The sequence below is a fragment of the Lysinibacillus sp. FSL M8-0134 genome (genome assembly GCF_038069745.1).
In the GTDB taxonomy this organism is placed as follows: domain Bacteria; phylum Bacillota; class Bacilli; order Bacillales_A; family Planococcaceae; genus Lysinibacillus; species Lysinibacillus irui.
Genome location: NZ_JBBPAJ010000001.1, coordinates 3,281,974 through 3,339,644 on the forward strand (window position 1 = coordinate 3,281,974; position 57,671 = coordinate 3,339,644).

At 36.8% G+C, this 57,671-nt stretch carries 50 protein-coding genes and 1 other annotated feature (2 of these 51 only partly in view); of the genes, 15 read left to right on the forward strand and 35 right to left on the reverse strand.

All coding sequences use genetic code 11. The annotated features are described in order from the left end of the window. Positions 1–385, forward strand: the 3' end of a protein-coding gene (pilM, locus tag MKY49_RS16675) for a pilus assembly protein PilM (protein ID WP_341386693.1). Its footprint begins 1,769 nt before the window's first position; only the last 385 of its 2,154 coding nucleotides appear in the window; the start codon falls outside the window, past its left edge; the stop codon is at positions 383–385. 51 nt (positions 386–436) lie between these two features. Here pilM and MKY49_RS16680 read toward each other — a convergent pair whose 3' ends face one another. The 9 genes from MKY49_RS16680 to MKY49_RS16720 form a co-directional block, all read right to left on the reverse strand. Then, the gene (locus MKY49_RS16680) at positions 437–928 is read right to left on the reverse strand and encodes a YtxH domain-containing protein (protein ID WP_274794114.1); all 492 of its coding nucleotides are present in this window, start codon (positions 926–928) and stop codon (positions 437–439) included. 132 nt (positions 929–1,060) lie between these two features. Further along, positions 1,061–1,564 (reverse strand): DUF948 domain-containing protein, encoded by a 504-nt coding sequence (locus MKY49_RS16685; protein WP_274794115.1) that lies wholly within the window; start codon positions 1,562–1,564, stop codon positions 1,061–1,063. Positions 1,565–1,673: 109 nt separating this feature from the next. Beyond that, complete coding sequence (murC, locus tag MKY49_RS16690; RefSeq protein WP_341386694.1) at positions 1,674–2,987, reverse strand: UDP-N-acetylmuramate--L-alanine ligase; 1,314 nt, start codon at positions 2,985–2,987, stop codon at positions 1,674–1,676. Positions 2,988–3,216: 229 nt separating this feature from the next. Further along, positions 3,217–6,411, reverse strand: a complete 3,195-nt coding sequence (locus tag MKY49_RS16695) for a DNA translocase FtsK (RefSeq protein WP_341386695.1) — start codon at positions 6,409–6,411, stop codon at positions 3,217–3,219. A 261-nt stretch (positions 6,412–6,672) separates the two neighbouring features. Then, on the reverse strand, positions 6,673–7,287 hold the full coding sequence (gene ytpR / locus MKY49_RS16700) for a YtpR family tRNA-binding protein (RefSeq protein ID WP_341386696.1): 615 nt from the start codon (positions 7,285–7,287) through the stop codon (positions 6,673–6,675). A 2-nt stretch (positions 7,288–7,289) separates the two neighbouring features. After that, complete coding sequence (locus tag MKY49_RS16705; RefSeq protein ID WP_274794119.1) at positions 7,290–8,108, reverse strand: DUF1444 domain-containing protein; 819 nt, start codon at positions 8,106–8,108, stop codon at positions 7,290–7,292. 70 nt (positions 8,109–8,178) lie between these two features. Then, the gene (locus MKY49_RS16710) at positions 8,179–8,697 is read right to left on the reverse strand and encodes a hypothetical protein (RefSeq protein ID WP_312506618.1); all 519 of its coding nucleotides are present in this window, start codon (positions 8,695–8,697) and stop codon (positions 8,179–8,181) included. Positions 8,698–8,791: 94 nt separating this feature from the next. After that, positions 8,792–9,313: a DUF84 family protein gene (locus MKY49_RS16715; RefSeq protein ID WP_274794121.1), complete on the reverse strand. Its 522-nt coding sequence runs from the start codon at positions 9,311–9,313 to the stop codon at positions 8,792–8,794. Positions 9,314–9,371: 58 nt separating this feature from the next. Beyond that, on the reverse strand, positions 9,372–10,448 hold the full coding sequence (locus MKY49_RS16720; protein WP_274794122.1) for a M42 family metallopeptidase: 1,077 nt from the start codon (positions 10,446–10,448) through the stop codon (positions 9,372–9,374). Positions 10,449–10,615: 167 nt separating this feature from the next. Here MKY49_RS16720 and MKY49_RS16725 point away from each other — a divergent pair, with 167 nt between their 5' ends. Then, positions 10,616–10,930, forward strand: a complete 315-nt coding sequence (locus tag MKY49_RS16725) for a hypothetical protein (RefSeq protein WP_274794123.1) — start codon at positions 10,616–10,618, stop codon at positions 10,928–10,930. A 59-nt stretch (positions 10,931–10,989) separates the two neighbouring features. On the opposite strand, the gene MKY49_RS16730 is transcribed toward MKY49_RS16725, so the two are convergent. From MKY49_RS16730 to pepV, 7 genes are all read right to left on the reverse strand, one after another. Next, entirely contained in the window at positions 10,990–12,216 is a 1,227-nt protein-coding gene (locus tag MKY49_RS16730) for a carboxylate--amine ligase (protein ID WP_274794124.1), read from the reverse strand. Between the two features lie 127 nt (positions 12,217–12,343). After that, a complete protein-coding gene (locus tag MKY49_RS16735; protein WP_274794125.1) occupies positions 12,344–13,207 on the reverse strand; it encodes a YtnP family quorum-quenching lactonase in 864 nt (287 codons plus the stop codon). Between the two features lie 11 nt (positions 13,208–13,218). Next, a complete protein-coding gene (trmB, locus tag MKY49_RS16740) occupies positions 13,219–13,869 on the reverse strand; it encodes a tRNA (guanosine(46)-N7)-methyltransferase TrmB (protein WP_274794126.1) in 651 nt (216 codons plus the stop codon). Between the two features lie 94 nt (positions 13,870–13,963). Further along, positions 13,964–14,896 carry a diacylglycerol/lipid kinase family protein gene (locus MKY49_RS16745; protein ID WP_312506619.1) on the reverse strand — a complete coding sequence of 311 codons (933 nt, stop codon included), beginning with the start codon at positions 14,894–14,896 and terminating at the stop codon, positions 13,964–13,966. Positions 14,897–14,899: 3 nt separating this feature from the next. After that, positions 14,900–15,904 carry a nuclease-related domain-containing protein gene (locus MKY49_RS16750; protein ID WP_274794128.1) on the reverse strand — a complete coding sequence of 335 codons (1,005 nt, stop codon included), beginning with the start codon at positions 15,902–15,904 and terminating at the stop codon, positions 14,900–14,902. Between the two features lie 335 nt (positions 15,905–16,239). Beyond that, a complete protein-coding gene (gene dat, locus MKY49_RS16755) occupies positions 16,240–17,091 on the reverse strand; it encodes a D-amino-acid transaminase (RefSeq protein ID WP_312506620.1) in 852 nt (283 codons plus the stop codon). A 27-nt stretch (positions 17,092–17,118) separates the two neighbouring features. After that, positions 17,119–18,525 carry a dipeptidase PepV gene (gene pepV, locus MKY49_RS16760; RefSeq protein WP_341386697.1) on the reverse strand — a complete coding sequence of 469 codons (1,407 nt, stop codon included), beginning with the start codon at positions 18,523–18,525 and terminating at the stop codon, positions 17,119–17,121. 357 nt (positions 18,526–18,882) lie between these two features. Here pepV and MKY49_RS16765 point away from each other — a divergent pair, with 357 nt between their 5' ends. Beyond that, the gene (locus MKY49_RS16765) at positions 18,883–19,104 is read left to right on the forward strand and encodes a DeoR family transcriptional regulator (protein WP_049667439.1); all 222 of its coding nucleotides are present in this window, start codon (positions 18,883–18,885) and stop codon (positions 19,102–19,104) included. Between the two features lie 292 nt (positions 19,105–19,396). Continuing rightward, positions 19,397–20,566, forward strand: coding sequence for an MDR family MFS transporter (locus MKY49_RS16770; RefSeq protein ID WP_274794131.1), 1,170 nt, complete (start codon positions 19,397–19,399; stop codon positions 20,564–20,566). A 103-nt stretch (positions 20,567–20,669) separates the two neighbouring features. On the opposite strand, the gene MKY49_RS16775 is transcribed toward MKY49_RS16770, so the two are convergent. The 4 genes from MKY49_RS16775 to asnB all read right to left on the reverse strand — a co-directional run bounded on the left by MKY49_RS16775 (position 20,670) and on the right by asnB (position 26,274). Then, positions 20,670–21,662 carry a GGDEF domain-containing protein gene (locus tag MKY49_RS16775; protein WP_341386699.1) on the reverse strand — a complete coding sequence of 331 codons (993 nt, stop codon included), beginning with the start codon at positions 21,660–21,662 and terminating at the stop codon, positions 20,670–20,672. A 159-nt stretch (positions 21,663–21,821) separates the two neighbouring features. After that, positions 21,822–22,535, reverse strand: coding sequence for a pseudouridine synthase (locus MKY49_RS16780; protein ID WP_274794133.1), 714 nt, complete (start codon positions 22,533–22,535; stop codon positions 21,822–21,824). A gap of 10 nt (positions 22,536–22,545) precedes the next feature. After that, on the reverse strand, positions 22,546–24,159 hold the full coding sequence (locus MKY49_RS16785; RefSeq protein WP_274794134.1) for a putative polysaccharide biosynthesis protein: 1,614 nt from the start codon (positions 24,157–24,159) through the stop codon (positions 22,546–22,548). A gap of 264 nt (positions 24,160–24,423) precedes the next feature. Beyond that, entirely contained in the window at positions 24,424–26,274 is a 1,851-nt protein-coding gene (gene asnB / locus MKY49_RS16790; RefSeq protein WP_274794135.1) for an asparagine synthase (glutamine-hydrolyzing), read from the reverse strand. A gap of 287 nt (positions 26,275–26,561) precedes the next feature. On the opposite strand from asnB, the gene MKY49_RS16795 reads away from it, so the two are divergent. Continuing rightward, entirely contained in the window at positions 26,562–27,812 is a 1,251-nt protein-coding gene (locus MKY49_RS16795) for an NAD(P)/FAD-dependent oxidoreductase (protein ID WP_274794136.1), read from the forward strand. A 41-nt stretch (positions 27,813–27,853) separates the two neighbouring features. Here MKY49_RS16795 and MKY49_RS16800 read toward each other — a convergent pair whose 3' ends face one another. The 6 genes from MKY49_RS16800 to MKY49_RS16825 form a co-directional block, all read right to left on the reverse strand. Continuing rightward, positions 27,854–28,546, reverse strand: coding sequence for an AIM24 family protein (locus MKY49_RS16800; protein ID WP_274794137.1), 693 nt, complete (start codon positions 28,544–28,546; stop codon positions 27,854–27,856). A gap of 260 nt (positions 28,547–28,806) precedes the next feature. After that, positions 28,807–30,075, reverse strand: coding sequence for an L-lactate MFS transporter (locus tag MKY49_RS16805; RefSeq protein ID WP_274794138.1), 1,269 nt, complete (start codon positions 30,073–30,075; stop codon positions 28,807–28,809). A 762-nt stretch (positions 30,076–30,837) separates the two neighbouring features. Continuing rightward, positions 30,838–31,746 (reverse strand): DMT family transporter, encoded by a 909-nt coding sequence (locus MKY49_RS16810; RefSeq protein ID WP_322606021.1) that lies wholly within the window; start codon positions 31,744–31,746, stop codon positions 30,838–30,840. 169 nt (positions 31,747–31,915) lie between these two features. Continuing rightward, positions 31,916–33,127, reverse strand: a complete 1,212-nt coding sequence (locus tag MKY49_RS16815) for an amidohydrolase (RefSeq protein ID WP_322606020.1) — start codon at positions 33,125–33,127, stop codon at positions 31,916–31,918. Then, on the reverse strand, positions 33,124–34,374 hold the full coding sequence (locus tag MKY49_RS16820; RefSeq protein WP_274794141.1) for an amidohydrolase family protein: 1,251 nt from the start codon (positions 34,372–34,374) through the stop codon (positions 33,124–33,126). Before MKY49_RS16820 ends, MKY49_RS16815 begins: the two co-directional genes overlap by 4 nt. A gap of 43 nt (positions 34,375–34,417) precedes the next feature. Continuing rightward, positions 34,418–35,977, reverse strand: a complete 1,560-nt coding sequence (locus MKY49_RS16825) for a glutathione ABC transporter substrate-binding protein (RefSeq protein WP_322606019.1) — start codon at positions 35,975–35,977, stop codon at positions 34,418–34,420. Between the two features lie 182 nt (positions 35,978–36,159). On the opposite strand from MKY49_RS16825, the gene MKY49_RS16830 reads away from it, so the two are divergent. The 6 genes from MKY49_RS16830 to MKY49_RS16855 are packed head-to-tail and all read left to right on the forward strand — an operon-like array spanning position 36,160 to position 42,306. Continuing rightward, the gene (locus tag MKY49_RS16830) at positions 36,160–37,059 is read left to right on the forward strand and encodes an ABC transporter permease (RefSeq protein WP_274794143.1); all 900 of its coding nucleotides are present in this window, start codon (positions 36,160–36,162) and stop codon (positions 37,057–37,059) included. A 14-nt stretch (positions 37,060–37,073) separates the two neighbouring features. Continuing rightward, the gene (gene nikB, locus MKY49_RS16835; protein WP_274794144.1) at positions 37,074–37,994 is read left to right on the forward strand and encodes a nickel ABC transporter permease; all 921 of its coding nucleotides are present in this window, start codon (positions 37,074–37,076) and stop codon (positions 37,992–37,994) included. A gap of 14 nt (positions 37,995–38,008) precedes the next feature. Continuing rightward, entirely contained in the window at positions 38,009–39,022 is a 1,014-nt protein-coding gene (locus tag MKY49_RS16840) for an ABC transporter ATP-binding protein (RefSeq protein WP_274794145.1), read from the forward strand. Further along, on the forward strand, positions 39,019–40,011 hold the full coding sequence (locus MKY49_RS16845) for an ABC transporter ATP-binding protein (protein ID WP_274794146.1): 993 nt from the start codon (positions 39,019–39,021) through the stop codon (positions 40,009–40,011). Before MKY49_RS16840 ends, MKY49_RS16845 begins: the two co-directional genes overlap by 4 nt. 37 nt (positions 40,012–40,048) lie before the next feature. Next, on the forward strand, positions 40,049–40,801 hold the full coding sequence (locus MKY49_RS16850; protein ID WP_341386700.1) for a sensor histidine kinase: 753 nt from the start codon (positions 40,049–40,051) through the stop codon (positions 40,799–40,801). A gap of 38 nt (positions 40,802–40,839) precedes the next feature. Continuing rightward, complete coding sequence (locus MKY49_RS16855; RefSeq protein WP_341386701.1) at positions 40,840–42,306, forward strand: response regulator; 1,467 nt, start codon at positions 40,840–40,842, stop codon at positions 42,304–42,306. Positions 42,307–42,336: 30 nt separating this feature from the next. Here the strand turns inward: MKY49_RS16855 and MKY49_RS16860 are convergent, their stop codons facing one another. Further along, positions 42,337–43,281 carry a DUF4181 domain-containing protein gene (locus MKY49_RS16860; protein WP_341386702.1) on the reverse strand — a complete coding sequence of 315 codons (945 nt, stop codon included), beginning with the start codon at positions 43,279–43,281 and terminating at the stop codon, positions 42,337–42,339. Continuing rightward, entirely contained in the window at positions 43,268–43,789 is a 522-nt protein-coding gene (locus tag MKY49_RS16865) for a sigma-70 family RNA polymerase sigma factor (RefSeq protein WP_312506628.1), read from the reverse strand. Before MKY49_RS16865 ends, MKY49_RS16860 begins: the two co-directional genes overlap by 14 nt. A gap of 375 nt (positions 43,790–44,164) precedes the next feature. On the opposite strand from MKY49_RS16865, the gene MKY49_RS16870 reads away from it, so the two are divergent. After that, positions 44,165–45,346: a NupC/NupG family nucleoside CNT transporter gene (locus tag MKY49_RS16870; protein ID WP_274797369.1), complete on the forward strand. Its 1,182-nt coding sequence runs from the start codon at positions 44,165–44,167 to the stop codon at positions 45,344–45,346. 825 nt (positions 45,347–46,171) lie between these two features. Here MKY49_RS16870 and leuS read toward each other — a convergent pair. The 4 genes from leuS to MKY49_RS16890 form a co-directional block, all read right to left on the reverse strand. Further along, positions 46,172–48,589, reverse strand: coding sequence for a leucine--tRNA ligase (gene leuS, locus MKY49_RS16875; protein WP_312506629.1), 2,418 nt, complete (start codon positions 48,587–48,589; stop codon positions 46,172–46,174). A gap of 86 nt (positions 48,590–48,675) precedes the next feature. Beyond that, positions 48,676–48,886: a binding site (T-box leader), on the reverse strand. A 65-nt stretch (positions 48,887–48,951) separates the two neighbouring features. Beyond that, positions 48,952–50,694 (reverse strand): SulP family inorganic anion transporter, encoded by a 1,743-nt coding sequence (locus MKY49_RS16880; RefSeq protein ID WP_322606012.1) that lies wholly within the window; start codon positions 50,692–50,694, stop codon positions 48,952–48,954. A 56-nt stretch (positions 50,695–50,750) separates the two neighbouring features. Beyond that, the gene (locus MKY49_RS16885) at positions 50,751–51,098 is read right to left on the reverse strand and encodes an ArsR/SmtB family transcription factor (RefSeq protein WP_274794154.1); all 348 of its coding nucleotides are present in this window, start codon (positions 51,096–51,098) and stop codon (positions 50,751–50,753) included. A gap of 150 nt (positions 51,099–51,248) precedes the next feature. Then, positions 51,249–52,427: an MDR family MFS transporter gene (locus MKY49_RS16890; RefSeq protein WP_341386703.1), complete on the reverse strand. Its 1,179-nt coding sequence runs from the start codon at positions 52,425–52,427 to the stop codon at positions 51,249–51,251. 234 nt (positions 52,428–52,661) lie between these two features. Here MKY49_RS16890 and MKY49_RS16895 point away from each other — a divergent pair, with 234 nt between their 5' ends. Both MKY49_RS16895 and MKY49_RS16900 read left to right on the forward strand, forming a co-directional pair. Next, on the forward strand, positions 52,662–53,618 hold the full coding sequence (locus tag MKY49_RS16895; RefSeq protein WP_274794156.1) for a TIGR01212 family radical SAM protein: 957 nt from the start codon (positions 52,662–52,664) through the stop codon (positions 53,616–53,618). Beyond that, the gene (locus tag MKY49_RS16900) at positions 53,615–54,190 is read left to right on the forward strand and encodes a tRNA (mnm(5)s(2)U34)-methyltransferase (protein WP_322606010.1); all 576 of its coding nucleotides are present in this window, start codon (positions 53,615–53,617) and stop codon (positions 54,188–54,190) included. The genes MKY49_RS16895 and MKY49_RS16900 overlap by 4 nt, the downstream gene beginning before the upstream one ends. 70 nt (positions 54,191–54,260) lie before the next feature. On the opposite strand, the gene MKY49_RS16905 is transcribed toward MKY49_RS16900, so the two are convergent. Continuing rightward, complete coding sequence (locus MKY49_RS16905; protein WP_274794158.1) at positions 54,261–55,769, reverse strand: alanine/glycine:cation symporter family protein; 1,509 nt, start codon at positions 55,767–55,769, stop codon at positions 54,261–54,263. A gap of 126 nt (positions 55,770–55,895) precedes the next feature. Continuing rightward, positions 55,896–56,702: an alpha/beta hydrolase gene (locus tag MKY49_RS16910; RefSeq protein ID WP_274794159.1), complete on the reverse strand. Its 807-nt coding sequence runs from the start codon at positions 56,700–56,702 to the stop codon at positions 55,896–55,898. A 134-nt stretch (positions 56,703–56,836) separates the two neighbouring features. On the opposite strand from MKY49_RS16910, the gene MKY49_RS16915 reads away from it, so the two are divergent. Next, positions 56,837–57,349: a gamma carbonic anhydrase gene (locus tag MKY49_RS16915; RefSeq protein ID WP_274794160.1), complete on the forward strand. Its 513-nt coding sequence runs from the start codon at positions 56,837–56,839 to the stop codon at positions 57,347–57,349. Positions 57,350–57,527: 178 nt separating this feature from the next. Here MKY49_RS16915 and metK read toward each other — a convergent pair whose 3' ends face one another. Beyond that, positions 57,528–57,671, reverse strand: the final stretch of a protein-coding gene (metK, locus tag MKY49_RS16920) for a methionine adenosyltransferase (RefSeq protein WP_274794161.1). Its footprint extends 1,053 nt past the window's final position; only the last 144 of its 1,197 coding nucleotides appear in the window; its start codon lies off the right edge, out of view; its stop codon occupies positions 57,528–57,530.

Below are 57,671 nucleotides of genomic sequence, written 5' to 3' on the forward strand. Positions count from 1 at the left end.
TGATATAATAAGCTTTCAACAACCAGCTTTACCAACTGTTCAACGTATAGCAGACCAAATGAATCTTTTGCTAGAGGATAAAATTATTATTCATTTCCAACAGGAAGTGTTAGAGCTTACTAAAACAGTACATGAAGCACTAGTCAATCAAAATGTCGTATCGCCACTGTCTACCGTGCCGAATGGAGCTACTATTGTTTTTAAAGAAAAGGATCGTAGTCATTGGATTTATCAAGATGTCTTCCGCTTCTCCAATTGGCAGCTACCAAATACCTTTAAGGGAAATTTCACGATTTTACGAAATGGTCAACCAGCGAGCTTTGATACAGAAATATTCGGTGGCGATCAATTAGAAATTTTATTAGAAGCCTCACCCATCACATAAAAAAGGGATACGTTACACTATTATATGTAACGTATCCCTTTTAACTATGCATTATGCACGTACTTCTTCATTTTTATCTTCATTTTGTTCGTTTGTTTCTTTCGCTTGTGTTTCCTGACCAGGAATAAAATCCTCTAATGGTTCTTCACCTTCAAAGGAAACCGTACCATCATCAAACACAGTAGGTGCTTTTGCCGTTTTTAGTGTTTTTACTTTCTCCACTAATTGTGTAGATTGTTCTTGAAGTTGTTTAGAAAGTTGAACCGTTTTATCTTTTGCAGTTGTCGAGAAGTCTGCACTCTTATCTTTTAACTGAACAGCTTGTACAGCAACATCACTACGTAAATCTTTTCCTGATTTTGGAGCTAACAGTAGACCTGCTGCTGCCCCTACAATACCTCCAACTAATGCGCCAATCACAAAATCTTTCATGTTTACACGCTCCTCTTCATAAATCGAGTCTTGTGGATGATAAAGCTGTGGCAATGAACTTTCAAGCTGTTGTTCCTTTACTTCGTTAAAATTTGGCTTTTGAGTTGTCATGCACAATTCCTCCCCATCATATTGTCAAATTTGTCTAGACTGGTTGTCCATCTACTTTCACAGATGCATCTACAACTTATGTCTAAGACTTTATTTTTATTCAGTCAGAATGGAATACTCACTGAATAATTATCATTTTTTACGACCCCATTTTCTTTTTGGCTTTTCTTCTATTTGAACCGTTTCAAATGCATAGGCATCTTCAGAAACCGTTTCTTGCTCAATGATTTTGCGTTTTTTCCATTTATCTGCAATTCCCATCGCAACATTACTCCATTGAACAACTTGTGCAATTTTTTCTTCATTTTGTTCTACACTTTTAGAAACAGAAGAAGTGATTTGCTGTACAGAATTATTTAAACCATTAACGGAATCACCAATACCTTTAACAGCTTGTACAACAGAATTTAATTGTTCCGATTTATGTTGAATATCCTCTGCTAAGCTATTTGTTTTCGTTAATAAGGACGTTGTTTCACGTGTGATACCTTCCATTTGTCCTTCAATTCCTGATAGTGTTCCTGCTAAGCTGTTTAAAATAGCCTTAAGCGAAAATAATGTCATGCCCACGCTTATACATAAAATTAAAAATCCGATTGCTGCAATAATAGCTGCAATATACAAAATCACTTCCATAAGTTAACCTCCTGCTAGTAAATTGTCTTTACTATTACTTTCCCTATCTTCGACAAAAAAAACGGAATTCCTGCTCAAATTTGAGAAAAAACAGCTTAACCCCTACGGACTAAGCTGTTTCATTGTTTTTAAGCACGTTTTCAAAAGCATCTTGGAACTTGTGAACATCACCAGCGCCCATAAATAAAAATACTGCGCCTTTATGTTTTGTTAATATATCAATTCCCTCAGTGGTAATCACTGCACTGCCTTCGATAAGTGACGCTAAATCATGAATAGAGAGAGCACCTTGCGTTTCTCTCGCAGAGCCAAATATATCACATAAATAGGCTGTATCTGCAAGGCTCAAACTATCCGCAAAATCTTGTAAAAAAGCTTGTGTACGTGTAAATGTATGTGGTTGGAAAATTGCAACTAGCTCACGATCTGGGAACTTTTGTCGTGCTGATTGAATTGTAGCACGAATTTCCGTAGGATGGTGTGCATAATCGTCTATTAGAACATTATCCCCTATATCCGTTTCAGTAAAACGTCTCTTTACACCTTTATAAGTGTGTAAGCGCTCCTGGATTATATCAGGTGAGATGCCTTCATATTCACATAGCGTAATCACCGCTAGTGTATTTAAAACAGCATGATCTCCAAATAATGGGATAAAGAAAGTGCTATAAAATTCATTACGTACAAAAACATCAAATTTTGTACCTTCAGTTGTTTTTTCAACATTACGAGCTTCGAAATCATTTTCTGCACCGAATCCATAATAAACGACTGGCACTTTTGCTTGAATACGCTGAAGCTGTTCATCGTCACCACATGCTATGATCGCTTTTTTCACTTGTAAAGCTAATGATTGAAATGCAGAATAAACATCTTCTATATTAGCGAAGTAGTCTGGATGATCGAAGTCGATATTAGTCATCACAGCATAATCAGGATTATATGCTAAGAAGTGACGACGGTATTCACATGCTTCCATAACAAAAAAATCAGCATTTTTTTGACCTGCACCAGTACCATCACCAATTAAATAAGATGTTGGCTTATAACCACCTACTACATGTGCCATTAAACCAGTTGTAGATGTTTTACCATGTGCACCAGTGATAGCAATCGAAATGTAGTTACCAATATATTCACCTAAAAATTTATGGTAACGGATGATTTCTATACCGATTTCTCTGGCACGCACTAATTCAGGATGATCGTCAGGAAAAGCATTACCTGCAATCACTGTCATGCCTTCTTTAATATTATCAGCATTAAATGTAAAAATTGGAATATTACGTTCACGTAACGGCTGCTCCGTGAAGAAATATTTATCGACATCTGAGCCCTGTACTTGTTCACCAGCATCAAATAAGATTTGTGCAAGCGAACTCATGCCAGAACCTTTAATGCCTGTGAAATGAAAAACTGTCATTAATTAAACCCCCCGGGAATTTCAATATCCCATCTATCATCTATTAGGTGTATCGTATTATTTTACGAATGGTTAGGTATTAATACCTTCACAAGTGTTAAAAAATACGTACTATTCAACACATCTTGTCTATTATAGCACTTTTTATGCATAAGGATAGATGTGTAACTTTTCTAAAAAAACTAATTTCGACGTAAATTAGATAATCTAGACGAAAACAATGCAATTCTTATTCAAACATAGTAATTAAATCTTCTTCAGTAATGTAACTTTCACGTGGCTTACTGCCTCTAGCCTCCGACACAAAGCCATGTGATTCTAACATATCAATTAAACGAGCTGCACGATTATAGCCAATATGATACTTTCGTTGAATCAATGAGGTTGATGCGCCACCTTGCTCGTAGACAAAACGACAAACATCTTCAAACAGATCATCCTGTTCTGCGGACACCTCAGTTTTCTTTAATAACTCCTCTTGATCGAAAATGTAATCAGGCTCTCCTTGCTCACGAACATGCTCAATAATCGCTTCAATTTCATCATCTGTGACAAATGTGCCCTGTAACCGCACTGGCGCAGACATACCATTACCTAAATATAGCATATCGCCTCGCCCAAGTAATCTTTCTGCTCCCTGCCCATCCAAAATTGTACGAGAATCAATTTGTGAGGAAACGGCAAAGGCAATACGTGTTGGAATATTAGATTTAATTAACCCTGTAATAACATCAACAGAAGGTCTTTGCGTTGCAACAATTAAATGAATACCACATGCACGTGCCTTTTGAGCAATTCTACAAATAGCCTCCTCTACATCAGCTGGAGACATCATCATTAAATCAGCTAACTCATCAATAACAATTAAAATATATGGAAGCTTTAGGCTATGCTCGTTATTTTTATCAGCTATTGCATTGTAACGTGTAATATCACGTGCACCTGCATGAGCAAATAGCTGATAACGACGCTCCATCTCCTCCACTGCCCATTTTAGCGCAGCGGTCGCTGCCTTCACATCAGTAATGACAGGGCTAACTAAATGTGGAATATGATTAAATGGTGCCAGCTCTACCATTTTCGGATCAATTAGCATAAGCTTTAACTCATGTGGTGCAGCTTTATATAATAAACTAACCAAAATGGAATTAATACAAACGGATTTACCAGAACCCGTTGCACCAGCAATTAAGCCATGAGGCATTTTACGTAAATCTAGTGTGACTGGCTTTCCTGTTAAATCTAGACCTAACGCTGCTTCTAACGGTGAATCGGATTCAACGAAGGATGGACTATTGGTTACCTCTGATAATCGAACGGCTCGAGATACACGGTTTGGAATCTCAATACCAATCGAACTTTTTCCAGGGATTGGTGCTTGAATACGAATATCTTTTGCTGCTAAGGCTAGCTTTAAATCATCTGCTAAGTTGCGGATTTTACTAACCTTTGTACCATGGCTCACCGTTATTTCAAATTGAGTAACAGCTGGACCCTGCATAATCGATTCTATTTGCGCTGAAACTTGGAAATATGAAAGTGCCTCAACCAATGTATCCCCCTGCTGCTCCATCCAATCCGTATCCTGTGTTTTTTCCTCTGGCGGCTCTAAATATTCATCCGTAGGCTTTTGATAAACGTGAACAGGCTTTGCAGGTTTTTCAGTTTCTTGTACTACTTCCACTTCAACCATTTGTGCTTCTGGTGTTTCTTCCACTGCTTCTACTTCTAATACATGTGCTTCTGGTGCTTCTTCTACTTCTAATACTAGAGCTTTTTCCTGCTTATCAACAGATTCTACTTGAGGATACTCTACAGTTTCTGAAATTACCTCAGTATCGGTAGTAGACTCTGTTTCTGGTTCAAGCTCAGAAGTTGCAGAAATTTCATCCATAGCGGCTTTTTCAATAGCAGTGCTATCTTGCGTTAATCCGCTTACCATTGTCGTGACAGGAGCCATTGTAATGACAGCTACGTTGTCTTCAGAACGGTATTGAGGAGTACCTTGCGTTTCGCTCTTTGCATATGAGTGAGATGGCACATCGTCTTGCATTGACCTATTCTCTGTCATGAGCTGATTAACATCCTCTTCGAATTGCCTTTCAAATGTATGATGCTTCTCGATGGCTACAACGCTGTCTGAGGATAGTGCCTCTTTCTCTTCAAGCTCCACATCCACTTGCTCATTTTCCACTACTTCCTGAATACTTTCGTCAGTAATGGGTTTTACCATTTTCAATTGCTGCTGGATTCTCCATTTTTCTTTATCCGTTTTTAACATGAGTACATTAAAAGGAATACGGCTTTTTTCTTCCTTTGTCTCAATAGATTGGTTATCAACAAGCAATTGTTCATCCTGCGAAGGCTGTACAACCGTTACCTCTCCTATATGGATTGTAGAATTTTCGATTTGAACTTGTTCAACAATCATTTCTTTGACATGAATTTCAGATTGGTCTGCCGATAGTTGTTGAACGGCTTGATCTTGCACATCTGTCTCTCTCACTTGATCTTCAAAAGACATGGCAAAAGATGATGTTTGAGGCACAGTTGCATTGGGTGATATACTTTCCTGCTCAGTGTTGGCCTCATCCACTACTTCATCGTCAAAACTTATTGGCTCAATTGCAGTAGGTAACTCCTTATGGTCAAACATTTCACGCTGCTCCGCTACAACGGTTTGATTTGTGTTAGCCGGCTCTTTTTCTTCTAGTATATTTTCATTAGCCTCATTTGTTGTCGTTTCTTTTAAAGCCTTCGTAACAGCTGGCATTTCGTCTACAGCTTTCGCCTCTTGCTTCTCGTAGTCTTCTTTTCTTTTATCTAATAATTCTTTAATTGGACTTGGTTTTGCAAATCCATAGACTGGTGAAGGCACATCTGTTGGTACAAAGCGTTTACGGTTCTCAGGCAAACTACTCTCTACTATTTTTTGTTCTTTCCACTGATTGTTTTCTTTCAGTGGTGTTACTGGAGCGGGTTTAACATTCACTGCCTCTTGCTGAGCATCTCGAAATACTAAGCCTGCCCTTGATCGTTTCTCCTGTTCTACAGGCTGACTTTTCATCGTTGTTTTTCTGCCCGTACGTTTTGAGCGATTAGCTAATAAATCTCGAATCCCAGAGACCTCTACATCGTAAACACGGGAATCAACTATATGATTGTTTAAATGCTTAGGCAACGATAAATCTCCAATTTCTCTATCATCCTCGTAATCAAACATTTCTTTTTGTGGCGTGTAGGATATTTCTCTCTCATTATCGTCAATCAATGGGAAACGGAAAGTCTTTTGCTTCGCCATCTGTTCTTCGTGATGGGTATGTAATTGTTCTTGCTCTTCTCCGTAATCCTCATAATATTCATATTCGTATTCTTCGTCTTCTTTATTTATAAATTTACTAATTTGTTTTTTAAACCAGTTCACTTCGTTTCACTCATTTCTCTTACACTTCATTTATAGCATTGTCTAGTTTCTTACAATCAATAGCTCAATGTCTACATCAAAAAGCATACCATAAAAATGGTCTTGAAACTTGCATTTAGAGGCTCATTCTCAACAAAAAAATCGTTATGCTACTAGCATATTAGTAACATAACGATTTAGGGCATTTCACCTTGATGGAAGGAATAATATCACGATAAGACTTTTAAATTTTAGGTAATTCTTTTTGACATCAAGGGATTTTTATTTAGTTGGTGCTTCAAAAGCACTACCAACAATAGCATCCTCAGGTAATACTAAAATTCCTTTTTCAGAAGGAGCGTTAGGAATAGCTAATTCACGCGCTGAACATAGCATGCCATAAGACTCCACACCACGTAAATTACCTTCTTTAATAAGCATACCTGAAGGCATTACTGCGCCAATTTTCGCAACAACTACCTTTTGACCAGCTTCTACATTAGGAGCTCCACAAACAATTTGTAATGTCTCTTCTCCTACATTCACAGTACAGATACTTAATTTATCAGCATTAGGATGCTTGTCTTTTGTTTCCACATAACCAACAACAAATTTTGGAGAAAAATCAACATCCAGGTTGATATCAGCGCCATTTTTTTCGATTGCTGCTTCTAGTTGCTCTACTAATTCAGGTGTCACTTCCACTAAGCCTTTTGCGTCTGTTTGGACGTAGTGGCTTGCATTAAATAAGTTAAACGCTTTAATTTCACCTGTTTGCGCTTCTTTTAAAATAGCTATATCTCCAGCGCGCTCTACTACTGTTTTCACAATAGATTCCGTTGCCAGTTGAACTAGTAAGACATCTCCTACATGTTCTTTGTTGTAAAATACATTCATTGTTATTCTTGCTCCTTTTTCACTCTGTTTTTTGCTAAAATAAAGATTGGTTCTAGTTCCCCATCTTCATAAATAAAAGATAATGACGTGATCGGTACTGTACCGACAGCAAAGAAATGCATGGTCATCTGTGCTAATACATCATACCCTGTTTCATTGCGAATATCACCTATAATTAACACATCTTGGTGTGGCACTGACAATGTCATATCGCCTTCCACCTGTGCACGCATTTCTTTTAAAAAACTCTCATTTAAAATGCGGCTTGCATCATAGCCATCATTCACATTGATAAAGTAGAAAATATTACCTGCTACCTCATCTTTTTTATACGTAGTTGGTAATTGCTTCACTGAGAAACGTGCCATTTCCCGAATTTGCTCCACAGTTAATTGTAATGCTTCCAGCATGGATTCATCAATAAAACGGTAGGTTTTTCCTAAATCAAGCGCATAAAAAATGCGTGTTTCAGCTGTATGCTCTGTTGTAATAAATGCATGGCCTTCTTTTGAAGCTTGAGGATAAGAAGTGGCACGAATAACGGGATAAATATGTGTAGTCGTTTGAAAGCCCTGTTCTTTTTCTTGCTCCATTGCATTAAAAGTTTGCTCAATTGTATATACAACTTCCTTAATCGCCGCTTCTTGTTTATCGTTATATTTTGCTAAAATCCCAGGTAAAGAAAGCTCCATCCCTTTGTCAATCGTCTTATGATTCAATCGTAATTTATCGTACTTTTTATCAAAATGAAATTCATATTTTTCTTCATTTAATTGTTCTTTTAACAGCTCTACCAGTTGTTCTGACTTCAATTGCTTCATCCTTTTCACATCCTATGTTCAAAATGAAACGGCTCACATGTTTGTGAACCGTCTGTTCAATCTAATTTATTTACTTCATCTTAACTGAATGAACAATTTTCGTCATCTCACGCAAATTATTTTCAATATGTTTCGCTTGAGAAATCGTTGTCATCTTCACGCCACCACTACTAACGATGAGCTCCATCTCATTTTCATCATCGGTTTTTAGGACTGCTGTAAAGCCAAAACGACCGTCCTTATCATAAGTCGACTCTTCAATAATTTTGTCAGTTTCATTTTCTTTTAAAAGATTGTAATAAAGTTTACTATCTTGTGCTTCACGATTATTTATAAAAAGAATATAGCTTTCTTTTCCTTTTGAAATCACAATATTATACTCATCTGAACTGTCTTCAACTTTAAAGTTTGAGGGTAAATATAATTTAATATCTCCAATTTTCTCCGTATGTTCTTCTGGCTCTTCGGCAAAAACCGTCTCCGTTATTTGAAGCCCATTAGCAATTTGCTCATCGATCGACTGATTGCAACCAGCAAGCACCAGAAGTAAAAGCATCAGGCCAATAGTTCTTAGCCATTTAACCGACATGTCTCTCTTCCTTTCACTACGAACTTTTTTCTATTTTAAAAAAATTATTTAGAAGATGCAACCTTACAACACGCTGTTCACTAATCCCAATTAACTATTTTTGTGAAAATGTGAACAAATATTGTCCAACCAAAAGTGATACAATATGCTCAAACATCATTTGTCTACTCACTAAACCTTGCGTAAAAATACCTACAGCTCCCGCACCCTGTCGAATATCTCGACGTTTTGTATATTGCTCCATTATGGGTCCTAGTTCTCCCCCAGCTTTTATTTCCTGGGCAATTTCTTTTGGTAATATAATTTGTGCACCTGCGGCTGTGAAAACTGTCCCATCTGCAACTGCTAATGCTCCCCAGTTACAAACATACATATCATCGTCGATTTCCGTTACGCCACCTTCTAAGCCAAATGCTAATTGCGCGCCTGATGTTACCATGGCATTTTTAGCACGATTCATTGCACCTAATCTCGTTTCTTCATTACTTATCGGTTGTTCTGATACTTCGGAAGCAGCTTTTACATGTGTAAAAATGGCATCCTCAAAATATTTTCGAGCAATCACTTCAACTGCTTCAGTTTTCGCTTTATTAGTTGTTCCAATGGCTATATTCATGTAATCCCCACTTTCTTTCCATAGAAAAAGATGCCCTAAAAGGCATCTTTCTAACTTCTTATACATTAGCGCGAATTGTCTCTAATGTCGAACGATCTGCTTTTTTCACTAATTCAACAATTAATGCTTTTGCAGCTGCGTAGTCATCAATATGAATAATAGACGCTGATGTATGAATATAACGTGAACAAACTCCTATAACTGCACTTGGAATACCATCATTTGCTGTATGCACTCTACCTGCGTCTGTTCCTCCCTGTGATACGAAATACTGGTAAGGAATATGGTTAGATTCAGCCGTATCTAAAATAAATTCACGCATACCACGATGTGTGACCATCGTGCGGTCTAAAATACGAAGTAATGTACCTTTGCCAAGTTGTCCAAATTGATTTTTCTCTCCAGACATATCATTAGCTGGAGAAGCATCTAAAGCGAAGAATAAATCTGGTTTAATCATATTTGCTGATACTTGAGCACCACGTAATCCAACTTCCTCCATGACGTTTGCGCCTGAATATAGATGCGATCCTAGTTTTTCATTTTGTACTTCTTTCATTAACTCAATCGCTAGACCACAGCCGTAGCGATTATCCCAAGCTTTAGCCATAATTTTTTTCGGATTCGCCATTGGTGTAAATGGACAAATTGGAATGATGGATTGTCCTGGACGAACACCCATATTCATTGCATCTTCCTTGTTGTCAGCACCAACATCGATTAGCATATTTTTTATATCCATTGGCTTAGCACGTTCTGCATCTGTTAAAAGATGTGGTGGTATGGAAGACACAACACCAGGAATTGCACCATTCTTCGTATATACTTCTACACGTTGTGCAAGCATAACCTGATTCCACCAGCCACCTAGTGTTTGGAAACGAATCATGCCATTATCTGTAATAGAAGTAACCATAAATGCTACTTCATCCATATGTCCAGCTACCAATATTTTTGGTGCGTCTGCAACATCACTGTGCTTGACACCAAAGATGCCCCCTAAATTGTCTTGAACGATTTCATCCGAGTACTTTTCTAACTCAGTGCGCATGAACTTACGTACAGCATGTTCATTACCCGGAGCGCCTGGTAACTCTGTTAAAGTTTTAAATAATTGTAATGTTTCCTCATTCATGATGACTCTCTCTCCCCACGAAGTAGAATATTCTTCCTTGCCTATTGTATCACATTTATTTCCGAATTCGAAATATTGATACATTTCCTAAAACAGCTAATGTGTGAACGTGCATTCACTCTATAGGCTATGCTAAAATAAGCTTATAGAAAAAGGAGGAAAGATGTATGAAATTACGTGATTTTTTAATTGGTGTTGCAACTGGCTTAGCTGCCGCAGTCATTATTAAAGAAGCTAGTGAAAAAGTTTCTCCGTTCGTACCTGCAGGACAAGTACTTGAAAACATAAAAAGAGAATTTAAAAAGGATGCGCCGATTGACGGTTCTTGGATTTTTATGAAAACAGAAGATTTCACAAACGGTATTATGACAATCCCAGTATACCGCGGAGGAATCTCTCGTATGCATGAAGGCGAAATGCAAACTTTCGAATTTGCTGCTGATGCACGCTCAGGTGTTGTAGTGGAATTAACTGAAGTTTAAACTTAATCCTTTGCACAATATAAGAAGCCATCTCATTGAATTGAGATGGCTTCCTTATTTTACTCGGATAAACCTTTATTATTAAAGTATTTTTTATACTTACGATAATAATTTAAGTTATTAAGCGTTAATTTCACCCAACGCTTAGTATTCATGTCCTTATTAAAGTAAAGGGAATTTGTATACTTGCCTTCACTAATTAGCTTCTTCGCTTCAAGTTTAAGCTTTTCGTTTGAAGCATATTTAAACAGCACACCCTTAGGAATAATCATCCATAAATGTTTGTCCTGCACATATGTGACATCTTGCTCGATATTTAACATATGATCATCGGCAACATACTTCATTAAATTATGACCACTTGCTGTTACATAGTAGCTAGAGCGACCATTTCGTAAATTAATTTCAAATAGTTTATATTGCTTGTCTCGGATATCATATTTCATATCGAAATTCGCAAAGCCCGTATAGCCTATATCTTCTAAGAAGAAACGTACTTGATCCATTAATTCTTTATCGTAGGTAGTTACAATGGCAGCATAGCTTCCGATACCTTCAGGAGAATGTTCTTCTAGAATAGGATTTCCTAAACACATTAGCTTGACTTTCCCGTCTTTCCCTACATAGGCATTTAACACACGCATATAAGAGTCATCACCAGGTATAAATTCCTGAATAATCATTGTATCCTGGTAAGTTGAGCTATAAATAGCTTTTAATATAGCCGTTTTTTCCGCTTCATCATACGCGACAAATACTTTTTTCTTACCCGGGAATTTACAAGCCCAATATTCCACAGAGTTTGATGCCTTTAAAATAATGGGATAAGAAAATGGTGGTGTAAAGTTTTCATAATTGTCAGCTGTTACTGTCGTAGTCCCCGGATACTTAAAATCATATCGATCACACATCTTATAGAAATTTTCTTTTAACAAAATTTCATCCATCAATGATTCATCGATGTAAGGAACTGTAAAATGTTCTTGCAATACTGGCTTATTTTTAATAATAAGCTTGGCATAATCGTCTCCACACGCTAAAAGTAATAGTTTTTTATCAGCATATTTTTTTGCGACTTCTGCAAGTGCAGGAGCAAAAACTTCCTGTTCATTTAAACGGTCTATTTCTTGAAATTGTAGAATATGACTATCTTGTGTGGCAGTTAAATGAGAACGTCCTAAAACAAGTGGTTTAATACCATATGCTTCATAAAACGAACGTGCCATACCATATGCATTCATATCTGATCCTAGTAAAACTGGTAAAAATGGTTGTTCAGTTGCCATGTTTATTTCAACTCTCTTTTGTATTTTTGTATCGTGTTAAGTGTATCATATTTTCTATCGTGGTCACGAACAAAAAAGCGAGGCATTGACATTTTATATGTCAAATACCTCTACTTTCCTTACTCTATTAAAATGTAATAACAGCTTGTCTACTACGCTCTAACTTATCCACTATTTCTTTGCCTGTTTCATCCCATTTAATCATACGGTAGTAAGCATCATGATAGAAAATAAAGCCATAATTATTTGCAAGCGCTTCTTTCATAAGTCGCTCTTTTGCAAATACACTTGTCATTGGATAATCGTCATAGGCTAAAACCCATAGAGGATTTTGGTGAGCATGTGTTGGCATAATATCAGCCATATGCAATAATACCTCGCCGTTTTGTGTTAGCTTAATAACGGCATGTCCCTCACTATGACCACCTGTATGAATCATTTCAATCCCAGGTGTTACTTCTAATGAACCTTCATAGGTTTCAACCAAGTGCTGTACTGGCTCCCAATTTTCTTTCCAATACGTATTTTTAGAGCGAATATTCGGGTTTCGCATTTCATCCCACTCAATTTTCGTCACAAAAATTTTGGCATTCGGAAAAGTTGGGACAAGGACATCTCCTTCCCACTGCGTTAAACCACCCGCATGATCAAAATGTAAATGGGTCATTAACACTACATCAATATCAGCGGTCGTTAACCCTAGCTCCTGCAAGCTATCCGCTAACGAGGATTCTTCTGTCACCCCGAAATTTCGCAACTGTTTTTCATTTAATTTTTTAAAGCCAACTCCTGTATCAATCAGGTAGTTTTTACCTTCATACTGGATGAGAATAGGCTCTGTTGGTAATTCAATTTGGTTTTTTTCATTGACTGGATATTTGCGAGACCAAAGTGGCTTTGGTACAACACCAAACATCGCACCACCATCAAGGCACGTAACACCCCCGTTAAGCCATGATAATGACATATTGTGAAACTGTAACTGATCCATCCATACTCCCCCTACAATTTAGTAATAAATTGCGATTCTAATCGATAAATCGGCTGCCCTTTCGCAGAAAACTTCTCTTCATATTCAGTCATCACGTTATCCTCTGGCATATTAGCATGTAAGTCGAGAGATACATACTTTAATAACATACCATATTCGGACATACTGATTAATGAATACTCGAACAGACCACGGTTATCCGTTTTAAAATGGATTTCCCCATTATCCACCAAAATCGACTCATATAATTTCAAAAAATCCCCATGCGTTAAACGTCTTTTAGCATGACGTGTTTTTGGCCAAGGATCTGAGAAATTCAGGTATACGCGTGATACATCGTTTTTATCAAAAAATTTATTTAAATCTGCGCCATTTACTTTTAGTAAGCGTAAATTCGCTGGAGATTTTGCCTCTAGCACTTTCTCTAATGCACAAACAATCACACTATCATAAAGCTCGATGCCAATATAGTTGATATTTGGATTTTGCAAAGCCATTCCTGTTACAAATTGACCTTTTCCAGAACCCACCTCGATATGGATTGGATTGTCGTTTCCGAAAACAGCTTGCCAGTTTCCTTTAAAGTCTTCAGGATTTGGAATAATCACCTCTGGATGATTTGTTATCATTTCCTCCGCCCAAGGCTTATTTCTTAATCTCAATGTTGTTCCTCATTTCTTTCTTATGAAATTATTGATTTTTTATAGTATAACGTATTCCCCTATAATTCGCATGAAATTATTGTACGATGATATTTTAGCAATCTTTGTCAATCACCTGCCATGCATTTTGTTGCACAGTACAGCGAATAGTAGTTTCCTCGTTAACAACTCCAATATAATTGCCGTCCGTGTGACAATCAACCTGATCATCTCCAACGATAATATCAAAGTGTTGACCTTGTAAAAAAGTAATTTCCTTAAATTTTGTATGCTTTTCGAAAAACACAGTGACAAAAACAAGTAATAATTTAATACGTGAAATCCCATGGACAATTGTAATATCTACTAGGCCATCATCTGCTCTCGCAGCAGGGGTTATTTTCATACCTCCGCCAAAGTAAGGCTGATTACTCATTGCCACAAACCATGCCTGCTGGAATTGCCATTCCTGCTCATCTGCACGTACTATTACATCAAAACGATGAAAGCGGAATAATCCTCTTATAACAGCAACAGCATAAGAAAGTTTACCAAGTCCTATTTTATTGAGGAATAGCTTAAGTCGAGATGTATTGATTAATTTTGTAACATGAGCATCAAAGCCTATGCCTGCATTATTAACGAAGATTTCTTTTTGCTTATTTCCTAGGTGAATTATCCCTACATCCTTTATCGTACTTGCCTTTGCAGACTTAACATAATGCTCAATTTGGCTAGAATTATGAAAGACAGGGAAAAAACGTGCAAAATCATTGCCAGAACCAGCACGAACGACACCTATTACTATGTTTTTATTATGTACAACACCACTTACCACTTCATGGATTGTGCCATCACCACCTACTATGACAAGTAGCATAGGATCTCGCTGTTGCTGTGCCCATTTTTTGGCTATTTCTTGTCCATGTCCTTCGTACTCTGTAAAAGCCACTTGGTAGGTGATGGTTAGTTGCTGTTGAAGCCGTAGCCATACCTTTCTCCCTTTGCCATTTCCCGCGGACTCGTTGACAATAATTAAAATCTGCATACATCAATCCTCTGATGCTTGAGGTGCTTGCTGCCAAATATCTCGATTAAAGGAGGTCGTTTGGACAGTATTTAGAATCGTTTGTGCAGCTCTTATTTGCATATGTTTCATAGGTGATGAAACTTTTCTTAATTGTTCAATCCATTCCCCGTAATTTCGACGATCTACAAAGCGAACGCCAAATGGTGAACCAGGATAATCAAAATAACCATTACGAGTTAAAACAACCTTACGGATAGGCATATCAATATTATCTTGCTTAAATAACTGAGATAGTACTGACTCCATTCGTCCTAAATTAATGGTTGGATTTAGAACTTTAGAATCTTTCGTCCCTACTTTTTTGATCCAGAAGCGGTCACTGCCACCAACATAAACAGCTTGATTTTCAGCTTCTAACACCGTAATACAAATACATTCTGTTGGCGACATAAGTACTACATCTAGCTCAATAGGAGCTTTTCTTATTTGTAGAATCGGATAATAAAACAACAAGTAGTTATCTGGTAAAGTTTGCAATAACGTACGTAGTAAAGAGTCACGCATGAAACGAGGATCTACATATGATTTTTCACGTAATGTAGAGCTCGCCCATTTCATTTGAAAATGGAAAAACTGGTCAATAAACATTCGTTTCAGTTCATGAACAGATTGTGGTGCATACACAATTTTAGGTTCAAAAATGAGCGTCGTTTCTTCTTCTGGAATGGCATCTTCATCACTGACAAGCTCATCTGATATTTCTATCTGTTCAACATCTTCTGTTGTATCTTTTGGACGACCAGCAAAGATTTTTTTAAAGAGGGAAAATCTTTCCTTTTCCTCAAAAGCCTCCGTTTCAGCCTCATTGTCAATATGTTGCCACTCGCTAATATCCTCTCCCAATTCCCACTGACGCTTAATGCGCTCCCATTGGCTTTTCTTTAAGCGCACAAATTGTGTTGGATATCTCGCTAAATCAATTTGATAGCGTGAAATATAATCTTGTATCTTCACTAATTGTGCCATGTAAATGTCACTCCATTCTTACTCACCATATCTTTAGTTCTTTTCTACCTTGATTCAGAATTGTTTCTATTATTTTAAGGGGTATTTGTTTTCTATTTTTCAAACGCCCACTAAATCAAGGTTGTCGGTAATTCCCCACGATGCAGGTATAATAGCTTTCGATTACTTTTAATTGAAAAGAAGCAATTGTATACATTACATCGACACATGTTCTACGAAATTCAAACGGAAAATTATTCTTTACTATCCTTTTTATTTTACATGACGATACCCAACATTACATCCATAAAAAAAGAACTACCCTTATCGATAGTTCTCTTAAACGTTTTATTTTATTATTTATTTACAGAAATCGGTAATTTCGCCTCAAATGCTTGCTGTAGTTGACGAGTCCACTCACCTGGAACTCCCGCACCAATCTGGTTGCCATCAACATCAATAACAGGTGTAACTTCAGAAGATACGGAGGATACAATGATTTCATCCATAGTTAATAAATCTGCCTTTGTCATCGGTTCTTCAATAACAGGTAAATTAATTTCCTCTGCACATTTTAAAATCACTTGGCGTGTAATTCCATTTAAAATAAAGTTATTTGCTGGATGTGTATAAAGCTTACCATCTTTAATACCATAAACATTGGCTGATGAGCATTCTGTGACAATATCACCACGGTGTAAAATCGCTTCATAGCAGCCCTTTTCAGCAGCCTCTTGTTTCGCTAATACTGCCCCTAGTAAGTTAAGAGATTTGATATCGCAACGTAACCAACGAATATCCTCTACAAAAGTGGCCTTTACCCCTTTTTCAAAGTTTTCATATGCACGCTCACCCGCTTTAACATTTCCAGTTAAAACAGCTGGAACACTTGCATCTGGGAACACATGATTACGTGAGTTTGCACCACGAGTGATCTGGAAATATACATGTCCTGTATCTAGATTATTTTTTTCAATTAGCTCATGTAGTAATTTGTGTAAAACGTCTTTTGTATAAGGAATAACAAGACGAATTTTTTCGGCGCTCGCATAGAAACGATCAATATGTTCTTGTGCTGTAAACATGTTTCCGTTATAAACTTTAATTACTTCATAAATTCCATCACCGAACTGATAGCCTCTGTCTTCTGGCGATACTGCAATCGATCCTTCTTCAACAATTTGATCATTCCATAATGAATATGCCATATTTCATTCATCCTTTTCGTCTTTGAGTTATTTTTTTCCTGCAAGTTCAACAATCGCTTCAGCATATATTGCCGCTGCTTTAACAAGGTTTTCAACCACAACAAACTCATCCGCACGATGCGCTACATCTGGCTCTCCTGGGAATAACATCCCGAATGCTACTCCTTTTTTCATCACACGTGCATATGTCCCACCACCTGTTGATAATAGAGGTGTTTCTGTATCACCTGTTTGACGTCTATAAATAGAAGCCAATGTTTGAATAAATGGATCATCTTCGCTAACATAATGTGGCTTTGAGTCGTCCTGAATATCTAGAGAAAACCCTTTTTCAACAGTTAAGCGTTGAGCAATTGTTATTTTTTCATCAAATGGATAAGACACAGAATAGCGCATACTGATTACTAAACTGCCACCTTTATTGACATCATAGCTTACGATTCCTGGATTTAATGTTGTCTGACCCGACATTGCATCCTCAAATTGTAAATCAAGCTGATGCCCATAATGATCCTGATAAAAAACATCTGCGATAAAGTCGACAAATTGTTTACTTGCTTCTGTCGTCAATTCTTGCTGTAAAAATGTTGCAAGATAAACAGCTGCATTGACACCTTTTTCTGGCTCCATTGCATGTGCTGCTTTACCTTTGATAGTTATTATATAGCGAGAGTCCTCCATTAATAAAGAGCCTTCTAGCTGATTTTTGCTTAAAAATGTTTGAAAATTCTGTTCGAGTCGTGCTGAGACGTGCTGAAGTGTAGCTTTAGCAAAATCAGGTACCATATTTGGGCGCTTTCCAGCATTAAATAGTAGTAGCTGTTCTTTCATTGCATCACCCATTTTATTTTGAGAGAACACAAGCTCAGCAATGCCTTTTTCAGCATTAATGAGCGGGAAATCCGCATCTGGTGCAAAACCAATTGTCGGCATTTCCTCCTTTTTGAAATAGTGGTCGACACAGCGGAATCCTGTTTCTTCATCCGTACCAATAATCATTCGTACTCTTTTTTCTAAAGGAATACCTGCATCTTTCACAAGTTTCATGGCCATCCATGCCGCAATAGTAGGGCCTTTATCGTCAATCGCACCACGAGCATATAATTTACCATCTGCTACTGTGCCACTGAATGGAGGGTATGTCCAATCGGCTTCATCTCCGATCGGGACAACATCCACATGACATAATATACCTAATAGTTCCTCTCCTGTACCCATTTCAATATGTCCAGCATAATTATCAACATTTTTCGTTTGCAAACCTTCATTCTGACCTTTTGCTAGTAACCATTCAAGCGCTTGAAGTGGACCATCTCCAAAAGGTACTTCAGTAGTTATTGTATTCTCGTCGAGAATACTATTAATTCGCACAAGCTCCTGTAAATCTTGTATTAATTCATCTTGCCTTTCTTTTGCAGCCTGTAACCAATCCATACCATGTTCCTCCTTCAACGTATTAACATTATTCTACACCTTACAACATATATGACAATCAGCTTTCTGACAACTATTTTAAGTAACTTATACTTACACTACCACATATAGCATGTTTTTCACGTATTCCCACAAAATACAGTATAAATTTTATGTTTAAAATGTAAATTTCTCTTGCATTCACTAGAAAATTAAGTAGTTTTTCTATATAATAAAGTTATCAGAATTATTGTTCTGAATATAAAATTAGAAAAGGGGATGTCTAAGGCAGCTACTTATTAGCCTAAGTGCACTCCGCACATATTGTCGTCCGCTAGTCTTTGCCAAGAGAATTAAGATGAAGGAGTGGTTCATTTAATGAAACCAACTACTGATCGAATGCTTAATCGTATTAAAGACGTGTACATGTTTATTTTAGACAAAGGAACCGTGTCTACACAGGATTTAGTCGAAGAGTTTAGTATCACTCCTCGCACCGTTCAAAGAGATTTGAACGTGTTAGCCTTTAACGATTTGGTGATGAGTCCAAGTCGAGGCAAATGGACAACGACGAAGAAAAAAGTAAAATTGACGTCTTAGTTTTACGTTTTGTACGTAAAGCATTTGTTTGGAAAAGAATGGCCTTTCGTCGGGGTCATTCTTTTTTGTCTTTAAAAGGTTAATAGATTTTTGTGAGTTGTTGAAGAGTGGAATTATTGGTTAAAGAATCTTATTTTCAATCCATTCGATTAGTTGTTTGAATTAGACACTTCACTTTATTATCTTTATAAAATGTTACCCACGTTCTTCATCAAAAGTATTTTGACTATTTACAGTTGCTTAACAATCCGTTAAACTCGAAACATTCTAAATGTTGAGAGGAGGATTTTAAATGAAATTTTCTACGTTGTTTCATCCATTAGTTTGGATTATTTTAGGTGGAACAATCTTCACTCGTATTGCAAGCTTTATGGCAATGCCCTTTTTAGCTATTTATCTACATAATGAAATTGAAGCCTCCCCTTTACAAATCGGGTTAACGATTGGTATTGCCCCGCTTATTTCCACTGTCGGTGGTTTTTTTGGTGGTTATTTAACAGACCGCTTCGGTAGAAAAAGTGTTATTCTCCTAACAATCGTCGTTTGGAGTCTTGTATTCTTTGGCTTCGCAACCGTTCATGCTGTTTGGCTTTTTGTACTATTCAATGCTTTGAATGGTCTTTGCCGTTCATTTTTTGAACCATCCACACAAGCATTAATGATTGATTTTACACCTGCTGATAAACGAAAAAGACTATTTTCATTACGTTACACAGCCATTAATATTGCCGCTGTCATTGGACCAATAATCGGTGTATACATTTCACAGCTCTCCAGTCCAAGCATCCCTTTTATGCTGACAGGTATTATGTATATTATTTACGCTGTATTTTTATTTTTCGTGTTAAATCGTTATCAAATGCAGCAACCAAAAGCTGTCGCTCAAACAAAAATTCTAAGTACATTCACAATCCTTTTAACAAATCGTGTCCTACTTAGCTTTATTTTTGGTGCGATCTTAATCAATATTGGATACTCCCAATTTGATTCTACTTTACCGCAAATTATTGAACTAAAAATAGACGATGGTGCGAAGCTTTATTCTCTATTAATCTCACTCAATGCGGCAGTCGTCTTATTATTACAATTACCGATTAGTATTGTGTCAGAGCGTTTTTCATCATCCTCAACATTGTTAGTGGGAATCCTGTTCTTTGCACTTGGACTCTTTTTGTTCGGTTTCTCCAATAACTATACGCTTTATATTATCGCTATGATTATTTTTACCATTGGTGAAATATTTGCCTTCCCAACGATGAATGTCATGATTGATGAAATTGCGCCTGATACCCAAAAAGCTACTTATCTTGGCGCAGCACAATTTAAAAATTTAGGAGGCTTCATTGGTCCAATCATAGGTGGTTGGCTATTAACTCATTATATGAATGCTATGTTTGCTGTCATCGCCATTCTTGTATTATGTAGCTGTATCTTTTACAGATCAAAAACAACAACCCATTAATAGCAAGCATCTCTTTCGATATAGCGACATTTGCTGAATTAAAACAAACGCTCCATTTCTTAAAAATAACCAATCTGGCTATCAATGAGAATGGAGCGTTTTTTTAAATTTTATAATGGTTGTCCGCAGCGACTTCTTGATAACTAGAATATTGATCTTTACCAGCATTTTTAGATTGATAGAGCGCCTTATCAGCCCTTTCAAATAAGCTCATTTCTGTATCTTCAGCAAGATAAAGGGAACCCCCCATACTCACAGATAAGACAGACCATTTTTCACTTGTCCGTCCCTCATATTGAACGGTTCTTATTTGAGTCAAAATACCCTCTGCAATTTGCTGCATATGTTGTTCTGTTGTATCGTACAAGACAATGGCAAATTCATCTCCACCGAATCTCACAACAAAACCGTTGTTTTTCACTACACGCTTTAAAATCAAGGCTGTTTCAATCAGGATATGATCCCCTTCTACATGCCCATATTGATCATTCACTTGCTTAAAATTATCTAAATCAATTAACAATAAACCGGGCACATTCATTTTTCTTTTTCTTAATAAATTGTCAATCTTCCGTATATAAGTAGCACGATTATAAACACCTGTTAACGGATCAAAGGTCGCCAAGTGGATTGTTTTAGATAAAATTTTATTAATAACTAATAACATAATAAAGGAAGTTAGTAAAGCAATGGTTAGTAAAATCCAAAATTGTTGTGTATTTTTTTGGAGTGCTTCAATTTTAGTAAAATTGACAAATTTTACATAAACCACTCTTTTTGAGGACTCTCCTCTCACTGTCTCTGCTTCATAAGGCAAAAAAAGATGTGTTTCTATATAACTATGATCTAAATAATTTTTTAAATTTCTAAGTTCCTGCTCCATTTTCTCCGACATATTTTTATCAAAATAAAAATGAGCATTATCAATTGTTTGCATATCTGTCAGAATATGATTTTCAATTAACACTTTATTCATGGCTACTTGCTTTTCTATATCCGCCACTAGTATTTGTCTGTTTACATATGAAATGACAGCTACGAGTATAACTGCAAAAGCTATTAAAGATAGTAATAATTTAATACGCAGGTTCTTCATTTTTTTGTCCTCTACTTATTTACACTATCATATTTTGGAAACATTTAGAGAATGATAAGTTCCATGACTATATCACCATAACTCATTTCATATTATACAGTTACTGTTCTTATACTGTATATAAAAATCCCCGATGCTATATTAGCATCGAGGAATTGGTTAATGATTGTTTTGTAAGCTCTCAAGCTCTTCTGATGTCAACTCGCGATATTCACCTAACGCTAGGTTATCATCTAATTTTAGATTCCCCATGGATAAACGCTTTAAGTACGTTACTCGTTTACCTACCGTCTCGAACATTCGCTTTACTTGATGAAATTTGCCTTCCTGTATCGTTAGCTCAATTTCTGATTGCTGCGCAGATTTTAAGATTACAAGCTTTCCTGGCTTTGTTATATAGCCATCATCTAATTCCACTCCATGAGCAAACTTCTCTGCATCCTCTTCCGTCACTACGCCATCAATCTGTGCGTAATAAACTTTTGGTACGTGTTTTTTCGGAGACAATAAGTTATGAGCTAAGATACCATCATTTGTTAATAACAGCAAACCCTCCGTATCTTTATCTAAACGGCCTACTGGGAATGGCTGAAAATGCTGGTGTAATGGTTCTAATAAATCAATAACTGTTTCATCTCTTAAATCTTCTGTGGCAGAAATAACACCAGGTGGTTTATTCATCATAAAATAGACAAACTCTGTGTACACGACGCGTTCTCCAAACACCGACACATTCTGCTGTTCAGGGTCTACGTGTAATGCTGCATCTTTCACATAAGCACCATCCACTGTGACAGCTTTTTGCTTTAATAGCTGCTTCACTTCCTTACGTGAACCGTACCCCATATTTGCTAGTAATTTATCTAAACGCATTGTACCACTCCTATTTTATACCCAGTTTACTCGTAATACGAGTCAATCGTTCACCCAATAGCTTTTGTGCTAAACCTAAACGGAGTGATAAAAAGCCATAGACAGCTGCACCGACTCCGGCACAAACAATAGAAAATAGTAATGCTGAGAATTTACTATCAACTGGCCCCATTAATAATTCCAATAATTTATGCACAATCAATACGCTAATGGCCATTGCCATTGTTAATAAAGCAATTAACATAACACGACGAACAACCATTTCTGATCGATAATTTAATGTTTTTCGTAACACAAGGATATTGATAATAATTGATACGCTATAACCAATAGCCGTTGCTACAATAGCACCATCTGCCTCCAGCCAGCGGATTAATGGGATATTTAATGCAAGCTTGACGAAAATCCCTGATAATAAGCTGAAAACAATCCACTTTTGAAAATCGATCCCTTGTAACAAGGCAGCAGTTACTTGGAATAAGGCAAATAAAATGGCAACCGGTGCATAATGAGCTAAAATGGTTGCACCCATTTCACTTTCCGAATAAAGCATAAAGTAAATTTCATTTGCTAATAGAGAAATCCCTACCACTGCTGGCAATGTAATAAAAATTAAAATTTGATAGGTTTTATCCATTGCATGACGTAGTGATAAATACTCGCCCTGAGTGTAATACTTAGTAATGGTCGGGACAAGCGCCATGGAAAACCCTGTTGCTAGCATAACGGGAATGATTACAACCTTATGTGTCATAAAGTTGATCATTGATAAATACGTATCAGTCACCTCAGCTAAACCAATCGATGTCATCGCTCCATTAAACGTGAGCATGTCGACTAATTGGAATAAAGGATTGGCTACCCCAACAAACACCATTGGTATGGAGTAGGTAATGACCTCTTTGTAAATATTAGACATAGGCAGCTGTGTGGACGTTACACTTTGACTACGTAGTAGATTGAATTCTGGCTGATACTTTTTCCAGTAATAATACAAAACACCTAATCCACCAATTGCTCCAATAAAGGCAGCAAATACAGCAAAGGAAATCGCTGTCTCTGGTTTACCTTTGAACACAATGACTACTAGGAAGGAACCACCCAGTAACACAACAATTCGCACAATTTGTTCTACTAATTGTGAAACTGCAGTAGGCTCCATTTTGTCATAGCCTTGGAAAAAGCCACGCCATAGACTCATAAATGGGACTACAATTAAAGCAAAGCTGACCCAACGTATGACTGAAGCAATTTGTTCGACTGTAAAGACCTGTTCCTCACTCTTAATGACCAGCCCTGCTATTGGCGTTGCAAGAAGAAAGAGTGCAATAAATGCCGCGAAGCCTGTCACCATCATAATGAGGATGCCCGATTTCATTAGCTTGCGACCTGATTGATAATCTCCCATTGCATTATACTTGGAAACGAACTTAGAAACCGCGATTGGCGCACCTGAAATGGCTATTGCCAACATGATAGAATAAGGGATATATGCATATTGATAAAGTGCGATGTTCTTCTCACCCACAATTGCATAAAACGGAAAAATATAAATTAATCCGAGGACTTTCGATAAAAACATCCCCATTGTTAATATCGCAGTACCTTTCATTAAATTGGACATCATACCCATCCATTCATTGTAAAATCAATATTAATATCGTAACACTTTAAAGGCTCTTATAAAACATTTTCCTTACTCATACACGACATGCAAACGCTGTCACCTTGTAAATGATTTAAGTAAACCAATTGTAATCTTACCACATTTATAGGAAATGAGACGCATAAAAACACCAAAAAGTTCATTCATAAAGAAACTTGATGAAAAAAGGCCTTAAAATAATCGGTGAGGATGTAGAAAATCCCCACCGATTTGAATATTTCTTTATACCATGTCCACGAAGAACTTTTTGTACCATACTAGGAATACATAAGCTGTCCAAATATAGCGACCACGATTTGCTTTTCCTTCATAGTGCTCATCTAAATAGCCTACTAATTGTTTTGTATCAAAGAATTCATTCGCAAAGTCAGTTGTAAACATTTCTTTTACCATGTTGTAATACTTTTCTTCACGTAACCAGTGACGAATTGGCACTGGGAATCCAAGTTTTGGACGTTTTGCCCATTCTTCTGGTAACTCTTGATGTGCAGCTTGACGTAACACATACTTTGTATCAATATCATTGACACGGTATCTAGATGGAATATCTTTCGCTAATTCCATAACTTCCTTATCTAAAAATGGTACACGTAATTCGATCGAATGTGCCATACTCATTTTATCTGCCTTTAATAATATGTCACCTGGCATCCAAAGGTTTAGATCTAGGTACTGCATTTTTGTCACATCGTCATCACCAGGGACTTCATCATAAATACGTTTTGTAATCGATTTGACAGATGGGGCATTTTTATAAGCAGGCTTTAGAACATTGATGGCATCTACTTCATCCCAAACTACTGCTTCCCCAATAAAACGTTCTTCTACTGTTTGGGCACCTTTAATAAGGAAGTTCGTATATTGATTTTTCGGTAAAGCTTCTGCCATTCCGCGTAATGTTTTACGAAGACCTAATGGTAGTTTTTCGTATTTTTGCATTCTTCCTGAATTTTGATACCAAGCATAGCCACCAAAAATTTCATCAGCACCTTCACCTGATAGGACAACTGTTACATCTTTTGAAGCAAGCTCCGAAAGGAAGTAAAGTGGTACTGAAGATGGATTAGATTGTGGCTCGTCCATATGCCATTGAATTTTAGGAAGTGCTTCAAAGCACTCATCTGCCGTAATGTATCTACGTTCATTTTGAATATTTAACGTATCTGATAAATCTTTTGCAAGGTTTGTTTCATTGAACATATCTTCATAGTCAGCAAATCCAACTGAGAAGGATTTATCTGGGCGTAATAAAGACGTTATATAACTAGAGTCAATACCACCTGACAGGAATGAACCAACCTTTACATCACTAATTTTATGAGCCTCTACAGACTCTTTCACAGTGGAACGAATATCTTCAATATATTTTTCTATCGGTGCTTCTTTTGCATGGAATTTTTTATCCCAATATTGAACGATTTGCTTTTGACCATTTTGAATCAGCATATAGTGTGCTGGTGGTAATTTAAAGACACCTTTAAAGAATGTTTCATCCATAGATGAATACTGGAATGTTAAATACGGGCGTAATGCCTGTTTATTTAATTCTTTTATAAAAGAAGGATGTGGTAAAAACGATTTAATTTCAGAACCGAAAATAAATGTACCATCTGTTGTATGCTCAGAGTAGTACAATGGTTTAATACCAAAGCCATCACGAGCGATAAATTGTAAATCATTCTTTTTATCCCAAATACAGAAGGCAAACATCCCACGTAATTTTTTCACAAAATCTACGCCATATTCTACATAACCATAAATAATAACTTCACTATCTGATTGTGTTTTAAAAGTATGACCTTTTTCAATTAAATCTGCACGCAGCTCTTGGAAGTTAAAAATCTCTCCATTAAATACAAGCACGATATTGCCGTCTTCACTATATAATGGTTGATTCGCTACGTCTGATAAGTCAATAATACTTAATCGACGGAAACCTAACGTTACTTTATCGTCACTATGAATACCGCCGCTATCCGGTCCGCGGTGAATAATTGTATTCATCATATTTTCTATTGTTTGATGATGATCAATCACATTTGTTCCATTAATATACCCTATAAATCCGCACATTCTATTTTTCACCTCATAATTTAGTGCATAACCTTTACCATAATAGCACGAAAAGACATTCATTTCATGCTGACAATGCTAATAAAGGAAAACTTTCATCGTTATAATTGAATAACAAAGATTATTGTGTTTCATTCTACTATAAATAGTGTTCATCATGAAAGATGAGATAAAGAATTATAAAACACTTTTCTATTATTTTCAATGTCAAACAAGCCCCCTCTCTATATAGACTTCATGTATAATAGGAAAGATTCCTAAATTGAACAGAAAGTGAGTTTCTAACTATGTATGATGTAATCGTGATCGGTGGTGGCCCATCTGGTTTAATGGCGGCAATTGCTGCTGGAGAGCGTAAAAAGAAAGTTTTATTGTTAGAAAAAGGAGCGAAACTTGGCAAAAAATTAGCCATTTCTGGCGGTGGACGCTGTAATGTTACAAATCGTTTGCCTGTCGAAGAAATCGTAAAGCATATACCTGGTAATGGTCGTTTTCTCTATAGCCCGTTTACCGTTTATAATAATGAAGATATTATTACATTTTTTGAAGGGCTTGGTGTGGCACTGAAGGAAGAGGATCATGGCAGAATGTTCCCTGTGTCAAATCGTGCACAAGATGTTGTCGATGCGTTGATTAGGCAGCTTCAACATCTCCATGTCGAGGTTCGTTTACACACAGCCGTTAGTAAGCTTGTTATGGATGAGGAAAAAATTCTTGGTGTACGTCTTGCTGATGGCTCAGAAGTTCGTAGCCAAGCAGTCGTTGTGGCTGTTGGTGGTAAGGCTGTCCCACAAACAGGTTCAACAGGAGACGGCTATCCATGGGCAGAACGGGCTGGCCATACAATTACAACATTATTTCCAACTGAAGTCCCCGTTATTTCAAAAGAGGATTTTATACAAGCGCGTGAGCTTCAGGGGCTAGCATTACGTGATGTGGCTGTATCTGTGTTAAACAAAAAGGGTAAGGTGCTCGTTACACATCAAATGGATATGCTCTTCACCCATTTTGGCTTAAGTGGTCCTGCTGTTTTACGCTGTAGTCAATTTGTTGTCAAAGAATTAATGAAAACAGGCTATGAGCCAGTGACCATGCGTATACAAACACTAGTTGATTATAATGAGGAAACATGTTTGCAATATTTAAATAGGCTAATCAAGGAAGATCCAAAAAAGGCAGTGAAAAATGTTTGGAAGGGCATTGCCCCTGAACGTTGGCTATTATTTTTATGTGAACGAGCAAATATCGATGTCCAATTGACAGGTGCCGAATTATCCCAAGATAAAATCCGTCAGCTAGCACGTTTACTAGTGAACTTCACATTGACAGTGAACGGCACACAGTCACTTGATAAAGCCTTTGTTACAGGCGGTGGTGTCTCCGTAAAAGAAATCGAGCCGAAAACAATGGCTTCTAAGAAAAAAGAAGGATTGTTCTTCTGTGGGGAAATTCTTGATATTCATGGCTATACAGGAGGCTATAATATCACCTCCGCCCTCGTAACAGGACGTATTGCAGGAATGAATGCGGCTTTATAATAGAAGAAAAAGCGTGTCCGAGAAAAATGGACACGCCTTTTTTAGCTTTCACTAGACATATAAACTTCTTCAAACGGCTGGATAATAACAAAGCCCTCACCTGAAAACGCCATCTGGATAGATTCACCACTACCACGACCGATAAAGGTACGGAAGCTGATATCCGTTTTAAATTCAGGTGTTAGACTGCCTGACCAAGCAACAGTAGCATGTGGATCAGTATAGACAGTTTCACCTGGTTTCACTAATAACGTCAATGGTTCAAAATGTGTTGTAATCGCTACTTTTCCTGTACCTTGTAATGTTACATTAAATAAACCGCCTGACATGATGCCAGCCATTTTACGCATTAAACGGATATCCCAGTTGATGCTAGGTTCAAAGGCCAGTAAATCATTCCCATTTACACAAATACTGTCGTTTTTCAAATCAAAGACCGTTACTTTCTTTCCTTGGTCCGCTAAGTATAATCTGCCCTTTCCGCTAGCTTTCATTAATTGCGTTCCTTCACCTGTTAACGCCTTTTTAAACATCTTGCCAAGCCCATGCTCTAAAACACGCTCACGTTCAAATTTAATGTCTCCAGTATAGGAGATCATGGCGCCCATTTTCGACCATACTTCTCCGTTTAAATTAACCTCTAATACACGTTCCGTTTCCAATTCGAAATAATCATTTTCATTGTCATCCTGTTGTGTTTTATTAATAAATTCATCTAAAGAAAATTTCCCCATAATGAATCCCTCCCTAATTACCTTATATACGTTTTTCTTTGAGAAAAGATTCAAATTTTAACTGTTTGTTCCTTATCCCGTGTTTCGTTACAAATTTTCTCTTTTAATAACGAAATCACGTTATTTCCAGTAATGTTATTGACATCCTTTGCGGACTGTTATATATTAAACGAAGAAATAACGATTGTTATATAACACTCACTGCAAAAAAATACTATATAAGTGCCATGTGCGAAATGACACCTATATAGTAGTTCAAATTATTGTGTTGCAGAGACGTCTCCAACATCTTGTGCTGCTTTTAAAGCTGTTCGTTTACGTACATCTGCACGTAGTGTTATTGAAATAATTAACGAAGCAGCAATTAATCCAGCGAATACATAGAATACTGGAATATAGCTTCCATAAGCGTTTTTAATTGTACTTACTAACAACGGTCCAAAAATACCACCCAATGACCAAGTTGTTAATAAATAGCCATGGATAACACCTAATTGTTTTGTACCAAATAAATCACTTGCAAACGCAGGTAAATTTGAGAATCCACCACCGTAGCAACTAACCACTAAGAAGATAAGTGCTTGGAAAATTATCACGTTCGTTGTATGTGGTAAAACGATAAATGTAATTAATTGCGCTATAAAGAAAATAACGAATACGTTTGAACGACCGATATAATCCGATACAGCAGCCCAAATTAAACGGCCACCACCATTAAATAACCCCATGATTCCTACCATTGCTGCAGCACCTGCAACAGATAAACCGACAATTTCCTGTGCCATAGGCGAAGCTACAGATATCATCATAATTCCCGCTGTTACATTGACTAAGTGCATTGACCATAACATCCAGAAATGCTTTGTTTTGACAGCTTCACGTGCTGACATAACTGCTAAATCTTTTTTAACAACTTCTTTGCCATTATCGGCAGCTGCCTTCATATTAGCTGGCATATAACCAGGCTTAGGCGGCGCTATATATGAAGCCCCTAAAATCATTAACGTGAAATAACTTGCCCCTAAAATAAAGTATGTTGTAGAAATACCGACTGCCTCCATTAAGTTGGCTGCAACCGGTGCTGTAATTAGTGCCCCAGAACCAAATCCAAGTACGGCCATACCTGTTGCAAGGCCACGGCGATCTGGGAACCATTTTACAAGTGTTGATACAGGTGCAATGTAACCAATCCCCATACCTAATCCACTAAGTACACCATAAGTTAACCAATACATCACAACAGAATCCATTGAAATCGCTACACCAGCACCAGCTTGTCCTGCTCCAAATAAGACAGCTGCTACCATTGCCGATTTACGTGGCCCCATTTTTTCTACTAAGCTACCAAATAATGCTGCTGAAAAACCAGCAAGCCCCATCATAATAGTAAAGGCAACCGTTACCTTTGTTTCACTCCATCCCATTTCCGTGACAATCGGTAGCTTGTATACACTGTATGCATAGGCTCCACCGATGGAAAGGTGAATAGCGATTGCAGATAATGCAATTAACCATCTATTTTTATTCATAAATTCTCATTTCTCCCCTCTTTTGCTACCTGTGAAAATTCTATGAACGTCCATGTAAAACAATTTACCACTTAGAATTATTCAAATGCAAGTGGTTTTTTGAAAAAATATTATTTCTCCAAAAAGTATTTTGTTTTTTCATTATCGTTCTCCTGCATACAAACCTTACAGTCTCTAAGTAGAACGAGGATTATTCTACAAAAAATACGACACCATTTAGCTATTATTACTTTTCTACTCTATTATCAGAATAACCATAAATTATATTAAAATAATAAATTTTGTGTATATTATCACATTCACTAAGTGTATACGTCTTCTATCTCTAGTCATATTCTATTAACAAACATTTATATTCTTCTGCATATTAAATTAATATAATGTAGAAATTTTCAAAATAAAACAGAATTTTTTGGCCAAAACAAACGAAATTCACGCGCTTAAAAAAAGGATAGAAAATTCAAAAGGAGCTTGTTTTTTACTTAAACTTACAAAAATTATCTTTATAAACAATACATTGGATGTATATTTCGCAAAATATTATAAATACCTCCTTCATTTTATTATTCAAATATATATTTTCCTTACTGTAAATCTAATGCTTTCCTCTACTAACTAGCATAAATTGCTTGTATTGACCTTAAATATTCTGTAATAAGACCAATTTTAAAATCATATTGTTTTTGTGCAAAAGTAAAAAAGCAGCTAAAAAGAAAACCAATATGCTAGAAATCATTTCAGCATACTGGTTGGTAAAACACCCTATTCATTTGTTCTTCTTTTTAAAAACTGCAATATTTTTATTTCCTTATAGTAAATACATAATATAATTCCAATTAATATTAATAAGGATCCATACAGTTGAATGCTAGTGGGAAATTGTTTTAAGAATACAGCACTTAATAACATAGCTATCGCTGGTTCAAAATTCAATAAAAGCGAAGCATTCGTTGACCCTATCTCCTTCATTTTTTGATTCCACATTAAATTACTAATCCCATGAATAACAATCGCTGATAAAATTAACAGCAACCAATATGGAGTTTCAACATGCCAATTAGTCTGCGGTAAAATTGTAAAGGAAAAGGGTACAAGCACCAGTAGTCCAATTAAATTTGTATAAAAGGTAATCAACTGTGCAGAGATTTTTAGACTAAGGTGGTTCACAATAATTAGAAACAAGGCAAAGCTTAGCATTGTAATTAAACTTAGCACCTCACCCTTACCGATTGAAATCGAGATAAGTGCTCCTTTTGTAATTATGAGGCCAACCCCTACAAAAGAAATGATTGCACCTAGCCAAAAAATGCCGTTCCGCGATTCATGATAAATCATTTTATTTAGTAATGATGTGACAATCGGTGCACAGGCTAAGATTAAAGCTGCGGTGATAGGAGAGGTGTGCTGAAGACTGGCATAAAAGCTATAGTGATTAATGGAGACACCTAGTATGCCTGCAATGACCAATAATACTAGATCATTGCGTGTAAATGCTGTTCGGTTAATTGTTTTCCAACTAATACATCCTAAAAACAGAACAATGACAATCAATCTAAAAATGGCGACTGTTATAGGAGCCCAATGGTCAATTAAAATAGAGCCAATTATAAAGTTACTGGCCCAAAAAAATACACAGCTAAATAAAATCATATAGATGGTGAGTTGTTTCATATCTAAATTGCACCTGCATTTAAAGAGACTTCTACATAAGTTATGGTAAAACTATTAAAAATCTACTTTCCTTTCTATTATTCACGTATCTATTACAACATAAGTATAGCAAACTAGAAAACTTCTAGTTTGCTATGTTAACTAAATAAGGGGGATTTAGTTGTTTGTACTAGTTGATAAATTTTCCTTTCGACATAACCACTCGATTAGATGGTTTGCGTGCAATAACTTCAGCACTTGATACTGCGTCAAAGAATACAAAACTTGCTTCGTCCTTCACATTCGGCCAAACCTTCTGGCCATTTGCATCCAATGGTGTCACACCATTTGTAATATATTTTAACGTTTGTCGAATAGAGCGTTCATCCAGTTTACGAGAAATATCTGCAAACGTCGTCGCTTTTTCTAAAATATCTCCTGAGCCATACGGACTCCAAGAATCATAAAATCCATCACAGCCAAAGTGGACATCAACTCCGTGCTCTGTCAGTAAATCAATCGGTGGGATTAAGCGTCTTAAATCGAATGGCACGGTTGACATAATTTTCACTTGTTGTTGTGCTAATCGTTCAGCAATTTTGTGCTGCTCCAGTAAAGATACATCACCAAGTGAAAAGGCATGACTAATCGCCGTTCTACCTTGATATTTTGCATCTTCAACGATATCGATCCATTTATCGATTGTATAATAGCCAACATGACCACCGTCATGAAGGTGAATATCAACATCTACATTAAATTCCTGTGCGATATCCATCACTTCATATAACGAAGGTTCTATTGAATTATCAATCCCTGCTGGATCAAGACCACCAATCATTGTCGCCCCATTACGTAAGGCTTCACGCAATAGTTTAGGGACATCATCTCTTAATAAGCCGTGCTGTGGAAAGGCAATAACTTCTGATGTCACAACATCTTTATAATCCTCCAATGCCGCTAGTACGCCCTCTAAATTTTTCAAGCCAATGTACGGATCGATATTAACATGTGTACGAATATGATTGGCGCCATTTTGAACGATTTTTTCAATCATTGCAGCCGCGCGTTGTTTACCTGTTGTAGCAAGAATGGATAACTCTTGTGCTTCACGCTCAAGTCGTTCCTTTAAATTCTTAACTGGTACACATGCTTTCCAAGGTAAAGATAAGTATGTTTTATCTAAGTGATTGTGCATTTCCTTAAAGGCAGGTAATAAAAGCTTCCCTTTCATATCTGTTACTTCATTTGGAGAACCGACTGCCTGCGTTGCTGGTATAATTTGTGAAATAAACCCATCTGTAATTTCAAGATTAAAAAGCTCCACTTTCGTACCAACTGTATCATTTTCTTTTATATATTCTCCTGTTTCAAGTAGAACATTTGTAAGCCAATGCTTCATCTAAATTCTCCTTTCAACTCTCCTACATCCTGTAAGTGAATTATTTTGCCTTGTGAAATAACAGTAGTAATTGGGCATCTTCTCGCAATAACATGAGCAGTGCTAACACCATCTACTAACAACATATTAGCTTTATCACCAACTTGTGGCCAAACGCGCTCTCCAGCGTCATTCAATGGTGTAATCCCATCAGAAGCGTACTTCCATGCACGACTTAATGAATATTCATCTATAAAACGGAATCTCTCCGCCATTACATTTAATTTCATAATCGTATTGCCTGTACCGTATGGTGACCAATGATCCGTTAAACTATCATGTCCTACAGAAACCTTTACTCCATTGTTATAAAGATACGGAATTGGTATGGTCGAACGATTCAAGTCTGTTGGGACAGTAGTTGTGACGTCTATTTGTACAGCAGCCATTGCTTGAACTAAATTTTCTAATCGTGACTGTTCTAAATCGGCAAGTGCCATCGCATGGCTAATTGTTACTTGACCTTCTTTTTTCGCCTGTTTCGTTAGTTCTATCAATTTATAAAATTCAAATTCACCTAATGTATTAGCTGTATGAATATGAATATCGATTCCTGCATGATAGTCTTGGGCAATACCCATCGTAGTTTGTAGGGATTTTTCAATATTACGGTCTACAATAGATGGATCAACACCCCCAACAAGCGTTGCGCCCATTGCCATTGCTTCACGGATCAGTCCTTCCACATTGGAGCGTAGTAAGCCGTGCTGTGGAAAGGCCACAATATCATAGGTAATTTGATCTTGATATTTTTCTAAAACCTGTTTTGTAATTTCGATATGCTTAGTTCCTATTTGTGGGTCAACATTACAATGTGAACGAATATAGGTATGTCCTTGTGAAATGAGCCACTTCACCATTTCTTCTGCTCGATAAGCAGCTGTCGGTAACTGCTTTGGTAACAGCGTTCTTTCTTCTTCAATACGAGTTAATATCCCTTTAGTTATGGGCCTTGGCGCCTGCCATTCTCCACCGAAGTACGTTTTATCGATATGAATATGCATTTCTCTGAATGAAGGAACTAGCAGTTGCTTTTGAGCATCCACTATTTCTACATCTCCAGCAACCACTATATTCTTATCCACTTGTTGAACATGCCCATCTTCGATTAGGACATCATAAATACCTGTACGAGTTGCAACAATGTGTTCATTTTCGCGCTCATATGCTTCTTCTAATCTCACATTTTTCAGCAATAGTTTACTCATAGTTTCCTCCCAATTAGTATTTTCTATCTATTACCAAATTTGATTACTCTACAATTTCAACGCCACTGATCATCGTGTAGTTAGATGCGTCTAACCAGAAACCTTTTACAGCATTACTATAGACTGCTAAGTGCTCATAGTTACGAACTGGAATATACACCGCTTCATCTAACTCCATTTGCATTGCTTTTTTGTAGATTTCATTACGTGCCTCTTGATTTGATTCAGAACGTCCTTGTTCAATTAACTTGTCTACTTCTGGGTTTGAATAGTAGAAATGGTTTCCTGGTGCTCCCATAGAAGCTGTGTGGAATAGATTATATTGGTTATAATCAGCATCCCCAGTAGCATTACCCCAACCACTAATAAATAGCTGATGCTGCTCTTTCGTGATTTCTGAAATAAATGCACCGTATTCCATTACTTGAATTTCAACGTCTAATCCAATACCTTTTAATTGGGATTGAATAACTTCAGCCATATTGATTCGCTCTTTACGATCACTTGTCAGCAATTTAACTTTTGTTCCCTCTTGAACACCAGCTTCTTTTAATAATTCTTTTGCTTTTACTACATCATAGTCATACGGCTTCGTTTCACTAGAATAACCAATGATTTTTGGACTCATTGCTGAATTCGCAAGTGTCCCAACATTATCGTAAATACCACTAATAATTGCTTCACGGTCAACTGCATAGCTAATAGCTTGACGAACTTTTACATCCGATAATAATGTGTCTTTCACATTGAAACCGATAAATTCTACAGCAAGACCTTCTGCACGGAATAGATTCATAGTTGATGAATTTTCAATACGGTCAATTTCTGTAACAGGAACTTGTTCTGCGATATGAGCTTCTCCACTTTCAATCATTGCTAAACGAGTAGAATCCTCTGGCACAACTTTAAATGTTACTTTATCTACTTTCGGTACAGTACCCCAGTAATCTTTATTTGTGTTTAATGTAATTTCTTGACCAGATTTCCAAGATTCAAATACAAATGGGCCTGTCCCTACCGGATGTGTTGCTAGTTCGTCAGCCGCTTCCGCAATCGCTTTCGGACTCATCATACTACCTTCTTGGCTTGCTAAAATAGATAAAAGTGGTGCATATGGTTCTTTTAATTTCAATGTAACAACATTCGTATCCTCTACTACTACTTCATTAATCATTGATAATTTATCACGCTGTGGTGAACCAGTTGCAGGATCTAAGATACGGTCGAAAGTAGCTTTTACAGCCTCTGCATTAAAATCTGCACCATCATGGAATTTAATGCCCTCATTCAATGTAAACGTCCAAGTGACATCGTCTTTTTGCTCCCACTCTTTTGCTAGTAATGGAACAATTTTACGATCTCTATCAAAAGCAACTAGCGTTTCATATACTTTGCCATGAATAATATTCGCTGAAGGAATATCTGTAATAAAATGAGGATCTAAGCTTGTAGCATCCGCTGCTCTTAATACAACTAATTCTCCTCCTACACTTTTCGATCCCTCTTTGGAATCTTCCGCACTATTATTATTAGCTGTAGAGCATGCTTGCAAAACAAGTACAGTAATAAGTGCCATGAATAAAAACAACTTCATTTTCTTCATAAACATTTCCTCCTTGTGTGATTTGTTACTTACATTTCGAATTATAAAGAAATAAAATTCACTTGTTTTTTAAAATTTTTACGTGTTTTTTAAATTTTCTGACTAATACTCCATAAAATATTTACATTCTTTACGCTTTTCACTAAATTGAAATCAAATCAAATAGAAAAGGAGTATTCGATATGGATAAAGTAACTACTATCGATCATTCTGTTTTAGTGAATGCACGCAAGGCAACTAGAAAAAAAAATCTTGTTTCTTTCCTAAACAAAATCAAAAAAAATAAAGCAGCTGTCGCTGGAGGCATCATCATTCTTCTTTATATATTGATGTTTCTCATCGGACCCATTCTAGCCCCTTATGATCCATACGATGTACAGTTAGGTCAAAAATTACAAGGACCAAGTTTAGACCACCTTATGGGAACTGACGATAAAGGTCGAGATATTTTAAGTCGAATTTTATATGGATCACGTTTATCCATTGGTGTTGGTATTTCAGCCGTTTTATTTGGCGGAACAATTGGAACATTTTTAGGGCTTATCGCTGGCTATTATGGTAAATGGGTTGATTCCATTATTAGTCGAATTTTAGATATTATGCTTGCCTTCCCAGGTATCCTACTTGCCTTAGCCATTGTCAGTGCATTAGGTGCAAGTCTTATTAACGTAACTATTGCTGTAGGATTTTTCTCCATTCCAATGTTTGCACGAATCGTACGTGGATCGACAATGGAAGTTAAAAAGTTGGAATATATCGATGCTGTGAAAACACTCGGAGCAAATGATATGACAATATTAATCAAGCATATTTTCCCGAATATTTTGTCACCAATTATTGTACAAGCATCTATGCGTTTAGCGACGGCGATTCTATCTGCAGCTGGTCTGTCCTTCTTAGGGCTGGGTGCACAGCCACCATCTCCTGAATGGGGTGCCATGCTTTCAAATGGTCGTGATTTCTTGTTTACCGCTCCTTATATGGCGCTATTCCCAGGTATTATGATTTCCATACTTGTATTAGGATTTAACCTATTTGGAGATGGTTTACGCGATGCGCTAGACCCAAGAATGAAAAATTAAAGGAGAGAAGATACATGACTTTATTTATCTTAAAACGTCTAGCTCAAATTATTCCCGTGACGCTTGGTGTTACACTTGTTGTTTTTCTTATTATGCAAATGATACCAGGTGACCCGGCTATTATTTTAGCAGGAGAAGGTGCTTCACAAGAAACTGTTGAAGAATTACGTGAAAATTTAGGGCTCAATAAACCATTAGCTGTTCAATACACTGATTACATTAAAAATCTTTTACAAGGAGATATGGGTCATTCATTAAAAAATAAACAACCAGTATTTGAGGAAATTACCGCCCGTTTACCGATTACAATCGAGCTAGCCTTTTACAGTATATTAATTACCATTATTTTAGGACTTATCGCTGGCATCATCTCAGCAATTCGTCCCTATTCTTTTATGGATGCTGGCCTTATGATTGTGGCCTTATTAGGGATCTCGCTACCAAGTTTCTGGCTAGGTATTTTATTAATGTATGTTTTCTCGGTACAGCTACATTGGCTTCCTGTTGCAGGCTGGGAAAGTGCTAAACATATTATTCTTCCTGCAGTCACTCTTGGTGCTGGTGGTGCAGCTATCGTTGCGCGTATGACTCGTTCTAGTATGTTAGACGTCGTGAATCAAGACTATATTCGAACGGCAAAAGCAAAAGGCTTAAAGGGTTACGTCATTATCCTAAAGCATGCCTTACGTAATGCTTTAATCCCAGTAATTACAGTAGTAGGTTTACAATTTGGTAGTTTACTTGGTGGAACTGTATTAGTAGAATCTGTTTTCGCTGTCAATGGATTAGGACGCATGATTGTTGATGCTATTCGTACACGTGACATACCTGTCGTTCAAGGTGGCGTTCTTGTTGCCTCATTAATATTTGTTTTTATTAATCTTTTCGTGGATATTTTATACCGATTCTTCAATAAACGAATGGATTTAAACTAGGGAGGGAAAAACAGATGAAACAAGAAACAGTGTTGGAAGTGAAAAATTTACAAACGTATTTTTATTCAAGTGAAGGGGTTGCCAAAGCTGTTGATGGCGTATCCTTTACACTGCAAAAAGGAGAAACACTCGGTATTGTTGGTGAATCTGGTTGTGGAAAATCCATGACTTCCCTGTCATTACTACGTTTAGTACCCTCACCACCTGGAAAAATCATCAATGGTGAGATTCTATTAAATAATACGGACATCTTAAAATTATCAGATGAAGAGTTACGCAAAATTCGAGGCAATAAAATATCAATGATTTTTCAAGAGCCTATGACGAGCTTAAACCCTGTTTTATCAGTAGGTGAGCAAATAGCTGAATCGATTCGATTGCACCAAGGCTTATCTCGTAAAGAAGCATGGCAAAAGGCTGTCGATATGATTCGTCTAGTAGGAATTCCTGCACCTGAAAAAAGAGCGAAGCAGGAGCCTTATCAATTAAGTGGTGGCATGCGACAACGTATTATGATTGCGATGGCCTTAGCCTGTACACCAGATGTGTTAATTGCAGACGAACCAACAACGGCACTAGATGTAACGATTCAAGCTCAAATTATTGATATTATTCAAAACCTACAAAAACAATTAGGAATGAGTATTATCTTCATTACGCATGACCTCGGAGTTGTAGCAGAAGTTTGTGATAAAATAGCGGTTATGTATGCGGGACAGGTTGTAGAAGAAGGCACAACTGAAAGCCTTTTTGAAAAACCATTACACCCTTATACGAATGGACTTATTCAATCCTTACCGAAGCTATATGAAGATCAAGAAGAACTTTCTACTATTCATGGAACTGTTCCAAGTCCATACAATTACCCAATTGGCTGTCGTTATGCAGAACGCTGCCCATTTGCTACAGATTTATGTCGTGACAAACAACCTGAACTTCTTACAGTCGAGCAAGGGAAAAAAGTTAGATGCTGGATGTACAGCAATGAATGGCAAGGAGAAACACTTATGAAGGAGATGACAGTATGACAACGGCACATCAAACACAACCACTATTACAAGTAAATGATTTAAAACAGCATTTTTTCTTAAAAAAAGAAAAGCTCTTCGGCCCACAACAGGTTGTTAAAGCTGTTGATGGTGTTTCCTTCGATATTATGCCTGGTGAAACACTCAGCATTGTAGGAGAATCTGGCTGTGGAAAATCAACGACTGGCCGTTCTATTTTAAGATTGGATGAGCCTACTTCAGGGGAAGTATTGTTATTCGGTAAAAACTTAGTGAATATGAGTAAAAAAGAGCTACGAGCTGCACGGAAAGACATACAAATTATTTTCCAGGATCCATATGCTTCTCTTAACCCACGAAGAACGATTCGAAAAATGTTAACGGAAGCTATGTCTATTCAAAAAATAGTACCACCTGAAAAGCAGGAAGCACGTATGTTGGAATTAATGTCCCTTGTAGGGTTACGTCCAGAATATTTAGAGCGTTATCCACATGAATTTTCAGGTGGTCAGCGCCAGCGTATTGGTATCGCGAGAGCCCTTGCTGTTAATCCTAAAATTATTATTTGTGATGAATCTGTTTCTGCCTTAGATGTTTCCATTCAAGCACAAATATTAAATTTACTGAAGCAGCTACAAAGAGATTTAGATTTAACATTTCTATTTATCTCACATGATTTAAGTGTTGTTCGCCATATTTCAGACCGTATTATGGTTATGTATCTTGGGAAGGTCGTGGAAATTGCTGATAAGCAGTCACTGTTCTCACAACCACATCATCCTTATACAAAAGCACTGTTTTCATCTATTCCAGTGATTGATAAGCAACATCGCAAGGAGCGTATTATTTTAAAAGGAGACCTACCGTCACCTCTTAACCCACCTACTGGCTGTAGCTTTCACACACGTTGTCCATTCGCAACAGATAAATGCAAAGCAGAAGTTCCAGCATTACGAGAAATCACGGCAACACATAAGGTAGCTTGCCATTTTGCAGAAAATTTAGTTTAATGTACTTTACACAAATAAAATAATTGGAGAGGTCATTATGTTACAACTAGAAACCTTCAACATATATATTCTCCTATGTGTAATTGCTCCAATTATTGGAGCTTTTCTGCTTACTTTTATATTTATTTTCGAAAAACAAATCGATAGCCTTGAGGAGGAAAAAAGAAATTTAGAGCTTGAGCAGGATTTACAAAGAGCGAATATTCTCCAGTTAAATCAGCAAATACAGCCGCATTTCTTTTTTAACGCATTAAATTCATTACTAAGCCTAGCCCGCATCAATCGAAAGGAGGATTTGGTTGCGGGCATTGAGGCCTTAGCAACGTTTTTTAAATTTAAATACAATAATCATGAGGTTTTAATTGCATTAAAAAACGAGGTACAATTTGTCGATAGTTATTTAAATATCCAACAGTTACGCTTTGGACATCGTTTGACGATTCATAAGCATGTGGATGATGAGGCCCTAACTGTCCCGATACCTCCATTTATTCTGCAGACCATTATTGAAAATGCATATAAACATAGCTTTGAAAAACATATAGGACCTGCGGAATTATCTATTACGATAAAAAAAATGGAAAACATATTATTAATAGAAATTAAAAATACACAACCACTTGAAAAGATAGAACATACTACTGTGCTAGTAGAGGACGAATTGCAGCAAGGTTACGGTCTTGAAAATATTAGAAAACGACTTGAGCTTATTTATGGACTCGAAAATATTTTATTCTCGATCCAAAATAATGAACAGTTTTATACTGTGACAATCCATGTTCCCGCTTAGGCTTTCTATCAATTTGAATGTGAAAGGAGAATGACACCTTGAATATATTAATCGCAGATGATGAGCCGCTAGAATTAGAGCAAATGATTTATTTATTAAAACCTCATTTTCCTAATTGGACATTCCATACTGCTCAGGATGCCTCACAAGCTCTGCAATTAGCTAAAAAGCATCGTATGACCATCGCCTTTTTAGATATTCAAATGCCTGGGAAAGATGGAATCACTTTAAGTAAGGAACTAAAGGAGCTTTATGAAGTTGATATCATTATGGTAACTGCTTATCAGACCTTTGAATATGCCCAACAAGCATTGCGTATCGGGGTAAAGGATTATCTTACAAAACCAGTTATTGCTAGCGAATTAAATGCTATCGTGGAGAAATATAAAGTGTGGAGCTCTAACCATGATGCAATCCAAAGCGCACTTTCCTCATTGTTAAATAAGAGTGATTACACGCAACATCAACATACACAAAGTTTTTTACTTTTTACGATACAGCAAAAATTAAGTGGCATGAATTTAAAAGTGATACGGCTATTTTATCTTCTGACAGGCATTGAACTATGGCTAATTCAATTAATAAGCATCAGTGTATTATCTGAAATTATGTTAAATATCCCTGTGCCTATTACACTTTTTTTATTTTTAATTATCATGTTACTTCTTGATCGGATCATGTCAGTGAAAAGTATACTATGGCTCGAAATTTTATTTATTATTGCTCTTTTTTCTTTACTTATTTTTATTCCCATTTATTACTTCGTACAAAATGGCGCAAGTACTGTATATGAAGGAATTCGCTTATACCACCCGTATTTATTTTATTTTAAAAATAGTGAGATCCTACTCTTTTTTGTTATAATTCAACTAGCTGTTTTAGGACAAGTTCTCTTTGATAAATCGACTTGGTATTTAATTGCATTTATTAAGCCAAAAAAAGTGCGTCGTAGTCTACTTTCATCAGGTGTGATCTTAGCGTTATTAACACTGTCATTCACAGCCATCTTAATGATTGCTTTATATGGTGGCTCCTTTGGCCAGTTTCAAGTTCTGATTTTCACATTTTTATATGAAGTACAACCAGGCTTTCTAACTTTTGCCTTCCTTGTTATTGTTCTATTAGCTGTTGTAACGACCTTACTAGTAGACATGCGGGCAACGAAACGATTTTTTGTGAAGAAAAGACCTTACTACTTTTATTTGATTTGTCTAATGGTTATTATATTAATTTTTTTCTTATCTATTGATTTAACTATTTTAGGTGTTATCTATTCTTTCGCCTTCTTACACATTTCAATGCTACCGTTTATGTTAATTCTGTTATTTACTAATCGTAGCATTCATCAACATAGCTGGCTGGTTCTACTGCTTTCCATGATTATCGGATTAGGTGTAGGTCTAAACTTTAACATGCTATATGGATTAGCTGCTAGCTTTATGATTTCGTGTATCTATCAATTAATGCTACAAACTGAAACTAAAGAAAAGAAGCCTGAACACTAGATTTTTTCGGGTTCAGGCTTTTGTCTTCAATTAGCTGATATAAAAAATAAATAGGCTAAGTAATAGGAGACTGACAATAGCTAAACTGATAGAAAGATAATGTCTTTTTTCCTCTCGACCGTAGCAGTAGTCTATAAAAATGGAACTAAAAAGAATAACAGTTAAGTATCCTCCAATGATGACGGTATATAAAATCCACCCTTTTACCATAAATAAAATGAGCATGACGATATTCAAAGCTTTAAGAGTCCATACAGCACGTCGATGGCCCCTAGAAACATACCCCTTTGGAATGTTGAACCTTTTCCTCATTATTTTTTCGACAAGCATATGAATAGCTAGTAGAAGGACTAGAAAAACAACATAACCTTTCATTCCAAATTTAGCTTGATCTTTGAGAGTGAGGTTTTCATAAGCCTTTGTCAGTTCTCTATTATTAACTTTATAAAATGATTTATGGTCATGATCTTCTATTAGAATACTTTCCTCACCTATGAACATCTTCAACTTAATGATCTGGTCATTTTCAAACTGTGCCCAAACATCCTGTATGGTACGAAATAAAAATTGGTTCTCTTCATATTTCTGTGTTACTGTGGCCTGCTGTAATAGCTGCTGTAATAATTCCTTTTCGGGAATTTGTTTATATACTTTTTGGCCAATCGTCCACCCAGGTCTTCCCGCTAGAAAGGTCTCCTCATCTGAATTTGAAATCATCGTATATTTTTTTACTGTTTCTTGCTGTGCCAGGGTAACAATTGAAGCTTGACGAGTTTGCTCCATCTGTCCTAATGGCCCCATCTCTACTAACAAAAGTAGTATGAGTATCGCACCTATAAAAATCAGTGGATATGACCAGCGTTTTGTTACCTTTTTTTCTTGCTGTACTCGCTGTAGAATATCCTGCTGTAATGATTGCGTAAATCGTGGTGCTTCGCCAAGTTCTTGATCCAACTTCTCTTTAAAAGTTGTCATCTACTAACACCTCCCACTCACTTTTCTCTAATCTTTCCTGTAACATTTTTCTTGCTCGGTGCAATCTAGTTTTAATCGTATTTTCTGTACATGCAAGAATATCTGCCATTTCCCTGATCTTTAATTCCTGATAATAATAAAGGATAGCTACCTCTCGATAAGTAATTGGTAACTCAAATAAAGCACACTTTAATGTTGATCGCTCATCCTTAACTACTAATTCCTTTTCCGGAGTACGTTTACTTGCACCCATATGTATTTTTTCCATCAATAGATGTCGTTTATTTTTCCAACTTCGTAGATAATCATGACTTTTATGTACGGTAATTTTGACTAAATACGTCTTTAGGGAGGATCTTTGTTCAAAACGATTCTGCTGACGATAATACGCGAAAAATACATCCTGAACAATTTCTTCAGCAATCGACCAGTCCTTTACATATAGATAAGCCACTCGTAAGCAATATTCACCGTGCTCTTCCATAATGGCTGCTAAATGCTCACTCACCCAAACACCTCCTATACACATTCACCCTATAGTCGTAATCCATTGCTTATTGGTTTCAAAAAAAGAAAATAACCGCTACGTTTTTACGATGGACATAATTTTTCAAAAACTCCACACAATAAAAAAGCATTGTAACAAGCATTTTTTTCATCGTTGATTTTAATGATTTTATTTGGAATATGTCGGTTATACACTGTATTTATCGTATTCGTATGCCAAGAAGCATACTTTTTTTCTTTTTTCTATTGAATAACTAGCAAAAAAACTGTTATAGTGAGATTGTTTGTCTGACGTCTGACTAATTAGATCTTAAGCTGTTCTTTTGAAATTGGAACATCATGGCAAAAAATATTATATATAAATATGGAGGAAATGATGAGGTACTTAATATCCTTGTGTGGATTGTTACTTGTTTTTGCATTAGCTTTTTTAATGAGTAAAAACAAAAAAGAAATAAAATATAAATATATAGTTATTATGTTAATCATCCAATTTTTATTGGCAGCTTTACTACTCAATACAACAGTTGGTTATGTTCTAATCAAAGGAATCACAAAAGTATTTGATCATTTATTATCATATGCCAATGCAGGTATATCATTTGTTTTTGGTGGTTTAGCAAATGAAGGAGAATCACCATTCTTTTTAACAGTATTATTACCGATTATCTTTATTTCAGTCTTGATCGGGATTTTACAACACTTTAGAATACTTCCCTTATTTATGAAATGGATAGGATTATTTTTAAGCAAAGTCAGTGGTATGGGAAAATTAGAGTCCTATAATGCCGTTGCTTCTGCTATGGTAGGACAATCCGAAGTATTCATAACGGTCAAAAAACAATTAGATAAGATTGCCCCTCATCGTATGTATACTTTATGTGCATCAGCTATGTCTACCGTTTCGATGTCAGTTGTTGGAGCCTACATGACAATGATTGAGCCTAAATATGTTGTAACGGCCATAGTCCTGAATCTATTTGGGGGCTTTATCATTGTTTCCATCATTAATCCTTATACTGTAGATGAAAAGGAAGATATCTTAACGATTGAAGATGAGCATAAGCAAGCCTTCTTCCAAATGATTGGAGAATATATTATGGATGGCTTTAAAGTAGCCATCATTGTTGGTGCCATGCTTATTGGTTTCGTAGCTTTAATGGATTTAATCAATTCACTATTTGATATGATTATCGGCATCTCTTTCCAAGAAATATTAGGCTATATCTTTGCACCAATCGCCTTCTTAATGGGGATCCCATGGAAAGATGCTGTTTCTGCTGGCGGCATTATGGCAACTAAATTAGTAACGAATGAATTCGTTGCCATGATCAATCTTGGTGACGTCTCAGCGTCCATGAGTGAACGTACACTGGGCATTATTTCTGTATTCCTTGTATCCTTTGCCAACTTTTCATCCATTGGTATTATTTCCGGGGCAGTGAAAGGGTTGAACGAAAGACAAGGAAATGTTGTTGCACGATTTGGCTTAAAGTTGTTGTACGGCGCTACACTTGTAAGTATCCTAACAGCTATTATTGTTGGATTGATTATTTAAACTGAATATGGGACTATTTTTGAACTGCACTCGACTCGGTTAGTTGGGTGCAGTTTTTCTGTATTGTATCTTCGTAATCGCTATGGGTTGCACATCAAAACAACGACATTTGCAAGATGTAGACAAGAAAGGATGAAAAGAAAGTTAGGTGCTAAGAATGACTGAATATGACCGCTTTTTCCAATTAAAAGGCGTTCATGCCCAACACTTATCAAATTAAAAAAGAACACTCATTTGTTTTAACTCTTAAACAGATGAGTGTTCTTTCAGTTTTTCATCGTTCTGAATAATAGACTGATTCAAGTAATTCTGCTCTTGAATGGGATCTATCCATTCCTTCACTTCAAAAAATTTAACGATGTTATTTAATGATAAAGCGCAGAATACAATAGCACTAAAAAACTAAGTAGAGTGAAACTAAATAGAATTATTAGAGGTAATTTCTCTTTACGTTCTTTGATTCGATTCATTCTAAGAAATAGTACAATACAAAGGGCAAGTGAAATACCAAAAAGAATAATAGGAACTATAGATAACAAAACTATTCTCCTTTTCTAATAATTAACATTGAGAACCTATCCAGAAAGGATCTGGATTTACTGTACCTGTCCATTTAAAAAATACAAAAGTGTTAAAAGAATTCCGTTAATCGTTATAAATGAGAAGGATGGACCGAACCTGAAGGATTTTTTAGTATTTCGTTATACTAATTTAAAAAGGACAAAACATATTAGTCATATAAAATATGTTTTGTCCTTTGATTTATTTTTTTATTTAGGTATTGATAACTATGTTTTAGTAATGCACATTTTAATTTATGTCTCTTTATTTAACGACAATATTGACAAGTTTGCCTGGAATAACGATGACTTTTACTAAGCTCTTTCCTGCCATATATTCTTGTACTTTTTCATCAGCCAACGCCACTTTTTCGATGTCCTCTTTTGAAGCATCTTTTGCTACGACGATTTTAGCACGTACTTTACCCGCAACTTGCACTGCTACTTCTACTTCATCATCCACAAGCTTAGCTTCATCATACGTTGGCCATTGCGCATAAGAAATTGTTCCTTCATTACCTAATAGCTGCCATAATTCTTCAGCAATATGTGGAGCGATTGGTGCTAGCATTTTAACAAAACCTTCCGCATAGGCTGTTGGGATCACATCAACTTTATAGCAATCGTTGATAAATACCATCATTTGTGAAATAGCTGTATTAAAGCGGATGCCTTCATAATCCTCTGTCACTTTTTTCACTGTTTGGTGATAAGCTTTTTCAAGTGTTTGATCGTTAGATACTTGAATTTTAGCAGAGATTGTTCCATCCTCTTCATTGACAAATAGACGCCAGATACGGTCTAAGAAGCGTCGTGCGCCGTCTAAGCCATTTGTAGACCATGCAACAGAAGCCTCAAGTGGTCCCATAAACATTTCATATAAACGTAATGTATCTGCCCCATGCGAATCGATGATTTCATCTGGGTTTACAACATTCCCTTTAGATTTAGACATTTTTTCATTACCTTCACCAAGAATCATACCTTGGTTAAATAATTTTTGGAACGGCTCTTTCGTATGAACAACACCTAAATCATATAACACTTTATGCCAGAAGCGAGCGTATAGTAAATGTAGTACAGCATGCTCAGCCCCACCAATATAAATATCAACTGGTAACCAGCGTTTTAGTAATTCTGGATCAGCAATCGCTTCTGTATTTGTAGGATCGATATAGCGTAAGAAGTACCAGCTAGAGCCTGCCCACTGTGGCATTGTATTTGTTTCACGACGGCCTTTTTTGCCTGTCTCTGGATCTACAACATTCACCCATTCTGCAATATTTGCCAATGGTGATTCACCAGTACCCGATGGACGGATATTATCTGTTTTCGGAAGCATTAATGGTAGTTCCTCTTCTGGAACAGGTGTGATCGTGCCATCTTCCCAATGAATCATTGGAATCGGTTCACCCCAGTAACGTTGACGAGAGAATAACCAGTCACGTAGACGATAAGAGATTTTCTTCTCCCCTACGCCTTTTTGCTCTAACCATTCGATTGCTTTCGCGATGCCATCTACTTTGTTTAAACCATTTAGGAAGTCCGAGTTAATATGTGGACCATCACCAGTAAATGCTTCTTTGCTGATGTCTCCGCCTTCAAGGACAGGAACAATGTCTAAGCCGAACGCTGTTGCAAATTCATAGTCTCGTTCATCATGGGCTGGAACCGCCATAATAGCACCTGTACCGTAAGACACTAGTACATAATCAGCAATCCAAATCGGAACTTTTTTACCGTTAATCGGATTCACTGCATAGGCTCCTGTAAATACACCTGTTTTCTCTTTCGCTAAATCTGTACGCTCAAGGTCAGATTTCATTTTGACCTTTTCTAAATAATCCTCGACAGCTTGGCGTTGTTCAGCAGTAGTAATCTGTTCTACTAATTTATGTTCAGGTGCAAGCACACAGTATGTAGCACCAAATAATGTATCAGGACGTGTTGTAAATACCGTGAAGTTTTGATCTGTACCATCAATATCAAATGTTACTTCTGCCCCTTCTGAACGACCAATCCAGTTACGTTGCATATCTTTAATAGACTCTGGCCAATCTACTTCCTCTAAGTCATCAATTAAACGGTCTGCATATGCCGTAATTTTTAGCATCCATTGTTTCATTGGTCGACGTTCTACTGGATGCCCTCCACGTTCTGATTTCCCATCAATTACCTCTTCATTCGCCAATACAGTACCAAGTGCTGGACACCAGTTCACAGCCACTTCATCGACATAAGCTAAACCTTTTTTATAAAGTTGGATAAAAATCCATTGTGTCCATTTATAATAGTTAGGGTCCGTTGTGTTAATTTCGCGATCCCAATCATAGCTAAAGCCTAGCTCTTGGATTTGACGCTTGAATGTCGCAATATTTTTTGCGGTAAACTCAGCTGGATCATTACCAGTATCAAGTGCATATTGCTCAGCTGGTAAACCAAATGCATCCCAGCCCATTGGGTGTAATACATTGTAGCCTTGCATACGTTTAAAGCGTGAAAGGATATCTGTTGCTGTATATCCTTCTGGATGGCCTACATGAAGTCCAGCACCAGATGGATATGGGAACATATCTAGGGCATAAAATTTAGGCTTCGCTGTTTCATTTTCAGTTTTAAATGTTTTATTATCAGCCCAATATTGCTGCCACTTTTTTTCAATTTGTTGATGATTAAAACTCATTCTTTTTCCTCCTTCGATGGATCATGTTGCTCTTCATCAGAATTGACAAAATATTTAAAAAATAAAAAAACTCGCCCCATTCTTAAAGAAGGGACGAGAGAATTTGTACTCCCGCGGTACCACCCAGATTAGTGATTACACTCGGCTCAAGCTTCCTTAACGCGGAAGAAACGACACACGATATTTCACGCGGGCAGACTCAGAAGGCGAGTTCAACTTGCTTTCTTACTAGCTTTCACCAACCGCTAGCTCTCTAAAAAGAACCACAAATCTACTATTCCTCATCACAGTCTTTACATGATATTGCATTTATTCTAATGGAAAGTATTGAAAAGCACAAGCCTTTGTTTACAGGTTACCCATTACTGAACAATTAATTCCTTTTTTTCCTTAGTTTTAGATAAATCCTTACATTCATGAAAAGCAAAATGCTGACATCCAATGCATTGATTTACATCCAAATAGCTAATAGCTTTTGTAATTGCTTCTCCTGTGTGCTGATAAAAATGTTGCGCGCCTATTTTATCGTAGATTCCATTGTGCTGCAGGGCTACCTTTAAATCACCTTGCACACCAGTTAACAAAATAGTACCACCTTGCGCTATAAAGTTATCCATGATATTGCTAAAATATGCTTCACCAGTTGAATCCATAAAGGGCACTTTCCCCATTCGTAAAATCAAAACTTTTGATTTCTGATGTAACGCGCTTTCAATCGTTTGTTCAAACATTTGTGCTGCACCAAAAAACAGTGGACCTTCAATTGTATACATGCTAATTTGCGGACAATCATGCTGCTGGTGAACGACATGTGCCTGCACCTTCTCCCCTTTGAGGGAATGATCGGGTAATACTTTTGTGACAACAAGCTTTTCACTCATCCGTTTCGCAAATAAAAGCACAGCCAAGACTAGCCCTACTTCGACTGCTAATGTAAGACTAGTAAAGACAGTTAATAAAAAGGTAATCAATAATACAAGTGAATCTCCAGATTTTAATTTCACAATATGCAAAAAATGGTGTCGTTCACTCATATTCCAAGCTACTACCATTAACACAGGAGCCATACTTGCTAACGGTATGTGTGACGCATATGGAGCTAATAACAATAATGTGACTAAGACAAACACACCATGGATGATACCTGACATAGGAGAAATTGCGCCTGTTTTAATATTGGTCGCTGTACGTGCAATCGCACCCGTGGCAGGTATACCTCCAAACAATGGCGTCACGATATTGGCAATCCCTTGCCCAATAAGTTCCCGGTTGCTGTTATGCTTACTATTTGTCATCCCGTCTGCAACGACAGCAGATAGCAGAGATTCTATGCCTCCTAGCATTGCAATGACAAACGCTGGACCAATAAGCTGTTGTAAGCGTTCCAACGTAATAGGAGGAAAAGCAAAATGAGGTAATGAATTAGGAATTTGACCATAGGCTGTTGCAATAGTGGCAACTTGTCCTGAAAAGAAGAACGTTGCCACAAGAGTTGAAACAACAATTCCAACTAATGCACCAGGAACTTTTGGAAAAAGTTTTGGTGTGATGATAATCGTTAGTAAACAAAGGATTGCCGTAAAGATACTATAAACATTCGTCGTACCTAGCTGCTTAACGATTTCTTGTATATTGTCCATAAAATATTCATGTCTTTCCATATTGGTTAGCCCTAAAAAATTGGCAATTTGACCTGTAAAAATAAGAACAGCTATACCTGCAGTAAAACCAACTGTTACAGGGCGAGGAATAAACTTAATTAAAGACCCCAGCTTAAAAATACCCATTAAGCAAAGCAAAACCCCTGCCATTAAACCGGCAAGTAATAAATCTTCATAGCCATAAGTAAGGACAATTCCTAATAATACCGGCACAAACGCTCCGGTGGGCCCACCAATTTGATATTTAGATCCACCAAAAAGCGAAATAAGGATACCAGCAATACAAGCGGTATAAATACCATACTCAGGTTTCACACCAGATGCAATGGCAAAGGACATGGCGAGTGGAATGGCGACAATCCCAACAATAATTCCAGACATTACATCCTTCTTTACATGATGAACTGAATACCCTTCAAAGCGTCCTGTAAACAGTGACTTCATAGATAAATCTTCCCTTCAAAATAATAAGCAAAGCATAATTTTTAAACATCATTGATTTACTTATTGTCTTCGTCACCTTCATTGCTCGTCATTTCTTCTAATCTTGAAATGGTATTAACTAAATGGTTATTAAAAATATCCTTTGCCACTCCGAGTAATTCACCAATCATTGGATCACTTAAAGAATAGTAAACTTTTTTACCTTCTTTCACCCCATAAACAATATTTTTAGCACGTAAAACACTTAATTGCTGTGAAACTGCCGAGCCCTCTTTTTCTAAACAATCTTGAATCTCGTTGACACTTTTCTGACCATCTACAAGGAGTTCAAGTATTCTAATACGTAACGGATGTGCTAATGCTTTAAAAAAATCCGCCTTAAACTGTTGTAAGCCCTCTTCCATAAAAAAACCTCCATATCACTACATATTCAAATATTTGAATATATATAATTGTAAGCCTGTTGACAATATTTTTCAATATCTCCTATAAAAAAGAGCAAAACCAAGTGTTATACACACTCGATTTTGCTCTCTTTTTATTTTGTTAGATTATTAATCTACAACTATATTGTTCTTTTTTAAAGGATAATCGTAAGTTAAACATGGGATAATAGCCAACAGCACAATGACCACTAAGGTTAACACTAGTGGGATCATCCCAAACTGATCCACCATTATCCCGCCGAATAATGGCCCAATCATCCGTCCCCCAGTCGCAGCACTATTAATTATGCCCTGATAAAACCCTTGTCGTCCTTTTGGTGCAAGCTGATTCGCAATGGTTGGCAATGCGGGGGTATAAAACATTTCGCCAAATGTTAAAACAAGCATCGCTGCACCGAACATTTTAAAATCACTTGCAAAGGCAATAATTCCAAAAGAAATGGCAATAAGCGTTACACCAAACACTAACTGACGTTTTAAATGATGCTCCCACCGTTTTACAAGAGGCGCAATAAGAGGTTGCCCCAAAACAATAAGTAGACCATTTATTGTCCAAAGTAAGCTGTATTGTTTTAACCCCAAGCCTAAATCTTGGGTATAAGACGAAATCGTTGCACTCCATTGAGAATATGCTAGCCAACATAAAACGGAGGACGCACTAATAATTAACAAAGCATAGAATGGTGCCTTGTTAACAATTCGTTTACTTTCACTAACGACACTCTTCGGTGCAATACTCCCTACCTCTAAACGCTTAAATGTAAATAGCGCAATGAAAAAGAATAAAATATACATCCCTAAATTTACTTTAAAAACATAGTCAAATTGATAATCTGCCACTATACCTGCAAGTGCAGGTCCTACAGCAACTCCAACATTCTGTGCCAAATAGATGGCATTAAAGGCTTTTCGTCCGCCCTCTGGCCATGCAGCACCAGCTAATGCAAACATACTTGGAAAAACGATGCCCCCACTAAAGCCGAGTATTGTTAAAAACCACACATAATGTGGCCAACCGTGCCAAATCGTTAAACCAATTAGTGAAGCAATCGTTAACAGAATGCCAAACATTATAGCCTTATAGCCACCAATTCTATCAAATAAGTAACCTCCTAGTAGGTTACCAAGTACCCCAGCAGCAGAATTGAGCATTAAGATAAAGCCAGCCATCGCAAGCGTTTTTCCTAAATAATCATGCATATAAATGGCATTTAAAGGCCATAAAAAAGAGTTGCCTGTTGTGTTAACAAGCATTCCAATTATTAAAAACCAAACACGTTTTGGCATATGATGACCTCCATTATTTCGCTTCTCTAAATAGCTAGTTTATGCTGAAACACTTAAAAGTACAAGGAAAATAATTTTACCCTTTTTACAAGTCTTCCACAATATTTTACTTAGGAATGATATGCGATCTTCTCTTTTTCGTTACAATTTAAAACTTCTATGTATGATTAAGCCCTTCTCCCATGACGGAACGAAAAGCACATGATAAAATAAAGAGTTAGAGGAGTGAAATAAATGACAGAAATGAATTTTCCTTTTCCTTCTGAGGGGAAAAGATACTATACATGGAATCGCTATTTACGTGATCAATTTGGTCATAAAGTGTTTAAAGTTGCGTTAGACGCAGGCTTTGATTGCCCCAATCGTGATGGCACAGTAGCCTTTGGTGGCTGTACATTTTGCAGTGCTGCTGGCTCTGGCGATTTTGCAGGCAATAAGGTCGATCCAATCGATGTCCAATTCGCCGAAATTCGAGATAAAATGCATCAAAAATGGAAAGACGGCAAATACATGGCCTACTTCCAAGCCTATACTAATACACATGCCCCATTGCCAGTTTTAAAGGAAAAGTTTGAAGCTGCTTTAGCGCAAGAAGGTGTAGTTGGTTTGTCCATTGCTACACGTCCGGACTGTTTACCAGATGATGTCGTAGAATACTTAGCTGAATTAAATGAGCGTACGTATTTATGGATTGAGCTTGGCCTTCAAACTGTTCATGAAAAAACTGCCAATCTTATTAACCGCGCCCATGATTATGCAACCTATGTAGAAGGTGTTGAAAAATTGCGCAAACATGGGATACGTGTTTGCTCACATATTATTAACGGCCTGCCTTTAGAGGACTATGACATGATGATGGAAACCGCACGAGAAGTGGCAAAGCTAGATGTCCAAGGTATTAAAATCCACTTACTTCACCTATTAAAAGGAACACCTATGGTAAAGCAATACGAAAAAGGGATGCTAGAATTTTTAGATCAGGATGTTTACACAAAGCTAGTCGCTGATCAATTAGAAATTTTACCACCTGACATGGTTATTCATCGCATTACAGGCGATGGACCGATTGATTTAATGATTGGGCCAATGTGGAGTGTCAATAAATGGGAAGTGTTGAATGGTATTGATGCCGAGCTTGAACGTCGTGGCAGTTGGCAAGGGAAGTTTTATAAGGCTGAGGTTACAAAATGAAATTACAACGTGTTTTACAGTATGCCCAGCGGCTATTAAAGGATAGTATAGCAGAGGGAGATACGGTGGTTGATGCGACGGCAGGAAATGGCCATGATACCCTCTTTTTAGCACAGCTAGTCGGAGATAAAGGACAAGTATATGCCTTTGATGTTCAAAAGGAGGCAGTGGACGCTACACTCCATCGTCTATTAGATCACGGTTTAGAGCACCGCGCTCTTGTATTAAACAAAGGACATGAGGAAGTATCAAACTTTGTACACAAGCCAGTAGCGGCAGCCATCTTTAATCTTGGCTATTTACCTGGTAGCAACCATGATATTATTACCCAACCAACTACTACAATACAGGCTATCGAGGATTTGCTAAAGCTTTTGAAAGTTGGAGGGTTAATTGTCCTAGTCATTTATCATGGTCATCCTGGTGGAAAGGAAGAGCGAGATAGTGTTATTGACTATGTCAGTAAGCTTCCACAAAAATATGTACATGTCTTAAAATATGAATTCCTCAATCAGCAGAATGATCCACCATTTGTTATTGCGTTAGAGAAAATGAAAGAATATCCTATTTAATACGATCAGGTACAAGAAAAAAGGCGATTAATTAGTTTAATAGAAACTAGTTAATCGCCTTCCTCTTTAACTATTTATTTTTTCGTTTTTCATTATAGTCAATCCAGAAATCTGCACCTTTAATTCCTAGTTTACGAGGATCAAAGACAGGGTCTTTTCCTTCTTTTTTCTGTTTCTCATAATCTTTTAGTGCAACAATTGCTGGCTTCATAATAATTAAAATGGCAAGTACGTTAATCCAAACCATGAGACCAAGGCCCACATCTCCCATTGCCCATGCTAGACCCGAAGTACGAACTGTACCATAGAATGCTGCAATTAAAATAGCAATTTTTGCTATCCAAATAAATACCTTTTCTGTGTTACCTCTAAATAAATAAGCGACATTTGTTTCAGCAATGTAGTAGTAAGCCATAATTGTTGTAAAGGCAAAGAAGAATAACGCAATAGCTACAAATGGAGCACCAAAGCCTGGTAATGATGAATCAACCGCATATTGTGTATACGCAGCACCCGCTTCAATACTTTTTGCAAATGTCATTTGTTCATCGCCAGCTAATCCACCATTATTAAATTCCCCAATATGGATAAATGGATCTGTTCCTTCCGCTGCCTTTTCATCTTGTACATTGTACATCCCTGTAAATAAAATCATAAATGCCGTAGCAGAACAAATTAATAAAGTATCAATGTACACAGAAGCTGCTTGAACAATCCCTTGCTTAGCTGGATGCGATACTTCGGCTGCTGCTGCAGGGTGAGCCCCTGTTCCTTGGCCAGCTTCATTGGAGTAAATTCCACGTTTAACACCCCAAGCAATGGCAGAACCAATAATACCTCCAAAAATCTCTTGAGCACCAAAGGCACTTGAGAAAATTAATGCAAATACTGAAGGTACTTCAGAGATATTCATAACAATAATGATAATAGCCATAATGATGTATGCTAATGCCATAAACGGTACAATGATTTGAGCTGCATTTGCAATGGATTTAACGCCCCCGATAATAATTGCGCCTAATAAAACGACAATAATAAGACCTGTGATCCAAGTATCCAAACCGAAAGCGTTTTCAACAGCGCCTGCAATAGCATTTGACTGTACACCAGGCATTAAGATTAACATCGCAATCAAAGCAGCCACTGCAAAAATAACTGCAAACCATTTTTGGCCCATTCCTTTTTCTATGTAAAAGGCCGGTCCACCACGATATTCAGTATCTTTCTCTTCTTTATAGATTTGAGCTAATGTTGACTCTACATACGCGGTTGCCGCACCAATGAAAGCAATTGCCCACATCCAAAAGACAGCACCGGGTCCTCCCATTCCAATCGCTGTCGCAGTACCGGCAATATTACCTGTACCTACACGTCCTGATAGTGCTATCGACATGGCTTGGAAAGACGAAATTCCTTTGTCCGATTTTTCCCCTTTAAACATTAAAACAAACATATCTTTAATATGCCTTACTTGTAGGAACCTTGTAATGATTGAGAAAAACAACCCAATCAACAAGATACCATAAATAAACCACGGTCCCCATAATATCCCATTTAACTTCTCCACAATTACATCCATTTTACCCCTCCAATTTAAAATACCTTACTTTAAGTCATTATAGTATTACACTTTTCTGAAAATTACAATATTATTTTTAAGTAACAATATTTAAGTAAGTAACCTAGTAAATGGAAGGGTATAAAACTATTTAATTATATAACCAATTCTTCTTAGCGCATTATTAATAAAATCTCGAATATACATAAAAATCTCTTCACGCTCTACTTCATGAAATAAATTATGATAACAATTTTCCCATTCTTTGAACTGAAACTCTGTGAATTCTTGTTGATGAAGCCAATTACGAGTTTGTCGAGTTTCAGTAATCTTATCTTTCTCAGCAGTCATGATGAGCATCGGCATATTCGGGAATTCACCTTTAGGTAGCAGCACTAAATTTTTCATCATTTGCTGCAGCTCCCGATACCATTTCACTGACACGACAGACATGAATGGTATATCATCTTTCATCTCTTCTCTACCTTCAACACTTCGCGTTAATTTTTCTAAATTAATATCGTGTGTCATTTTAACATTAGCTGTTAAAGCACTTAAACTCGTTAAAGCATTCGATAATTTACCTGGTAATAGCTTTAATTGCAACCAAGGTGATGTCAAGATAATGCCAGCACATTCATATTGCTTCTTTTGCATTGTATGGAGAATTAATGTTGCTCCAAGACCATGACCTATTAAAAAGGTTGGTAAATTATATGAAAAAGCATTTTCAATTAGATTTCTTGTATACTTATTGTACAATTTGAAGTCCTCATCATGGACACGAGCAAACCTTGCATTAATACCATGATTAGGTAAATCCCCCATGACTATGTGGAAGCCTTCCATTCTTAATTTCTCTATAAGCCATGCATACCAACGGTGATTTTCATAAGCACCATGAAGAATAGCAATCACAGCCTTTGCTTGTCCATCAGCTTCCCATTTCCACATTCACATAGTCCTCCTAAAAAATAATTACACTTTGATTATATCGAAATAAATGCCACATTTTAATTTTATATTTCCATAAAGTTGCGTATTTGATACGATAATACTACATTATAGAAAGAAAAGAGGCGATTTTCATGATTTATCCATTCAAAGATAAAACGCCAAAGATCGATCCGTCTGTTTTCATTGCTGATTATGCAACCGTTACGGGCGATGTAACAATTGGTGCTGAAACAACAATTTGGTTTAATACAGTCATTCGTGGGGATGTCTCACCAACAATTATTGGTAAACGTGTTAGCATCCAAGATCTTTGTTGCTTACATCAAAGCCCAAAATATCCACTTATTATTGAAGATGAGGTTACAGTCGGACACCAAGTCACTTTACATAGTTGTACAATTCGCAAAAATGCTTTAATTGGTATGGGCTCCATTATATTAGACGGTGCAGAAATTGGAGAGGGTGCATTTATTGGAGCAGGAAGCCTCGTACCTCCAGGTAAGGTCATTCCTCCGAATAGTTTAGCATTAGGTCGCCCAGCCAAAGTTGTCCGTGAATTAAATGCTGAAGACAAAGAGGATATGGAACGTATCGTACGTGAATACGTAGAAAAAGGTCAATATTATAAATCCCTTCAGAAGTAACCAATCATACACAAAAATTCAATACTAACGAAAAAAATCCCTCGCGTGGCCGTGACCATTTCTTGTTCACGAGCCAGTGCGAGGTTTTTTTGAAAAAATAAAAGGGGCAACATTGCCCCCTTGCATATTAGTACACTAGAATAACGTTCTAACGACTTCATTACTTTAGTTCAATAGTTTACAGATGTGCTTTTTCTCGAAGTGCATCAGCTTTATCGATTTGTTCCCATGGCACATTTAAGTCAGTGCGGCCAAAATGACCATATGCTGCAGTTTGTTTATAGATCGGACGGCGTAGATCCAGCATTTTAATTATACCTGC

What these genes read in the sequence shown, in the direction of transcription:
- MKY49_RS16680 (WP_274794114.1), bottom strand. Translation starts at nt 928, where the DNA reads ATGACAACTCAAAAGCCAAATTTTAACGAAGTAAAGGAACAACAGCTT.
- MKY49_RS16685 (WP_274794115.1), bottom strand. Translation starts at nt 1,564, where the DNA reads ATGGAAGTGATTTTGTATATTGCAGCTATTATTGCAGCAATCGGATTT.
- murC (WP_341386694.1), bottom strand. Translation starts at nt 2,987, where the DNA reads ATGACAGTTTTTCATTTCACAGGCATTAAAGGTTCTGGCATGAGTTCG.
- ytpR (WP_341386696.1), bottom strand. Translation starts at nt 7,287, where the DNA reads ATGAATGTATTTTACAACAAAGAACATGTAGGAGATGTCTTACTAGTT.
- MKY49_RS16705 (WP_274794119.1), bottom strand. Translation starts at nt 8,108, where the DNA reads ATGAAGCAATTGAAGTCAGAACAACTGGTAGAGCTGTTAAAAGAACAA.
- MKY49_RS16710 (WP_312506618.1), bottom strand. Translation starts at nt 8,697, where the DNA reads ATGTCGGTTAAATGGCTAAGAACTATTGGCCTGATGCTTTTACTTCTG.
- MKY49_RS16715 (WP_274794121.1), bottom strand. Translation starts at nt 9,313, where the DNA reads ATGAATATAGCCATTGGAACAACTAATAAAGCGAAAACTGAAGCAGTT.
- MKY49_RS16720 (WP_274794122.1), bottom strand. Translation starts at nt 10,448, where the DNA reads ATGAATGAGGAAACATTACAATTATTTAAAACTTTAACAGAGTTACCA.
- MKY49_RS16725 (WP_274794123.1), top strand. Translation starts at nt 10,616, where the DNA reads ATGAAATTACGTGATTTTTTAATTGGTGTTGCAACTGGCTTAGCTGCC.
- MKY49_RS16730 (WP_274794124.1), bottom strand. Translation starts at nt 12,216, where the DNA reads ATGGCAACTGAACAACCATTTTTACCAGTTTTACTAGGATCAGATATG.
- MKY49_RS16735 (WP_274794125.1), bottom strand. Translation starts at nt 13,207, where the DNA reads ATGGATCAGTTACAGTTTCACAATATGTCATTATCATGGCTTAACGGG.
- MKY49_RS16745 (WP_312506619.1), bottom strand. Translation starts at nt 14,896, where the DNA reads ATGCAGATTTTAATTATTGTCAACGAGTCCGCGGGAAATGGCAAAGGG.
- MKY49_RS16750 (WP_274794128.1), bottom strand. Translation starts at nt 15,904, where the DNA reads ATGGCACAATTAGTGAAGATACAAGATTATATTTCACGCTATCAAATT.
- dat (WP_312506620.1), bottom strand. Translation starts at nt 17,091, where the DNA reads ATGGCATATTCATTATGGAATGATCAAATTGTTGAAGAAGGATCGATT.
- pepV (WP_341386697.1), bottom strand. Translation starts at nt 18,525, where the DNA reads ATGGATTGGTTACAGGCTGCAAAAGAAAGGCAAGATGAATTAATACAA.
- MKY49_RS16765 (WP_049667439.1), top strand. Translation starts at nt 18,883, where the DNA reads ATGAAACCAACTACTGATCGAATGCTTAATCGTATTAAAGACGTGTAC.
- MKY49_RS16770 (WP_274794131.1), top strand. Translation starts at nt 19,397, where the DNA reads ATGAAATTTTCTACGTTGTTTCATCCATTAGTTTGGATTATTTTAGGT.
- MKY49_RS16775 (WP_341386699.1), bottom strand. Translation starts at nt 21,662, where the DNA reads ATGAAGAACCTGCGTATTAAATTATTACTATCTTTAATAGCTTTTGCA.
- MKY49_RS16780 (WP_274794133.1), bottom strand. Translation starts at nt 22,535, where the DNA reads ATGCGTTTAGATAAATTACTAGCAAATATGGGGTACGGTTCACGTAAG.
- MKY49_RS16785 (WP_274794134.1), bottom strand. Translation starts at nt 24,159, where the DNA reads ATGTCCAATTTAATGAAAGGTACTGCGATATTAACAATGGGGATGTTT.
- asnB (WP_274794135.1), bottom strand. Translation starts at nt 26,274, where the DNA reads ATGTGCGGATTTATAGGGTATATTAATGGAACAAATGTGATTGATCAT.
- MKY49_RS16795 (WP_274794136.1), top strand. Translation starts at nt 26,562, where the DNA reads ATGTATGATGTAATCGTGATCGGTGGTGGCCCATCTGGTTTAATGGCG.
- MKY49_RS16800 (WP_274794137.1), bottom strand. Translation starts at nt 28,546, where the DNA reads ATGGGGAAATTTTCTTTAGATGAATTTATTAATAAAACACAACAGGAT.
- MKY49_RS16805 (WP_274794138.1), bottom strand. Translation starts at nt 30,075, where the DNA reads ATGAATAAAAATAGATGGTTAATTGCATTATCTGCAATCGCTATTCAC.
- MKY49_RS16810 (WP_322606021.1), bottom strand. Translation starts at nt 31,746, where the DNA reads ATGAAACAACTCACCATCTATATGATTTTATTTAGCTGTGTATTTTTT.
- MKY49_RS16815 (WP_322606020.1), bottom strand. Translation starts at nt 33,127, where the DNA reads ATGAAGCATTGGCTTACAAATGTTCTACTTGAAACAGGAGAATATATA.
- MKY49_RS16820 (WP_274794141.1), bottom strand. Translation starts at nt 34,374, where the DNA reads ATGAGTAAACTATTGCTGAAAAATGTGAGATTAGAAGAAGCATATGAG.
- MKY49_RS16825 (WP_322606019.1), bottom strand. Translation starts at nt 35,977, where the DNA reads ATGAAGAAAATGAAGTTGTTTTTATTCATGGCACTTATTACTGTACTT.
- MKY49_RS16830 (WP_274794143.1), top strand. Translation starts at nt 36,160, where the DNA reads ATGGATAAAGTAACTACTATCGATCATTCTGTTTTAGTGAATGCACGC.
- nikB (WP_274794144.1), top strand. Translation starts at nt 37,074, where the DNA reads ATGACTTTATTTATCTTAAAACGTCTAGCTCAAATTATTCCCGTGACG.
- MKY49_RS16840 (WP_274794145.1), top strand. Translation starts at nt 38,009, where the DNA reads ATGAAACAAGAAACAGTGTTGGAAGTGAAAAATTTACAAACGTATTTT.
- MKY49_RS16845 (WP_274794146.1), top strand. Translation starts at nt 39,019, where the DNA reads ATGACAACGGCACATCAAACACAACCACTATTACAAGTAAATGATTTA.
- MKY49_RS16850 (WP_341386700.1), top strand. Translation starts at nt 40,049, where the DNA reads ATGTTACAACTAGAAACCTTCAACATATATATTCTCCTATGTGTAATT.
- MKY49_RS16860 (WP_341386702.1), bottom strand. Translation starts at nt 43,281, where the DNA reads ATGACAACTTTTAAAGAGAAGTTGGATCAAGAACTTGGCGAAGCACCA.
- MKY49_RS16870 (WP_274797369.1), top strand. Translation starts at nt 44,165, where the DNA reads ATGAGGTACTTAATATCCTTGTGTGGATTGTTACTTGTTTTTGCATTA.
- leuS (WP_312506629.1), bottom strand. Translation starts at nt 48,589, where the DNA reads ATGAGTTTTAATCATCAACAAATTGAAAAAAAGTGGCAGCAATATTGG.
- MKY49_RS16880 (WP_322606012.1), bottom strand. Translation starts at nt 50,694, where the DNA reads ATGAAGTCACTGTTTACAGGACGCTTTGAAGGGTATTCAGTTCATCAT.
- MKY49_RS16885 (WP_274794154.1), bottom strand. Translation starts at nt 51,098, where the DNA reads ATGGAAGAGGGCTTACAACAGTTTAAGGCGGATTTTTTTAAAGCATTA.
- MKY49_RS16890 (WP_341386703.1), bottom strand. Translation starts at nt 52,427, where the DNA reads ATGCCAAAACGTGTTTGGTTTTTAATAATTGGAATGCTTGTTAACACA.
- MKY49_RS16895 (WP_274794156.1), top strand. Translation starts at nt 52,662, where the DNA reads ATGACAGAAATGAATTTTCCTTTTCCTTCTGAGGGGAAAAGATACTAT.
- MKY49_RS16900 (WP_322606010.1), top strand. Translation starts at nt 53,615, where the DNA reads ATGAAATTACAACGTGTTTTACAGTATGCCCAGCGGCTATTAAAGGAT.
- MKY49_RS16905 (WP_274794158.1), bottom strand. Translation starts at nt 55,769, where the DNA reads ATGGATGTAATTGTGGAGAAGTTAAATGGGATATTATGGGGACCGTGG.
- MKY49_RS16910 (WP_274794159.1), bottom strand. Translation starts at nt 56,702, where the DNA reads ATGTGGAAATGGGAAGCTGATGGACAAGCAAAGGCTGTGATTGCTATT.
- MKY49_RS16915 (WP_274794160.1), top strand. Translation starts at nt 56,837, where the DNA reads ATGATTTATCCATTCAAAGATAAAACGCCAAAGATCGATCCGTCTGTT.